Origin of the sequence: Halalkalibacter alkalisediminis (assembly GCF_028610705.1) — a bacterium.
GTDB classification, from domain to species: Bacteria; Bacillota; Bacilli; order Bacillales; family Bacillaceae_D; genus Halalkalibacter; species Halalkalibacter alkalisediminis.
The window spans coordinates 261,071-318,741 of record NZ_JAQQWT010000004.1 but is presented as its reverse complement, the minus strand read 5'-3'; the positions used below and the strand labels follow the sequence as shown (position 1 = coordinate 318,741).

Genomic DNA, 57,671 nt, shown 5'->3' with positions numbered 1-57,671 from the left:
AAACCCACGACTTAGCGGAAACGTATCATGAATTTCATCAGAAATTCTGTTATTTAGAAGACGGTAATGCGGCGAGACGTGTGGCGGAGAAAATTTTTTTGAATAGATAAACGAGATCGTTCTATTCACTAAAGAGATGATTCAAAGTGAAGGAGACTTTTCATGCAATCACAGTACGGAAAACTGCCAACGACCTTTTTTGATACGAAAAAAATCATAGAATATCGAGAAAAATCTCAAACATACAGCGCGAAAGAGGATTTGTGGTCGTGGTTTGTATTGAGAAGGATTTCTATCTACTTGACCATTGTTCTCATCAAACTCCGATTTACTCCGAATGCAGTCAGTTGGTTGAGTTTAGTCGGAATGCTTTCTTCGGGATTCTTGATGATGATCTCTACACCGCTGGCCTTTGTTTTAGCTTTTTTTGCTTATAATTTAGGGTATTTATTAGATTGTGTCGACGGGGAAATAGCTAGGATAACGAAGAATACGTCCAAAAAAGGCTACTTCATTGATTTGTTAATACAAGCTGCACAATTACCGATCTTCCTTTCGTTTTTATTATCTTTTTTAATTATGACAGAGAGATTGGCTGTTACAACGAGTGAATTGCTTATGGTTTATCTTCTAATTGTGGCCATTATTTTATCGCTTTTAGTTCCCTTATCCTTTCAATTAACGAAAATAAAAGAGAATGAACAGGATCCCGTTAATCGAATTCGTTCTAAATCGATTTTATTTACCTTTGTGGGATTCTTTCTTGGGTTACCAGGTTTTTTTGCAACACTACTCGTTCTGGTCATAGTAGAGTCATTGTTTAGTTGGACAATTGTACCAGCTTATATGATCTTGTTTTTACTTATATTAACTGCTAAAATGGTGGCTAGGCTCTTTTTGACATTAAAAACGTATTAATTTGTCTGTTTCTATCGAACTATGGAAAAAAGTGAAATATAGCAAATCCTGTTGTATTCTAGATATTAATCATGCTATATTAATCTTTGTTAACTTAAACTTTACATTCGGTTAATATTATATATAATTTTTATGAAATATAGGGGGCAACAAAAGTGAAGAAGGTTATAACATATGGAACGTTTGATCTATTACACTGGGGCCACATTAATTTATTGAAACGCGCCAAGGATTTAGGAGATTATTTGATTGTGGCAATCTCTTCTGATGAATTTAACGCTATTAAAAATAAAAAGTCATATCATAGCTTTGAAAATAGGAAAATGATTTTGGAAGCTATTCGTTATGTAGATGAAGTAATCTCAGAGGAAAACTGGGAACAAAAGGTTTCTGATGTTGTCGATCATAATGTGGATGTTTTTGTAATGGGTGATGATTGGGAAGGCAAGTTTGACTTCCTTAAAGATTATTGTGAAGTGGTTTATCTGCCAAGAACTGCGGGTATATCAACATCAAAGATTAAAGATGAACTAAAGATTGTTAATGGTTAGTCTAATAAATTATGTAAATTCATTGAAAGTTTAAGTGAATTTAAAGATTTCATAAATTTTGTGTTAAAATACCCTTAGTTTATAAGAATTAGACTAAGGGTATTTGTATAGAGTCTGATTAATAGGAGTAATGACTATGACAAATATGTTTCCTAAACGCACGTCGCGCTTTATGATCATATTAGTGGATATTTTATTGATTTTGGCTGCGTATTGGGGTGCCTTCACCTTGGCAAGCCAATATATCATCATTCAGCCACGTAATATTGATGCATTAATTGCGATTATTCCATGGGTATTATTTACTGCCGTGTGCTTTATTTATATGTTTGAACTCGACCGGTTAGTGAAGCGAGATCAAACCGAGTTAGTTAGAAAATTAATGGTTGCTTCGGCCTGTATCATGGTCGTGACGATTGCTGTCTCTTTCTTATTTCGTGAATTCGCTCTACCACGTTCCGTTATATTCTTAGCTCACTTCTTTATGTTTGTTTCGTGGTTAACGTGGAAAAGTTTGTTTACTAGATTTAATTGTAAAATGTTAAATGAGAGAGCGGTTTTTATTGGGAATGAAGAGGAATTAGAGTTAATTAAAGTGAATCTAAGAGACTCTAAATTAATTAATCGTAAAAGTGATGTAGCCTGGATTAACCAGGACATCACGTTAAGTGAAATAAAAGAGAACATTTTACCATATGGTTTAGTTTTTATTGGTTCTAGCATGAGGGAGAAAAAGAAGAGTGACATTCTTTATTATGCGATGAAGCAAAAAAAATCAGCTTATATGATTCCAAATACGAACGACTTGTTTATTATGAAGACATCCTTTACAACAGTTGGCGATACGATGGTATTAGAAGTCAAGCCTTTTGAACTGACTACAGGTCAGATATTAGCAAAAAGAATTCTTGATGTTGCGATTTCTTCGATGCTCATTTTGGCAACATTGCCTATTATGGTTGCGACAGCTATGGCCATTAAATTAGAGGACGGTGGACCGTTTTTCTTTAAGCAAGAACGTGTTGGTCAAGATCACAAACCATTTAGCATTTTAAAGTTTCGTTCAATGATTATAAATGCTGAAGCGAAAACAGGGCCAGTTCTTGCGAAGTCTGCTGATAGTCGGATCACCAAGGTAGGGAAATTCATTCGTCGTACAAGAATTGACGAACTACCTCAGCTTTTCAATGTTCTAAAAGGGGATATGTCCTTAGTGGGTCCAAGACCTGAGCGTGAGTATTTTGCGAAGAAGTTCGAGAAAGAAAATAAATGGTTCTATTACCGAAATTCAGTTAAGCCAGGTATCACAGGTTATGCGCAAGTACTAGGATTTTATACAACGAGTGCAGATGCGAAATTAAAGTTTGACCTTTATTACATTAGACACTATTCCATATGGTTAGATATTGTTTTATTATTTAGAACTGTGTTGGTTGTCTTAAACAAAACACAGGCAGAAGGCCAGCAAGAAAAAATGGCGAAGCAAGCTGTGCTTAAACGTGTGAAGGCTTAATAGCATTCGAAAGGAGTGGGGATTTCCTCATTCCTTTTTTTGTTATGGATGCAGGGAGGTTGTTTGATCTCAAAGAGAGTTGAGTAGGCGATTTTTTTCTGGAAATGGAGGTTGCCACCTTCGAAAAAAGGGGACAATGTTGGTAAGAGTACCTGCACGGAAAGAGGTTTTTTTATGCTGGCTAAACATGCTTTTTATTATTTTATCTCGCACGGGTTACCTGCTCTGATTAGCTTTGCAAGCATTGCGATTTTTACTAGGCTTCTTACACCAGAAGAGTATGGGATTTATGCTCTTATTTTTGCCATTGCAGGCTTAATCAATGCCGTCGTTTTTGAATGGTTAAAATTTAGTTTAATTCGGTATTATCCTAAATATAAAGACGATTCGAACTTCCTAGAAACAGTCAAAATCTCCTTTTTGGGACTTGTTTTAACCTCAACAGTAGTAGGACTTATCTTTTATTTAACGTTTGAGCAGTTATCATTTGCCTACTTAGTCCTTTGTTTAGTCCTGTCATGGAGTCAATCTTGGTACGGGATCCATCTTTCTTTGTTAAGAGCCCAATTAAATCCGAAGTCTTATGGGTATTTGTCTTTTAGTAGGGTTGCGCTTGGATTAGCCCTTAGTACTTCGTTGATTCTTGTTGGCTTAAATGAGGTTGGCTTGTTGATTGGGATGATCGCAGCATTTTGGTTAACCTTACTTGTGCCTACGTTAAAGGTATGGAAAGTAAGGCCGAACGTTACTCATCTTGATCATAATATGCTAAAGGGTTTTGTCAAATACGGCTTTCCTTTAACGATTACCTTCTTATTAACGGTGGTGATACATAACTCTGACCGTTTAATCATTGAGTATTTAATGACAACAAGTGATACAGGGGTGTATTCGGTTACCTATGATTTAACTCAGCAAACGATTTATACGTTTATGATGGTGATTAATTTAGCGGCTTTCCCGATTGCGATCAAGGCACTTGAGGAGAAGGGGGAAGAAGCTGCTTACGGACAAGTGAAGAAAAATACAAGTCTTATTTTTCTCATCTCCATTCCGGCGGCTTTGGGAGTGATGATCTTATCAAGTAATTTCGTTCATTTATTTCTTGGTGCGGAGTTTAGAGAACAGGCGATGATGCTCATCCCTTACATCGCGATTGCTGCGGTTCTGCGCGGCTTCAAAATCTATTGTGTGGATATTGTCTTCCATTTAAAACAGGAATCATCTTTGCAAGTGATTCCAGTAGTAGGGGCTGCCATTGTTAACATTGGTTTGAATTTCTTGTTCATTCCTGTCTATGGAATAGAAGGAGCGGCTATTGCAACCCTGGTTGCTTATGCGCTAGCGATCGTAATGAGCTGGATAATTGTTCATGTCAAAATTAATCCATTGCCCTTTCCAACAGGCGATTTTTTCAAGATTGTTTTGGCTACACTAATAATGGGATTGGTGATCTGGCCGTTAAGACATGAGGTAGGAGTGGCTACGTTTATTTATCAAGTAGGTATGGGCGCCGTTGTGTATGGCATTAGTATTATTGTGGTTAATGCTTTAGGGGTTAGAGGAGTTCTTAAACAGGTGTATGTAAGCAAAATAAAAGGTAGGTTTCATGCTTGAGCTTGAGAGGAGGAGATGGATGACGATCAGTGTCGTAATACCAACACTTGGAAAAAGAGAAGCTGAGCTTTTAAGACTATTTAACAGTTTGGCCAATCAGACGATTTCTCACTTCGAGGTCGTTATCGTATCTCAAGCTAATCATGAGATCGTGAGTAGGCTTTTGAATCAAGTTCCTTTTTCATATCAGCATATTCGTATTGATCGGTTAGGTCTATCTCATGCTAGAAACATTGGCATGTCCTATATAAAAAATAACATTGTCACGTTTTCTGATGATGACTGCTGGTATCATCCGGGAGCCTTTAAAGAAGTAATGAGTTACTATGAGACGCACGACTCAGATATTGTCTGCTATCAAATTTACGATCCTGAGTCAAAGGAGTATTATAAGACGTATTTAGATTACTATCAGCACCAGATTCGAAGAAGAGATTTATTTAGGAAATCCTCGATCGAATTTTTTATTGATGTCAGTAAAGTAGATCAAAGCTTAATGGTCTTTGATGAGGACTTTGGTTTAGGGGCTAAATATCCGAGTGGAGAAGAAAATCTCTTCCTATTCAAGATGTATCAAAAAGGCTATAAAATAAGCTATGTTCCAAAGATCATCGTATACCATGCTAAACCTCCCATTCAATCGAGATTAAATTACCAAACCTTTGTTAGCAAGGGGCCTTTATTTAAAAGGATGTACAACACCCCCATTGCTTTAACACTGTTAACCGGTTTGTTCTTTAAAAAACTCAAACATTTAGAAAGACCGATTTTATATTATAAAGATGCTGTGAAGGAATTGTTCTTTTATCAAAAATAGAATCGATCCGACTCAATTGAACGTATGTATGAGAAAACTAACACACATGATAACCTAAAGAGGAGGTGTGTTAGTTGAAGGAACATTCAAATTGGAGCGATGTAGTAGAGCTGCAAGCTAAATTAATGGAAGCGTGTATGGATCACTGGTTCAATGAAAATTTATTAACCTTTGGTTGGTGGTTTCTTCTTATCAGCATGGTTGCATTTGGTGTTGCCTGGTGGTTTTTATTAGATAAGTCTAGGATCACAGAGATTTTATTATATGGATTTATGATCGCGATCGTCGTGAAGACACTAGACACTTTAGGTGTTGCTTTTCTATTCTGGGGATACCCTAATAAATTATTTCCAGTCATTCCTTCAATTATTGAAATTGATATTGGACATCTGCCCTTTGTTTATATGCTTATTTATCAGTACTTTCGTTCATGGAAGTGTTTTTTTGCGGCAATGACCATCACAGCATCGATTTTTTCATTTGTGTTTGAACCGATTGCTGTATGGTTGGGGATCTATCAATTATACAAATGGGAAAGTATCTATTCCTTTCCTATCTATATTGTAATTGGTGTGTTTTTAAAGTGGTTAATGATGAAGGTAAAGCAACTTGAAGAAAAACATATTTAATCGTTTCTCTTGGATCGTTCAATGATTTTTCTTCAAGATTTTTGATGCTTTAGGGAATTAGGAAATGATAAGGCTATTTATGAGAATGTATTAATATTATCCTTTTTTAGACACACACTATTTATATCAAAATATGTGTGTTTGTTTATTAATGATGTTAAAAAGGATGAATTCCATATGCATATACTTACAGCAATCATTAGTATTCTCGCTGTTATTGGTTGGGGGGATTGGAGGAATTGGAAGAAGTATCATGATACGTTACTATTTTTTGCTCTTGGCAATCTAGTCTATAATTTCTTAACAGCCAATTATTTTTTATGGCGTATGCATTCAGACCTTATTTCCAATCATACTCTTACAGAAATGATCTATACCTTTATCGTATTCCCAGCTACCGGAATCCTCTTTTTAGGCAATTACCCTAAAGGAGCCATTAAACAGATTTTACATACGTTACAGTGGATTTTCATTTACGGCATTTGGGAGTATGTGTTTACTTTAACAGGACATATTGAGTATCAGTATGGATGGACGTTTGGTTGGTCGATTTTCGCCCTTTTTCTCATGTTTTCTCTACTGAGATTGCATGTCAAGCATCCATTGTTAACCTATGTGTTGTTTGCGCTCGTATCGGTAGGCTTTCTCTGGTGGTTTGATGTACCTGTTCATTTGCCAGTTGAAGAGAGGGGTTATTATCGACAATAAAAATGGTGAAAAGTAACGATCATGAACCGAGTGCCAAGCGCTCGGTTCATGATCGTTTATCTAGCAATCCGTTATACCACTGTACCAGCTTGTCCTTTTCTGTGTCCCAATTTAAACGCTCATGAATGATTGTTTGACCATTTCTCCCCATTTCCTTTGCTTGTTCTGGGTTAGCGATTAAGAAGTTAATGGCTTCTTTGACTTCCTCAGGATGATTGGGATTAACGGCAATCCCGCATTTGTACTTTAAGACGAATGCCTTCCATGATGGGAAATCAGAGCATAAAATCGGGATGCCAGCTTTCATATACTCGAAGAACTTTGTGAGGGGGTGTCATCACGGAAGAGGTTCGAAAAGAGTTTTGATAGAAGAATACGACAAAGAACGCTTGAGTAAATCCAAGCGTTCTTTCGTATGTCCATTCTAGTCGATTATTTAATGGTGTTGGCAATATCACTCCGAACAGCTTGATTGATGGCGCTTGTCCCACCGGACAACCGTTAAAGCTTTCATCATAGGCCATTAACATCAGATAATCGGAGTGCTCGGCTAATTTCTTGTAGTCATAACTGCCGTGCCAACCAGTTTGCCAGCCGTTCGGATTAGCTGCTACAGCTACAGAAACTTCTTTATCTGCAGGCAGCTTTTCTCTTAGTAATCGAACTAAATCGGTAAAGCTGTCACGGTCAAGGTGAGTGACATTTTCAATATCAACATTAACCCCATCTAAATTATGTTTGATAATCGTATCCGCGATCTGTTGTGCTAAAACCTCGCGATTATTCAAAGCTGCTCTTCCTAACTCACGGTCCCAATGGTTACTTAAAAAGGGAACGACTCTCACTCCGCGATTTTTCATCTCTGCAATGAAGGTAGGATCAAACTGCCAAGATAATTTTAACGTACCATCTGGGTTGAGATCGAAATAACTAGGAGCTACAACTTGAAGATTTCCCTTCGTGCGATCGACATAGCCAATTTGCGCTTGAGTCGATCCAAAAAAGAGGTACGACATTGTAAAATCAGCAGCTTCAACCTTTTTATCATTCATGGGCACAGAGACTAGCAACATCGACCCTGCCATAATCGAAACCGTTGTCATTTGTATATTAGGAAAAGCCTTTCTTGCGTAGTCGAGTGCAAGCCTGTCTATTCGTTTTCTTTTTTTCGTATCTTGAACTTCAAATTCAGCTGAGAACTCTGTTAATTCAGGGTTAAAGGATAAGAAGAGATGGAACTCATCTCCTCTTATTTCTAGCTTTGCTTTAGTGAAAAGATCCATACGACCACCTTCTTTTCTAGCTTCTTACACTTCTTAATATAAACAACCTTGAAATGGATATCCCGAGAAACAACTTTCCTTCTCATTTAGTTATGAAATGGTTAATTATGGGGAGACTAAGCCATGGTGTCTATTTTTGAACCCTTTCATAAAGAGATTAGAAACAAAGGAGAAACCCGATGATTAAAACATTGCCGAATATGACTTTTGCGTTCCTCTTTTTTTTATGCTTATTAATCTTTAAGCCAGCTCCTGGTGTTATATTAGGTCAATGGACTGTTAATGTGATTGCTTTAGCTGTACTTGCCCTGCTAGGGGTATATTTGTGTTTCATTTATTTCAAACACAGAGGACCTATCACAAGTTACGGGATAACGTTCTCTGATTGGAGTGATCATCCAATTCCTATCTATTTGTTAGTAAGTAGCTTTTCCCTTATCCTCTCAACTTTATATGGAATGAGGGTTTCACCAACACTCACGTCGTTACAAGATCTGATTGAATTACATAGATATTTCTTTTATTTCTTCTTTTTTATTCTTGCTTTGAATATTCGTATAACCGATCTAAAAAAATTATTGTTGCCAGTTGGGATGATCATTTTAATCGTTGAGTTATTTGGAGTCATTCAGTTCTTTAATCTTTTTAATGTGAATAACCATATTGGTCTATTTTATACGATTTCAGAGCGTCACTATCACATGATCATTCGTCAACAGAGAATTCCTAGTTTTTTTCTTAATCCTAATATGTATGGATCTTTTCTCGTGATCGTAGTTGGATTACTGCTTGCCTACATAACGTTTACGAAATCCTTTAAAAAGCGGATCCTCTTGCCTTTACTTATGCTGACTTTTATGAGTGTATTTTTCACAACATCAAGAACGGCTGTCATTACGGTTGCTGGGTTGATTGTCTACTGGACCTTATTTTCGCTTATGTTTAATCGAGGTCATTGGAAGCGAACGATTCAATTAGGGCTAGCCACTTTCTTTTTATATGGAGCATTAGCGGTGGTCCTGATTCCACAGATTACTTATTTGGACTATGCGGCAGACCAAATCTTTGAAAACATTGGTAACCCTTATGGAAAAGGCGATGATGAAATTGGCCCTCCTAAAATAAAGTTTAAAGAATCGATTGGGACTATTAGAACGTCTGTAGACTCTGTTAATAGCTTTAACAATCGGTATGAGTATTGGAGAATGAATTTGGAAAAATTTAAGGAACAACCTCTCTTTGGGCATGGTCCAATGAAGTCAGGTGAGTTTGTCGCCTTTGCTGATAATTCCTATCTCTTTATCCTCGCACGCTATGGAATAGTTGGTTTATTGATTTTCCTTGCTTTTTATTTGTATATCTACATGAGGACGACTGTCGTTATTAAGCGAAAGGAAGGTAGTGATTCCAAGCAGATTTTGGCTTTGGCGATCAACTTGATTCTTGTTGGATATGTTGTCATGGGGATGGTAGCGGAGGTTTGGTTTAATTTACAGTCGATGACGATTTTATTCATGATGATGGGTTTGTTATATAACGAACATCTTAAGTGACATTAAATAGGTATGTTTTTAATTTATGTTAAAAAATAGTGCAATGCCTACAAATAACTCGAAGAAAGACCGTCTGCGGTCTTTTTTTGTTTTTAGAGTTGGCTTCTTAACATAAAATCAATGATGGATCCCAAGTTCGTATAAAGGAATGGTCATGACCCGAGCAAACTAAGAATACGTTTTAATATGGAGTTGTTAAGTTAGGGGTGAAATGCTTGAAGGTAAAAAAAGCCATTATACCTGCAGCTGGCTTAGGAACAAGATTTTTGCCGGCGACGAAGGCGCAGCCTAAAGAAATGCTGCCGATTGTCGATCGACCGACGATTCAATATATTATTGAAGAAGCCGTTGAATCGGGGATTGAAGATATTCTCATTGTGACAGGACGCGGAAAAAGGGCGATAGAAGATCACTTTGATCGTTCTTTTGAACTTGAAGAAAGTCTTTTAAACAAGGGAAAGGTAGAAAGTTTAAGAGAAATGAGACATATTTCAGAGATGGCCGATATCCATTACATTCGGCAGAAGGAACCAAAGGGATTAGGGCATGCGATATGGTGTGCTAGGAAATTCATTGATAACGAACCGTTTGCGGTCATGCTTGGAGATGACGTAGTCGTGAATGAGGGAGATCCTTGTTTAAAGCAACTGTTAAACCAATTTGAAGCCACAAATTCTTCTATCATTGGTGTTCAAGAGGTAAAACCGAGTGAACTCTCAAAATATGGCGTCATTAAACATAGCGCAAATAAATGGAACAACCATTTATATAAGATTGAATCATTAATTGAAAAACCAACGATGGAAGAAGCTCCGTCCAATTTAGCCATTATGGGGAGATATGTGTTAACACCAGAAATATTAACGATTTTAGGAAGGTTAGAGCCAGGAAGAGGGAATGAAATTCAATTAACCGATGCTCTAGAGGAGTTAACGAAGAAGCAAGATCTATTTGGCTATCACTTCTCAGGGAAGAGATATGATATTGGCGATAAGCTAGGTTTCATTCAAGCAACGTTGGAGTTTGCTCTTATGAGAGAGGATTTAGCAGATTCTGTAACGACGATGTTAAAAGATATTGTACGTAAGCTTGATTAAAGGTGGTGATGGAAAGTGAAGATTTGCGTCATTGGTACGGGTTACGTTGGGCTCGTTTCCGGTGTTTGTTATAGTGATAAAGGGAATCAAGTTACTTGCGTTGATATTGATGAAGTAAAAGTGAATCATCTTAAAAAAGGGATTGTACCTATTTATGAACCTGGCTTAAAAGAACTTATGTTGAAAAATGTAAAAGAAGGCCGTCTTCACTTCACTTCTCAAATACGTGAGGGAATGGAGGGAGCCGAGCTTATTATAATAGCAGTTGGTACACCAGCAAAAGAGAATGGAGAGGCAGATCTACGTTATATTAAAGCTGCGGCACGCTCGATAGGTGAAAACTTAACAGACTATAAAGTGATTGTGACTAAAAGTACCGTCCCGGTTGGCACAGGCCAGATTATTAAAAAAATGGTCAGCGATACAGCGGGACACTCTAATTTTGACATTGCTTCTAATCCGGAATTTCTTCGTGAAGGGTCAGCGATACAAGATACATTTCAGATGGAACGAGCTATTTTAGGGATCGAATCAGATAGAGCAGAGAAAGTCTTGCAAAAGCTACATGAGCCGTTTCAAACAAAGATTGTCGTTACGGATGTTGAGACGGCTGAAATGACGAAATACGCAGCCAATGCTTTTTTAGCGACAAAGATAAGCTTTATTAACGAAGTGGCTAACCTATGTGAAGCAACAGGGGCTAATGTCGAGAAAGTGGCAGAGGGAATGGGCTATGATCAACGCATTGGAAAAGCATTTTTACAAGCCGGAATTGGCTATGGAGGTTCTTGTTTTCCAAAGGATACTCAAGCATTAGTGAAAATGGGAGAAAAGGCAGGCTATCGCTTGAAAATTGTTCCTGCCGTAGAAGAAGTGAACAAGGAACAACGTTTACGATTCATTGAAAAATTACGCTATGCCTTTGGCAATGAAGGACTTAAAGGAAAAAAAGTGGCAGTGCTTGGACTTGCATTTAAACCGAATACAGATGACATGAGAGCAGCCCCTGCTGTAGACCTTGTTCCTCGACTGGAGCAGGAAGGAGTCGACGTTGTTTGTTATGACCCGGTTGCAACAGAGAAAGCTAAAGAAGTAATCAAGAATCTACAAGCGGCAGCGACTCTTGACCAGGCAGTAAAAGACGCAGACGCCATTTTAATCTTAACGGATTGGCAAGAGTTCAAAGAAATGAATGTAAAGCTTCTAAAATTAGAAATGAAGAGGCCGATCATCATTGATGGGCGTAATCTGTTTGATCCGATCAAACTAGGGAAGCTTGGTTATTATTATGCTTCTGTTGGAAGACCAATTGTCCAATAGGAGAAAGAGTATTTAAATTAAATTGTCCTTCTCACATTTATGAGGGTGGCCAAATGAACTAATGAGATTCTGATTAGTCATTAGGCTCACCCTTTTTTTGTTTTAGAAAACTCACAAATAAACGGTTAATAAATCCTGTAACTGTAAATACTTTCAATACAAAGTAAATCGGATAGGACATCACCATTTAGTCCAAATAGGAAAAAAAGATAGATGAAACAGTGTAAAGGCTTGTTCATAAAAGGAATACTGAATTCGTTTGGGACAAGCTTTATTCATAATGATTTTTTTTAAAAGGAGTTAAGCACCATGTCATCAGCAACCGAGAAACCTTTAGTTTCGATTGTAACACCCGTGTATAATGCTGAACGATTTGTTACGGAGACGATCCATTCTGTAACGGCACAGACCTATTCAAATTGGGAGCTAATAGTAGTCGATGATTGCTCCAATGACCAAAGTAAAGAGATCATTCGTAGCTTTCAGGAAAAGGATGATCGAATCAAGTATGAATGCTTAGAAACCAACATGGGTGCTGCTGTAGCCCGGAATACAGGAATAAAAAAAGCTGTTGGAAAATATGTAGCTTTCTTAGACAGTGATGATTTGTGGCGCCCTGAAAAGCTTGAGAAGCAAGTAGCTTTTATGGAAGATGGACAGAAGCTCTTTAGTTTTACAGGGTACCAACTTTTAAATGAAGATGGCTCAGAACGTGGAAAGGTGATTTCTGTACCAAAGGTGGTAACGTATGAGTCCTTGTTAAAAAATACAATTATTGGTTGTTTGACGGTTATGTTAAACATCGAGGTATTAGGGAAGGTCCAAATGCCAACAATACGAACGAGACAGGATTTTGTGCTTTGGTTATCGATTTTGAAAAATGGACATGTCGCATATGGACTCCAAGAAGACCTCGCCTGGTATAGAAAAGTAAAGAATTCAATTTCGAGTAACAAGCTAAACGCAGCCAAACGAAATTGGAAGATCTATCGTGAATTTGAAAATCTTCCTTTCTTCAAAGCTTGTTACGTTTTTATTAATTACGCATGGAATGGCCTAAGGAAAGCATAGGGGCTTCGGATGGGGACATCTTTCTTTCGGGTGTGCTGCGATATGGAGAAGGAGGAAGTACAAAATGCTATATTATGTATTAGGGCTTCTAGTGGCATTTGTCGTCTCTGTCATAACGTTGCCATTCATCATTCGGTTTTCAAAAAAATACGGTTTTGTTGATCAGCCAAACAGCCGAAAAGTACATAAAGAAGTTAAACCACGCCTTGGTGGAATCGCGATCATCCTAGGAACGATAGCTGGTTGTTTGATATTAATGCCACAAAGCGAATACATGGTTGAAATTATGATTGGAGCTGTGATCCTGGTTATAACGGGAATTGTCGATGACCGTTATGCGTTAAGTGCTAAAGTTAAAATCATTGCCCAAATCGCTTCAGCTGTGGTTGTTGTTTCCTCAGGACTCAGAATTGAGTACGTGTCGCTTCCGTTTATTGAACATCTTGAATTTGGGATTTTAAGTTATGTGGTAACGGTTTTTTGGATTGTTGCGATTGTGAATTCCATTAATTTAATTGACGGCTTGGATGGTTTAGCTGGTGGTGTTGCGACCATCGCGATCATAACCATATTAGTGATGGCGTTGTTCAATCCAATTGCCCAAACGACTGTCATTGCTTTTTCCGTTGTGTTAATTGGAAGTACGGTTGGGTTTTTATTTTATAATTTTCATCCAGCTAAATTATTTATGGGTGACACAGGCTCGTTATTTCTTGGTTATAGCATCGCGATTATCTCGATATTGGGCTTTTATAAGAGTGTAACGGCCCTTAGTTTACTTGTACCATTAATCATCTTAGGGGTACCGATTATTGATACTTTTTTTGCCATTATTAGAAGAGCCTTAAACAAACAAAAGATCTCTGCACCGGACAAAGGCCACCTTCACCATCGATTATTAGAAATGGGATATGGTCACCGTGAAACAGTGATGATTATTTATGGGATCAGCATATTATTTAGTGTGGCGGCACTTGCTCTATCTAATTCTGCTTTTTGGGGCTCCTTAATTATCATTACGGTCTTAATGGTCAATATCCAACTATTCGCCGAATTTATCGGATTGATCGGAAAAGAAAGGGCACCGATCTTAAAAGCAGTTAAGAAACTTTCTCTACTTACGCAATCTTTAAAGAGGGATTAGGTTTGAAACGATCATAAAGGTGGAATAAGAAAACAGATCCTGTTTTCTTATTTTTGTTATGGGAATAACTTGAAAATTCAAAGCACTGACTATAGAATAGATTAGATATTGCTTTTACTCTTAAAAGAAGAGTTAGGTGGAACAGGTAAAAGGTGGTGTCTAGATCGATTATGCTAACAAACTTTTTTCCTCAAGCTAGAAAAAAACATCGTAGCGCCAAAACGAAAAAACGTTTTATCATGATACAAGATCAAGCGATTATTCATATTCACGGTTTATTCTCAAATATAAGTTATCAAACCAATGAGCTTATTATGCGTGCACGAGGGAGTAAAAATGATATTAAATTAGGCGAGTGCGAACGATCTCATCGGTTTAGTTTCAGGATCGATTTACGAAAGCTTATTTCTAGATTGCAAGTGAACGAGAAGCGAATGTATGATTTCTATATTAGAGTTTCCGTTGATAAAGAAATTCTAAGCGAGGAAGAGATTGACGAATTACCAAAAGGAGCCCAGTTTATAAGGGATAAAAATAAAAGCGAAAAAGTGGAGTATTGCATGCGCTTGGGTGAATTCGAACAGATGGTTCTGAAAAATGTAGAATTATACACTTATAAGGACCAAAGAGGATTGATGTATGTTACTCAAAAAGGAAATATATCATTTGCTTTTAATAAAGAGCCTAATACGATTAAAAGAACATTAATTTATCAAATTGATTCGAAAAGAAACGTCTTACATATAAAAGGGAAGTTATTTACACGAAATTCAAAGCTATTGAAAGGTACTGTTTTATTAAAGGCAAGAGGAACGGGTAAAGAAATCGAAGTCCCTTTTACGTCCCATTTTCTGAAAAAGGAAACAGAGCAAAATTACGGATTAAATCGGTATCAGTACCATGTTGCCCTTAAGTTAGATCAGATTAATCATTTCGGCATCCTTGACGAGGACACATATGATGTTTATTTAAAACTTACTTTACACGATCACAAAAAGGCAAAAATGGTCCGATTAAGAAAGCCTACCTACCAAGCTAAATATCTAGCTAATGAAGGGTACGGATATCATAAAGACAGAGTTTCAGTGGTAAATCCTTATTTCACATTTAAAAAATCTAATTTATCTCTAGAAGTTGTTCATTTTTCCAAGAGTACATTTCGTTTTTTAAATCTTGTTACACAATGGGCTTGGCTACTGAGGAAATTGTTCGCAAGACGCGATGTTTGGTTAATTGGTGAACGTACCTATAAAGCTCAAGATACGGGCTATCATTTTTTTCGTTACATGAGGGAAAATCATCCAAGAAAAAAGGCTTATTATGTCATAGACAAAGATTCACCTGAACGAGCAAATGTTGATAAATATGGCAATGTCATATACTTTAAAACAAAGAGCCATATTTGGAAGACGATTATGGCCACCAAAGTTTTGGCTTCGCACCATCCCAACTATTTGTACCCGATTCGCACAAGAAAGTTTAGTAGCAAAGTTCACGCGTTAAAAGTGTTTTTGCAGCACGGAGTTATGGGTACAAAAAATATGGTATCGAATTATGGGAAACGTGCCAATGGTTTTGAAGCAGATTTGTTCTTAGTTAGTTCTGATTTGGAGAAAAAAATGATTATCAATGATTTCGGTTATGAAGAGAACGAAGTAGCTGTAACTGGACTTTCGCGCTTTGATAGCTTGTTTGAAGGGGATCTTCCATTAAAAAGACAGATTCTAATTATTCCGACTTGGCGTGATTGGATTGGCGATCATCTAAATCGCTTTTTAGAAAGTGAATATTATAAGCGTTACAATGAATTGATCCATCATAGCCGTTTAGAACAATTAGCCTCCAACTACTCCTTTGACATCATTTTTTGTTTACATCCAAATATGCAAAAGTATACACCATACTTTAAAGATGCTCGTGTTAAAGTGATTAATCAAGGCGAAATGGACGTACAAACATTGCTGAAAGAGAGTATGTTCATGGTTACGGATTATTCCAGTGTCGGATTTGACTTTAGTTTCTTACAAAAACCAGTTGTGTATTATCAATTCGATCAGGAAAAGTTTATTGGGAGTAGACCGTCTCATTTGAATCTAGAACGAGACTTACCAGGAGAAATGACGAATCAAGTAGATGATTTGCTTGATTTGATTGAAGACTATGCAAAGACCGATTTTAAAATGAAGGAAACCTATGTAAAACGATCGGAGAAATTTCTGAAATATAAAGATCAACAGTCTAATAAGCGAATTTATGAAATTATACAGTCAAAAAAAACAGCACGCCAATCCTAATGGATGACGTGCTGTTTTTTTATGATTAGTCAACTAAACTTCTAATTTGACCATACACATTATGGGTAATAACTAAATGTCCACCTAGTACATTGACATCGCCATACTTGCTAGTAGTCAGGTTCGTACTTGTTGTAGAGTGGATAGATCTTGTACCATCCACAAGAATAACTCCAACATTTTCTTTTGCAGCTAAAGCCGCTCCGGAAAGGGCATCCTCATGACGCTCGGATGTAGCTACATAAACTTTGTTCGTATTAGGTTTGAAATAGTTAAATACGGCAATGTTTGTATCAAAACGAGTAGCACCTTCAATTCGTTTTGGACTTGGAAGGTTCTTAGCCACACTTTCTGAAATAGCCAGTGGTCCGCCAATAATAAGTGTTTCTTTCGCATTTAATTTCTTTAAAGCATCTTGAGTAGCTTTAGGTACTTGGCTTGTATTTGCTAGTAAAATCGGAATTCCATTGACCCCGGCATATGAAGCAACAGAAAGGGCATCCTGGAAACGGTTATCACTCACAATAATAGCTTGATTTGAACCATTCGGAGCCACTTCATTAGCGATTAAAGCAGCCGTATCATGCATATTGTTCCCTGCAATTCTACGAACATTGGTTACACCACTAATTTTTTTGATCTCGTTTACAACGTTATCGGAAATAGCCAATGGTCCACCAAGTACGATAACTTGTTTAGCGCCTAATCGACTAATTTCATTTTTTGTTACGTCATCTAGACGAGTTTGTCGAGATAATAGTAAAGGTGCATGATGCTTTGCTGCTAATGGAACACCAGCTAAAGCATCTGAGAAGCGATCTCCACGTGTAATAATGACGACATCTGACTTATTCCAGCCCTCTTGACTGATAAGAGCAGAAGTCGCATACGCATTAGCACCTTGAATCCGCGATACCTTTGTTTCTTTCACGAAATCTCCTGATAACCAACCTGTGCGGTTGTTTACTCTGACCTGGTACCAGTTACTACTGTTCTTTTGCAGGATCTCAAGATCTTGGTTTGCCGCAATAGTTGTAATTAACGTATTTGTTGCCACTCTTGGTTCCGAACGTAAGTTGACGTTTGCAGTCGTATAACCTTTTTTCAGAGCCGGTTGAGTTTCAGTTGGTTTACTGTTCAGAACAGAATAGTTTGGTGGAGTACCTGGTTGATTCGTATATCTTGGAATATCATAAGATAGTGTATAATTGCTAACCATACCATAGAGATTAGCCATACGAGTCGTCTGCTTTACAGCCCAACCAATATCAGTTGCATATTGATGAGTAGCAGGATTTGCTGGATTCCACTTCATTTTGTAAAGTGTGTCCTGCCCACGATTCAAATAGTTACGGGCAACAAATTCAGCCCCACCAACAATGGCTGCTTCTGGCGTGAACCAACCTTGATCATAAGCATATTGGGCCCCACATGTATGTGGACAGCTATCAAAAGCTCCAATTCCATACATATTATAAACGGTTTTTCCTTGAACTTCGACACCTCTAGCAAGACTAGATAAACCATTACCAGTCTCTAATAATGCATGTGAAATTAAATAGATTTCATTTACCTTATGGGTGTTTCCTGCATTAATAAACGCTTGTCCGGTTCCTTTTAAAGCACCTTTATCAAACAAGATCTTATCATTCAGTTCCTTAGCATTTAATCCAGCACTTTCTGATAGTTTCAAGAATTGAAAGAAAGGATTTGAACTTGGTTCGAAATTATTTGGATTAAGATAATATTCGATATCAGCTGGACTTGCATTTACCCAAGTCTTGTTGTAACCAATTTGGTACCAAATGTAGCCATCTTGTCCTCTAGTAGAACCTAAGACGGTTAAAGTGTCGCCACTTTTCACTTGACCTACTTCCCAAAAATGGGTCCCTGCGCCACCTCTAACTCTAACATTCGTTACATTTCCAGTACTCGAACGATTAACAGTTCCTGACTTTGGATTACTAGGATTATCAACAGTTAAAAAATCTGATCGAATAAATGTGTCATATTTTTTGTCGGTTTGTCCTTTTGCATCAACTTGCCTTTTTAATGCATCGGCGAAAGTAATATCATAGTTCGTAATCTGATATGTACTAGCTTCTACTGATTGAAAAGGAATACTAGCAATCAAAAGTAAAGCAATTAAAAATGGCGTGCTAAATTTAATTAGTTTACTTAGACGAATTTTCATTACCTCCTAACTATTAATATATGTTGTGAACCTTAGTTTAATAGTAAAAATAAGACTCGTTATCTATTATCGTGGATTTTCGTCAAAATGTTAAGTGATTTTTTGAGGAAATAACTCTTTTTATGGATTATTATGTAATTAAAAGTAGAAAAATGGGCTGAACATCGTGGTTTTAGGAAATGTGTAAACTTTATTTGGCAAAAGAAAAACTGTCCCTCTACTATAGAAAGACAGTTTCGTTATCATTCATGATTATCTTCTAATAGATGATGAGAAGAATTCGTTTGTACATTGTAGAATCCATCAATTTCAAGATGTTGCTTTAAGCGCACTTGAATATCAAATAAAGATTGTTCATCTACTTCGAGATAAAAAATACCATTTAATCTCATATTATGCCCTTGTAATTGCATCGTTTCAATATCATTTAATGAAGTTGCATAAGAGTGCAAAGCAAGAATATTAGGGAACGTTAAACTGGTTAGGAAACTGTCGCCGACTGCATCCATAACGGAATCAAAATTAGAAATAGAAGAAAAGCTAGCAGCCTTTTTAATAATACCTTCTATTACTTGCTGTTGACGCTGACCTCTACCAATATCTCCATTAGCTTGAGGGTGTTTTCTCATTCGGGCAAAGGCTAGTGCTTCTGCTCCACTAAGATGTTGCACCCCTTCCTTGAATTGGAAATCACTGTTTGTACTCTTTTCAACAAAATCAAAGTCAAAAGGTACATCAACTTCAATCCCACCTAAAGCATCGACAACTCCAACTAAACCTTCAAATTTGACTAGGGCATAGTAATCTATTGGGATATCAAGTAGATTCTCAACGGTATCAATAGCCATATCTAGTCCACCAAATGCATGAGCGTGATTAATCTTATCCATGGTTCCTCTACCGACTAATTCCACACGACTATCACGAGGAATACTCGTTAAAATAATAGACCCCGCTTCTTTATTAAATGTAGCAACGATCATGGCGTCCGTTCTAGCTCTAGATTCACCTGGTCTTGAATCATCTCCGAGAAGTAAAACAGAAATGTTGTCTTTACTAGGGTTTACCGCTGCGGTTCGCCGTTCTGACTTTTCACCTCGGTCCAACTCTTGCTGTGATCCAGCCGTCACGTTTGCTACTTTATAAATGAAATAACTAGCAGCACTTCCGACTGCTATGAGAAGAACAATACTAAAAAGACCGATCAATCGAATCACTCGTTTTTTTCTGCTTTTACGTTTCTTAAGTCTAGAATTCTTCATAGAACTCCTCACTTCTATATTAGTTTTTTCTTATATGAAAGAATTAGGTTTTTGTATGACTAAAGTAGGATCTAAAACATACTTATTTTATCGTATCTAATTTTTACAATTACGTAAAGAAGAAAATAAGTGAATGATCGACACAATTTTTAGCAATTAGCCTTAATGTTGGGATAAGCCATCATGGTAGTGTAAATAAATGTCTTCTCTATTAAATAGATATAACGACATGTATTATTCTACAATAATTTATACCTGTATTCACTGATTATACATTTGTCCATCTGACACGTAAAATTCGTAATTAATTAAGAATAACACTACTAATTTCGAAAAATAAGTGCTTATTTTTTTAGGATCCACATATAAAATCGTAACACACCTTTTGTTATGTGAGAAATTCTCACAATAAAATTATTATTTTAAAAAGATTGAATATTGCATTAGGCGTTTTTTTAAATTATAATGACGGTAGTCCAATTTACGAAATTTACAGAAAAATATGTGAAAGTGTATAAATTTCGTAAGGGAATGCGGGATTTTAACCGAAAGCTTTAGTAAAGTGAGTGGTCGTATGGGAAAATTAGATGAGATCGATTTAGCGGTTCTTGGTTATTTACAGGAGAATGGAAAACGCTCCTATACAGAAATTGCTAAGCTGCTTCAAGTTAGTGAAGGAACCATTCGAACAAGAATTAACCGAATGCTTAAAGATGGGGTTTTCGAATTTATCATTCATATGGACCCAAACAAAATTGGATTAAATGTCCAAGTGATCATTGGAATTACAACAAAGCTTGGACAACAGGAACACATTGCTACAACACTAAATCAGTTCCAAGAAGTCCGGTTTGTCGGTGCTTTTTCTGGGCAACATGATTTAATTTTACAAGCTTATTTTAAAAACAATGATGATCTCGTCCATTTTGTGAACAAGGAACTTGCGAAAATGGATGGCATTGTATCGGTTGATGTTAGTATCGAGTTAAAGCAATATAAAGACTCGTTTTCTTATATTGTAAAATAAGTAGAATGATCGAAATCTTCCTTGAATGAACCAACCAAAATGATAAGAGTCAGTTCCAGTAGGCTAAAGGGCTGAAATTAGGTCTGATACGCTGTGAGGCTAGTAATCTAGTGAACTTACGGCGCATTGGAAATAATGATAGAATGTTAGCGCTTTCAACTGCAGGTACGATAAAAAAGCAAAGTCTCCTATGAAGATGAGGTGAACATGGTGACGAAACAGCCATTGTTAGATGTACGTAATTTAAAGACATATTTTTATAAAAAAGGACAAGAGCTTCCTGTTGTAGATGACGTGTCGTTCCAGGTGAATGAAGGAGAGACGGTGGCGATTGTTGGTGAATCAGGTTCAGGTAAGAGTATGACGACATTATCGATCATGCAGCTTGTGCCATCTCCTGGTGGAAAAACAGTCGGAGGAGAAATTCTTTTTAATGGAGATGATCTTCTTAAACATGGTCAGGACCGGATGTTTAAAGTACGAGGCAATGATATCGGGATGATTTTCCAAGAGCCGATGACATCATTGAACCCTGTGTTAACGATCGGTGATCAGTTAATGGAAACACTCATCTACCACAAGAAGCTCACGAAAAAGCAAGCTTATGCACGAGCAACGGAGATGCTTGAGCTTGTTGGATTCTCGCGCATTGATGAGATTCTAGGAGACTATCCTCACCGTTTATCCGGTGGGATGCGTCAGCGTGTCATGATTGCGATGGCGATGAGCTGTGATCCGAAGCTTTTGATTGCCGATGAGCCAACAACGGCACTGGATGTAACGGTCCAAGCCCAAATTCTTGATTTAATGCGTGGATTGAGTGATAAGTTCCATTCGGCGATTATCTTGATTACGCATGACCTTGGGGTTGTAGCCGAACTCGCTGACCGCGTTGTTGTCATGTACGCAGGCCAAGTTGTAGAAGAAGCTGATATCGTTCCTTTATTCGATAAGCCGCTTCATCCTTATACGGTGGGCTTAATGGAGTCGGTTCCGAAATTGGATGTTGAGCAAGAGCGTTTAACATCGATTGCGGGAAATGTACCGACACCTGACAATTTCCCGAAAGGCTGTCGCTTCGTGACGCGTTGTCCTCACGCGTTTGACCGCTGTGCGAAAGAACAACCAGAATTAATTGAAGTAGAAGCAGGACGTAAGGTGAGATGTTTCTTGCATGAAGGAGGGTATTTTGCGTAATGAGCCAAGCGACGGAAAACAAGAATGACGTGCTACTTGAGATCAATGGATTAAAAAAATACTTCCCGATTAAAAAGGGATTCTTTCAACGGACAGTCGGTAATGTGAAAGCAGTTGATGGCATTACGTTCTCAATCAAAAAAGGCGAAACATTTGGGTTAGTGGGGGAGTCTGGTTGCGGAAAATCTTCTGCAGGTCGTACGATTATGCGTTTGTATGAGCCGACAGAAGGGGAAATCATTTTTGACGGAAAAGACATTTCTAAGCTAAAGGAAAGAGAACTACTGCCTTACCGTCGCGATATCCAAATGGTGTTCCAAGATCCGTTTTCTTCCTTAAACCCACGTAAGACAGTTGGAGCGATTTTAAAAGAGCCATTAAGTGTTCATGGCTTACACAAAGGAAAAGAACGTCAAGAATTTATTGAGCAGTTAATGGAGAAGGTTGGCTTGAATCCTTCTTACGCGAATCGTTATCCGCATGAGTTCTCAGGTGGACAGCGTCAGCGAATTGGGATTGCTCGAGCACTTGCCCTTAATCCCAAATTAATCATTGGCGACGAGCCAGTTTCCGCTCTTGACGTATCGGTGCAGTCACAGGTTTTAAACTTAATGAAAGATTTGCAAGAAGAGTTTGGGTTAACGTATTTGTTTATTGCCCATGACCTTGGCGTAGTGAAGCACATCTCCGATCGTATTGGCGTTATGTATCTAGGAAACATGATGGAAGTCGCTAGTAAGAAAGATTTATATCATGAGCCACTTCATCCGTATTCACAAGCGCTAATGTCTGCGGTGCCGAAGTCGCATCCATCTGAGAAAAAGCCAGACCGTATTATTTTAAAAGGGGACATTCCAAACCCGTCGAATCCGCCTTCTGGCTGTGTGTTCCATACACGCTGTCCAAAAGCAATGGACCACTGTAAAGTCAATATTCCGGCATTTAGAGAAGTTCGCAAAGATCGTTATGTGGCTTGTCATCTATACAATGACGAACCAGTAGTAAGGTAGGAGTGACGCTGAATGCGTCCTCATTCACAATTGATTTTCAGAAGATTTCTTATACTCTGTGAAGGAGGTGGTGCTAAGGAGTAGGGCCATACAGGTATGGATCACCATGGTTTTATCAACTTTTAACACGAAGAAGAATAAGGGGGAAATACGATGTTAAACAAGAAATGGTTAACGTTACTAGGCTTAGCAATGGCTTTCATGCTAGTGCTTGCAGCTTGTGGCGGCAACGACGCTCCAGCAGAAGGTCCAGCTGAAGAGCCAACAGAAGAAGGAACGGAAGAAGAGGCTACTGGCCCACAAGCAGGAGGTACTGTAGTTTTAGGTACATCTGGAGAGCCTGTAACATTTAATCCGTTATACTCTCAAGATTCTGCATCTGCAGATGTGATTGATTTAATTCATGCAAGTCTTCTTGAGTCTAACGAGGAGTTAGATATGATTCCCATGTTAGCTACTGACCTTCCTGACATCTCAGAAGATGGTCTTACTTACACACTTACACTTAACGAAGGCGTTCTTTTCCATGATGGGGAAGAGTTAACGGCTGAAGATGTTAAGTTCACGTATGATATTTTCAAAAACGCTGACTACACAGGTCCTCGTGCTGGTGACTTCACTGAGCTTGAGAGTGTAGAAGTCGTGGATACTTACACAGTTCAATTCAACTTATCAGAAGTTGATGCTAGTTTCACCACTCGTTTAGGTTATGGAATTCTTCCACAACACATTCTTGAGGACGTTCCTGTTGCTGATCTTGAAGAGCACATGGATTACAACCGTAACAACCCAATCGGTGCGGGTCCATTCGTATTCGAAAACTATGTTGATGGTCAATACATCGAACTTTCTGCTTTTGATGACTACTTCGATGGTCGTCCAAACTTAGACAAAGTAACATTCCGTGTATTTGCTGATACAAATGCTGAGCTTTTAGCGTTTGAAACGGGCGAAATTGATTGGATGATTTTACCTGCAACTGAGCTTGCAACGGCTGAAACATATGATCATGCTCGTATTTCTTCAACTCTTGCATTACGTTATGACTATATCGGATGGAACAATGATCGTGCACCATTTGATGATGTACGTGTACGTCAAGCTTTAACAATGGCCATTGATCGTCAATTAATCGTTGATTCAATCATGGATGGTCGTGGGGAAGTTGCTCATGCTCCTGCATCACCACTTAGCTGGGCTTACCCAGATTCAGTAACTGAGTTTGAATATGATCCAGAAGGCGCTAAAGCTTTACTTGAAGAAGCTGGCTGGACTCCTGGTGCTGATGGCATCTTAGAAAAAGACGGAGAAAAATTCTCTTTCGAAATTCTTTCAAACGATGGGAACGTCATTCGTCGTGATATCGGTGTGATCGTTCAACAAATGTTAGGTGAAATTGGTATCGAAGCAAATCCTCGTCAAATGGAGTGGGGTGCGTTCTTAGAGCAAATCAACCCTCCAAACTATGACTTTGACGCTGTCGTACTTGCTTGGGGTCTTGCGCTAGATCCAGATCCAACGGCAATCTGGCATTCTCGTGAAATCGAAGCTGGTTTAAACAACATCTCTTACCGTAACGATACAGTAGATGAACTTGCTGCTGGTAACAAGAAAATCGTTGATCAAGATGAGCGGGCGGCTGTCATCGGTGAGATCTATGAGATCCTTGCTGAAGAGCAACCTTATACGTACCTTTACTACCCAGAGCAACACATCTTGCTTAGCAACCGTGTAGAAGGCTTCACGCATCACCCACGTGTTAACATGTACAAAGTTAACGAGTGGTATGTAACAGACTAAGCCTTCAAGTAGTGGGGGGAAGGGGTGAATCCCTCCCCTTCCTACTCTACTAAATTATCTTGAGGGATTGTGAGGAATGTAATCATGATTAGTTACATCATTAAACGGGTCATTATGATGATCCCGATACTATTTGGAATATCGATATTATCTTTTGCGATTATGTATGCAGCGCCTGGTAAACCAGCTATCTTAAACTTAGATCCGGAAATTCCTCCAGAAGTGCGTGAAGCACAGGCTGAACGTTTAGGGTTAAACGATCCGATTCCGGTTCAATATATGCGTTGGTTAGGCAATGTGTCTAAAGGTGACTTTGGTACATCGTACGCAAGAAAAATGCCGGTTACTGAAATGATCTTAGACCGTTTACCGAACACCTTATTATTAATGGCCTCATCGCTCTTTTTAGCCGCCATTGTGGCGATCCCGTTCGGGGTTATATCAGCAACACGGCAGTATTCCATGACCGATTATGGGGTGACGGTCGGATCCTTCTTAGGACTCGCCACACCTAACTTTTGGCTCGGTATTATGTTAATAATGGTATTTTCCGTTCAACTAGGTTGGACACCAGTCGGTGGTATTTCGACGATTGGAGCAGACTTTAGTATTCTAGATCGTCTTCGTCACTTAATTTTACCTGCGCTTGTTTTAGCAACAGCTGATATGGCAGGTCTAACGCGTTATACTCGTTCTAGTATGCTTGAAGTGATTAATCAGGATTACATTCGTACGGCTCGTGCTAAAGGTTTCCGTGAACGTCGTGTCGTTTATAAACATGGCTTGCGTAACGGGTTGATCCCAGTTATTACGATGTTTGGTTTAATGCTTCCAACGATGATCGGTGGTTCTGCGATCGTAGAATCTGTTTTCAACTGGCCTGGAATCGGAAAAATGTTCATCGATGCGACGTTCCAACGTGACTATCCAGTCATCATGGCGATCACGATGTTTGGTGCAATTTTAACCGTAATTGGAAATCTAATAGCGGATATCTTGTATGCTGTACTTGATCCGCGTATTGAGTATTAAAGGAGGGACGATTTATGGATGCACAACTAGAGAATCATGGACTTGAGGTTAAAGATAATCAAATTCTCGGCAAACGTCGATCCCTCTTATCCATTATTGTTGCTAAGTTTTTTCAAAATAAGTTAGCTGTTATTGGTCTTGTGACGTTATTTATTATTACACTTGCCTGTTTACTTGCGCCCTACCTCGCGCCGCACGACCCTGCCTACCAGGACTTGCGTAATCGTCTTGCAGAGCCAAGCTCGACTCACTGGCTCGGTACGGACCACCTTGGCCGTGATTTATTCAGCCGTATGCTGTACGGTGGACAGGTTTCCTTATATGTAGGTTTCGCTTCGATGTTAGGTGCGGTTACAATCGGTGCAGTCATCGGTGCAGTGGCCGGTTACTTCGGCGGATTAGTCGACGCGTTCTTAATGCGTATGGTTGACGTCATTCTTGCATTCCCAAACATCTTCTTATTAATTACATTGGTTGCGATTTTACAACCTTCTATTAATATCTTAATTTTAGTCTTTGCGTTATTAAGTTGGACAGGAACCGCCCGTGTCGTCCGCGGGGAGTTCCTCTCTTTGAAGAAGCGTGAGTTTGTTCTCGCTTCTCGCACAATCGGAATGTCTAACACGCGGATCATCTTCTCGCAAATTTTACCGAATGCATTAGGTCCTGTTATCGTTGCAGCGACGCTTGCAGTCGGTTCATTCATCCTAGCCGAGTCGGCTCTATCGTTCTTCGGACTAGGCGTTCAACCGCCGAATGCATCTTGGGGGAATATGTTAACAGACTCGCAAAGCATTACGATTTTCCGTAACGCTTGGTGGTACCCGACCTTCCCAGGTTTGCTGATCTTGATCACGGTATTGTGCTTTAATTTTATTGGTGACGGACTGCGCGATGCGTTAGACCCGCGTGTTGTGGAGAAGTAGGTTTGGTTTTTGGAGGTTATGTGGAGGGGCAGCGGCTGTGGTCGCTGTCTTTTTTTATTCGGAGAGTGTTTGGCGCGCTTGCGGGAGTGAGATGGCAACTGAAAGCGGAGAAATAGGAAGAAATTCGAGAGTGCCCTAACGAATTGCGTGAAATAAGTTTAATTGCGTGGGATGCTAGCATAATTGCACCAATAAAAGATTAATTGAGTGAAAGATAAGCATAATTGCGCGAAAATCAAGGCTCATTGCCTATTTCAAAATTTTAGGCAATGGCCTGATATAAAGGAGGAAACAACATGCGCGTATTACTAACAGGATTTGAACCATTTCTTGGCCATAAGGTCAACCCGACCGAAGCGATTGTCAAAGAACTGGCGGGAAAGAAAATAGAAGAGATAGAAGAGATAGAAGTGATCGGTGAGGTATTGCCGGTTGCATTCTCGCAATCAGCCAGTCAATTGCTGAGACTGTATGAGAAGCACAAGCCAGATGCAGTCGTCATGCTCGGTCTTGCAGCAGGTAGGAACTGCATAACGCCAGAACGGGTGGCCATTAACTGTAGTGATGGTGATGCAGATAATGAAGGCAAGGCACTGCAAGATGCAGTGATCAGAGAAGACGGTCCTGCGGCTTACTTTTCGACGCTGCCGATTAGAGACATCGTGAACCATTTAGTGAAAGAGGGACTGCCTGCACAGGTGTCGAACACAGCAGGAACGTATTTATGTAACAACATAATGTATCAAATGCTCGATCACTTGGCGCAGCAACAAATCGAGTGTCAAGCTGGATTCATTCATATACCAGCAAGTCATGAGTTGGCGCTCACGAACGCAGCGCTGCCGAGTATGTCGCATGGCGATTTGGTAAGAGCAGTGAAGGTTGTCATTGCACGTTTAGCCAGTCGATAAGGGGAAGGGATTTAGCTAAGGGAGAGAAAAACATCCCTATAGTATTGTCGATCAAATCAATTATGGTTTGGTCTCTTTGTTTTCTTGTTTGATTTGTGTAGGTAGTGAAAGATGGCCTAAGGAAAAGGAGATAAGAAAATTTTCTGTTTGCATAAAGGAAATGATTGGTAGACGGAAGGATTAGAGGGGTTAAAGTTAAAACCAAAAAGGAGCTTGAGCCATTTACAGGCACTCACGGCAAATGGGAATTTAATATTGCCTAAATCCAAGACCCGGATGGATTGACATTCTTTTAGGAGAGCAATGCGTGAAAGCTAAAGAAAAACCCTTTTTTTTAGCTTCATTCATTTAAGACATGCTCAGAGATTGCCATCTGAGCATGCTTCGTAATGATTTTAGAGATGAAAAAAACCGGAGTGATCATAGTAGGATCTTCCCTAATACCTTCTACTATCTAACCCCAGCCGCTCTTTCAACTTGTAGTTGATGACTAGCATCAGGGCGACCATCTGCATGTCTCGTGCTATTTGAAAAGTATACATCAAAGTGGCCGATGATTCCGTTATCGCGAATGTACTGAAGATCGTGAGGCATGAAACTCATGCTTGCCGCCAATTTTCGCCGATCTACTTCGATAATAACAGCTCGTGGAGTCCAAGAAAAATCACCCCAAATCGAGCGCGCCACATTCGTATCTGCAGTCGTCATCGTTTCACAATCTGCGTGATTTGCTCCGGTTGTTCGCTTGATGTGAAAGCTTTGCCCCGTAGCCAAATCAGTGACTTTAGCGGTCTTGCCGATCGGAAAGACATACTGAGCTTCTGTCCACCAATCTAAAAACTCACCGTGCTGCGGACTAACCGTCGTTTTCCTCGCTATGCTGTGAACAGGAACGGTTAGCTGTTGCCCAATGGATAACCGATTACTTAGTGTCAGGTTATTAACTGTAAGCAGCTTACTCTGTGGAATGCCATAGAGTACACTTAAGTCCCAAATGGTATCGCCAGTCTGAACTGTGTGTGATGTATGACAAGGAGCTAACGCTTGTTTGAGCAGGTACATTCAGTGCATCAGGCATGATTAAGCGCTGACCGACTTGTAGAAGATCCGATCTAAGATTATTCGTCGTTCCGTTCGAATCGACTGATACTTGAAACCTATTAGCGATCACAGACAAACTGTCTCCTGCAGCGACGGTATAGTGAACGTGCTGCGTTGCTCTGTTTGTGTTGGTTCACTCTCGGTTTGCTTTTCCGGAATGACCAACACCTGCCCCATCTGAAGCAAATCGGACCTCAATTGATTAGCCGAGCGCAAAGCGTCCAAAGAAACCCCAAACCGAGCGGCGATCACAGATAAGCTGTCGCCGGAGACACGGAGTAGGAGGAGGTAGGAGTACTAGTCGGAGGAGTTGGAGTCGCTTCATCAGCACTTGAATTCGTTGGAATTACTAGCTTTTGTCCGACCTGCAATATATCTGATTTTAAGCTATTTGCCTTTCTTAATCCGTCAACCGTTACGCGGTAGTGAGAGGCGATGGCCCATAGACTGTCTCCAGACACGACGGTATATGTGGTGTACTTTGGAACGGGAATGGGAGTTTTTGTTATCGTCTTTGGATTAGGAATGACAAGTCGCAGTCCGATCTGAAGGTTGTCTGATTTCAGTTGATTGGCTGATCGTAAAGCGTCGGCAGATACTCCGAATCTAGATGCGATCACTGATAAACTATCTCCAGAAACAACGGTGTACACTTGATCGATCGGTTGAATCTTAAATGTAGGTTCTGGTGTTGCTGAATTTGGAATGACCAGTGTTTGGCCAATACGGATGAGTTCAGTTGATAAGTGGTTCGTACTTCTTAATTCTTCAACCGTCATACCATATGTTTTAGCAATGGCGGAAAGGCTATCTCCGGACTTTACTGTGTGAGTTGTTTGTTGCGTTGAATGGGTTGGTGTGGCTGACGGTTTTAGCAACGTAGGGATCGCAAGAAGTTGTCCTGTGCGAATGGAATCACTTGTTAAATGATTTGTTTCTCGGATCGCTGTGATCGTCGTGCCGTAATCTCTTGCTAAAACGGATAAAGAATCTCCGGACGAGACAGTATGAAAGGCTTTGAGAATAATGAGCCTTTGGTTTTGTTGAATCACATCCGTTGTGAATGGATTGGCCCGTTTTATCGAATCGACGGTTACGTTATGAGCTCTAGCTATCGTCCTAAGGGAATCACCAGGTCCCACTTGATAATAAATAGACTGTGCTTGTGCGGTTCGCTCGGATGAAGCGGAAGCGCTTGTGGCCATTACAGGCAAGGTGGTAATGAGAATGCCGCCCATTACAACTTGAATGGCTGTGATCTTTAGGGAAGGGTAGTGCTTTTTAACGATATTTTTACAAAGAAATATAAATGTATTCTGTGAGCTTGTTTCAGTGCCTAATTCCTCAGCAAATTCAGTATCGAAGGCATCAAGATAAACGACTAATGCATAGGTAGATGTGTTGGGATCTAGCTTTTTGATGTTGTGTTTGATCATTTCCATGGTCATACGCCCCTTAGAAGCAGAGTCTTTTGGGTAGTGTTACCGATTAAAAAGGATCTAATGAGTATAGAGAAAAAAACGCCACTTAAACGAAGTGAGTTCGGTGCAAATTTAGAAAGAAAAGACGCTAACGGCTCCTCCTATGGGGCTAGCTCTCCTTTTAGTAAAACCTGCTTTTTTATACGGATGTTTTGCCGTGAGATTTGCAGACTGACAGCTAATGATAAAGAGGAATATTAGTGAATGTATACGTCTAATTTCATCTATGACAAGGAGTGTGGGTTGAACGCCAAGACTTTCCCCTGCACGACGATTTTTACATAATTTAATGGTTGACAAGGTAATATCCATATTTTAACACTCGTGCCTTTAGGAGTATAGAGATTACAAACTTCCTAGGATAAATTCCCCTCTCCTTTTCTTCGTAGCTCCTTCCTTATCCCTGCAAAAAAATAAATTTTACATTACTTTTATACTCTTTTACATAATCTCTCTTCCAAAGTACGGAAATTTGTCGAATAATGATTAAGGTTATCAAATGGTGTATAAAAACAGAAAATAGTTGTTATGGGGGGATATTCAATGTCAAAGGAATACATAGCGATTACAAGAACTCGTCGAGAAAGGATATTAGAGGAAAAGCTAAAAACAAGTAAAAATAAAAACGTGAAATTTATAGGATATGTTTTAGCTGGAACCATTGCGACAAGTGCTTTAATGAATGTCAATCATTTTGGAGTAGGAACGGCTCAAGCGTGTGTATCGGTATATACCGTTCAAAAAGGGGATACGCTTCAAACTTTATCAAAACAGTTTGGTGTAACGGTTGAACAAATCCAAAACGCAAATGGTCTTGATTCCGCTCAAATTAAAGTCGGACAAGAATTAGAGTTACCAGGGATGTTTTATAAGGTTTTACCAGGAGATACTCTTTCCTCGATTGCCAAAAAGCACCAGACTACGGTTAAAGAAATCAAAACTTTCAATAAATTAACGTCCGATCTCATTAAAATCAATCAAACACTACTAATGCCTTTAACAAGCCATTCTAGTAATGAAGACAAGAATACTTTTGAAGCTGTTCAAAAGGACCAACAGCAACCTTCAACTACCATTTATACGGTAGTTCCAGGAGATACGCTTTCTCGAATAGCTCTCATACATAATACGAGTGTGAATGAAATTAAAAGGTTAAATAATTTGACTTCCGATCTCATTAGAATCAATCAAAAAATGAAAATGCCTTTAACGAACCATTCTAGTAACGAATTCAAAGTTACTTCAGAACAAGTTAAAAAGGACCAACAGCAACCATCAACCAACGTTTATACAGTAGTTCGAGGAGATACGCTTTCTCGAATAGCTTTCGTACATAAAACAAGTGTGAATGAAATTAAGCGTTTAAACAATTTAACATCCGATCTGATAAAAATGGGGCAACTATTAAAAACTCCCACAATGGCTATGCAGGAGAATCCTGAAAGTCAATCAGTAGATAAACCTAAAAATAATGCCAACGTTCAGGAAGTAGTAAAAAGTGCCATCTATACAGCTGTCCCAGGAGATACTTTATGGGCTATTTCAAGGCACTTTAATACACCGATCGATGTGATTAAAAAAAATAACGGATTAAAAAATGACACGATCCTAATTGGTCAAAAATTAGTGATTAATCATAGCAACATCGTAACAACAAAGGCAACAGTTGTTGGCGCTGTTGATAGTACACATGTAGCATTTTACGCAAATAATTTGGAACTTGTCCTAAAAGTTCCTTACGGGCAATCACAAAAATACGAAAAATTAGCAGGTGAGACAGTGAACATCGTTTTCCAAAACAGCGATGCACCCGCGCTTATTAATCACACCAAATTAGACTGATAAGAGAACCTAGATTACTGATCAAATATGGAGTAGAAGAGGGGGGGTAAACCTCCCCTCACACCAAATCTACCAAATCTTCTAAAGAAGAGGGCTCTTTACAAGTTAGGAAGCAATCACTTTCACGACAAATTTGCGGTTCTGCCGAGGTCCGTCGAACTCGCAAAAATAAATGCCTTGCCACGTCCCGAGCACAAGTCGCCCGCCAGTAATGATAATCGTCTGCGCATGGCCAACCGTACTCGTTTTCATGTGCGCCGCTGTATTTCCTTCCATATGTAAATCTTTCGGATGCTCCCACGGATACGCTTCATCGAGCCGTCTGATGAAGTCTGTTTTCACATCAGGATCCGCGTTCTCATTCACGGTGATGCCGGCTGTTGTGTGAAGGGAGGAGACGATGAGAATGCCGTCGTTGACGTTTAATTCATGAAGCCATTGTTCAATGGTAGTGGTGATTTCGATCATTTGATCTCGTGACTCAGTTTGGAGGTGAAATATTTTTTGCATGATGTTGGTCCTTTCTTGTTCATCGTTAGGAGGATTTTATGTTTATTTTACCGTATATTGATAAAAAAGGAGTGAAGTGATGATCATTAAAAAACGTGAAACGACTTTAGCTATTGAGAAACTGCAAGCTCTACTCAGAAGATTGCCCTCTCATCACCCGCTGTTACCCGAAATTGCGGATGAGCTTTCTAATCGACTTGCAGGCGAGAGTGGGGAGAATTCAATTGATTATCCTTTGAGCTTTTTACCTTCAGAAGATTACTTTATTTTCCACGGTCTACGCCTCTTCCATGAGCCTCATTTTTTTCAAATGGATACCTTGATTGTAACAAGGAAATTCCTTTTAGTCATTGAAGTAAAGAACATATCAGGACTCCTTTATTTTGATCAACATTTGCAACAACTCATTCGCACAAAAAAAGATGGAGTGCGGCAAATATTTTCTGACCCGATCCTTCAAGTGAAGCGTCAAAAATCGCTGCTCGAAGGTTGGTTAGTCAGAAATCACTTTCCCCCTATTCCAGTTACCTCTCTTGTTATCATGAGCAACCCCCTTACCGCCATTTCCTCCAATTTAGAACACCGCGAACTCTCTCAATTGGTTACACACCGAGATTCTTTACCTGACAGAGTGACTCGCTTAAGTGAAGAATTTCTAGGAAAAGATCTTCCTCTTCATGATTTTAAAAGATTGTTGATGACGCTTCAGAAACAGCATACCCCATTAGATCCTGCCATCTTAACCCAATTCAAACTCACCACAGACGACCTAAAAGAAGGTGTACTATGTCCAAGTTGCTCGTACTCCCCGTTGCCAAGAGTATATGGCTCCTGGCACTGCCCAAGGTGCCAAGTTAAGCATAAGGATGCTCATGTTAAAGCTTTGAAAGATTATGCTCTATTATTTGGAACACAGATCACAAATAGAGAAGCCCGGAAATACTTAAAACTCGAATCAGATGCACTCGTTAAGAGGATCCTCAACAAAGTAGGACGGAAACATAAAGGAATAACGAAAGGTAGTGTTTATGACCTTTCGCATTTAAGAAAAGAGAGTGAGTAGGTTGGAGTTACCGTAAAGTTGTGAGAAGTTGCTGAAAAAGTAAGTAGAGTTGCTGAAAAGCAGATTAAAGTTGCCGGAATCAAGCTGAAAGTTGGCGGAAAAATAGGAGTTGCCGGAAAGGCGTTGCAAGTTGCTGAAAAAGTAAGTAGAGTTGCTGAAAAGCAGATTAAAGTTGCCGGAATCATACTAAAGGGGTCGCCGGAAAAAACAAGCTGCCGGAATGGCCGGCAAACTTGCCGAGGTGCAGTCGTAACGGTCCCCTATAACTCCTGCTCCAAATAAACCTCATCCCCGCGCTTTAATACGGCCTGGCCGTTTGTCACGTCCGTCATCCAGGTCTCGAACGCGTCGACTTCATCGACTGCGACATATGCCTGAACATCGACCGACTCTAAATACTCGATTTCTTTCAATGTATAAGTGGATTCGCGCAATGCATGCTCGACCTTACCGAGCCAGTGATAGTCAATTGCCGTATGGACGACAACCATCAGCGAGCGCTGCACGACGCCAACGGCATTTAGGCCTTCGCTCACAGCACCGCCGTATGCACGAATGAGGCCGCCTGCCCCGAGCTTGATGCCGCCGAAGTAACGAGTGACGACGACGACGGTGTCTTTTAGGCCACGTTTTTTCAACACTTCTAACATCGGGACACCGGCCGTGCCGCTTGGCTCGCCATCGTCGTTGGCTTTTTGAATTTCGTCTCGTTCGCCGATTAGATAGGCGGAGCAATTGTGATTGGCATTCCAATGCTCTTTTTTTATTTTTTCAATAAAGGCTTGAGCCTCGGCCTCTGTTTCTACTCTATCAAAAAAAGCGATAAACCTAGATTTCTGAATGATGATTTCGTGCTTTCCTCGTCCTTTTACGGTTTGATATGTAGCAAGGGTCATCCCCTCATTCCCCCTTCATTTTTCATAGTTTTACAAATGGCAGATATATATATGTAATAAAGCTATGATACGATAATCTCGTTAAAGTCGTCCTCTGCGAGCCTTCTTTCGATATAAGTTGCTGGAAATGAAAGATTTTCACGCTATTTGTTAAGTAATGTTGTAAAATAAGGATAGCGAAAATCATTTTACTTAGCAAATAAATCGCACATCTTCGAAAGAGGTTGGTGACTGGCTTGGCAGATACGAACTTTTTGGACAAAATCATAGATCAAACATTAGAAACGGTTGGCGAAAGTCGAGAACAAATTTTTCAAATTGGAGAGCAATCGAGGCAGGAACTTACGGCCTTGGAAAAAGAGTTGATCGAAGTTCGACTTAAAGTGGCAACACTCATTGAAAAGTCGGATCGAACGCACATGCATGCCAAATTTGCCAGGAGTCGGCTCGTTGAAGTGAGCAAAGCTTTCGATCGTTTTTCAAGTGAGGAAGTTCGTGTGGCTTATGAACAAGCGAATGATTATCAAATTCAGTTAGCTGTATTTAAACAAGAAGAGTTGCAGCTGCGTGAAAAGCGTGATCAGATTGAAAGAAGATTAGTAAATTTAAAAGATACCGTCGTCCGCGCCGAACAGCTCGCGGGACAAATGTCGGTTGTTTATAATTTCCTTTCTAGTGATTTAAAAATGGTAACGGATGTTATAGAGGATGCTAAGGAAAAGCAGGCGTTTGGCTTGAAGATTATTGAGGCGCAAGAGGATGAAAGAAAAAGACTCTCGCGTGAAATACACGATGGCCCTGCGCAGATGATGGCAAATGTGATGCTTCGCTCTGAGCTAATTGAACGAATTTATCATGAAAAAGGAATTGTTGATGCGTTAAATGAGATTCGATCCCTTCGAAATATGGTAAAATCTTCACTTGCAGAAGTGAGAAGGATCATTTATGATTTGCGACCGATGGCGCTCGATGACCTTGGATTAATCCCTACGCTAGCTAAATACCTTAGAACGTTTCAGGAACATAATGAAGTAGCAGTAGACTTTCAACATTTTGGGAAAGACCAGAGGCTTCCGCAGCAGTTTGAAGTAGCCTTATTCCGTCTTGTACAAGAAGCAGTACAAAATGCCTATAAGCATGCGGAACCAACTGAAATTCAAGTCAAAATTGAAATCAAGCCAACAAAGGTTATAATGATAATTAAGGATGATGGGAAAGGCTTTGAACCATCTACAAAAAAGGAAGGGTCGTTCGGTTTGATCGGGATGAAAGAAAGAGTGAATATGCTCAAGGGCGAGCTAAACATCCAGTCAAAGTTGAACAGAGGAACGATTGTCGCAATCGGCATACCGCTATCCTCGCCCAACTAAAAAACTTTTGATCTATTGAATAGATTACATTACCGTGTGAACGGAGAGGTGAAAATGATGAATGAACAATTAAACAACAAAATTAAAATCGTCATCATTGATGACCATCAGTTATTTCGTGAAGGTGTAAAACGCATTCTTGCGATGGAATCCGAATTTGAGATTGTGGCTGATGGACAAGATGGATCACAAGCATTGGAGCTAGTAAAGCTGTACCGTCCAGATGTGATCTTAATGGATATAAATATGCCTAACATGAACGGCGTCGAAGCAACAAAAGAATTGGTACAAGCTTTCCCAAACATTAAAGTGTTGATCTTGTCTATTCACGATGATGAGTCTTATGTGACGCATGTATTGAAAACGGGAGCTTCCGGATACCTACTTAAGGAAATGGATGCTGATGCGTTAATTGAAGCGGTGAAAGTAGTCGCTTCAGGCGGTGCGTATATTCATCCGAAAGTAACGCATAACTTGATCAATGAATACCGTCGTTTAGCGAAAGAAGATGATATTCATGAAGAGTCGATTGGTTTCCGTGAAGTGGAGTACAGAAAGCCGCTTCATATTTTAACTCGTCGTGAGTGTGAAGTATTACAGTTAATGACAGATGGCCAGAGCAACCGTGCGATTGGCGAATCCCTTTATATTAGTGAAAAAACGGTGAAGAACCACGTCAGTAACATTTTACAAAAAATGAATGTAAATGACCGTACGCAAGCCGTTGTAGAAGCGATTAAAAAAGGCTATGTCATTGTCAGATAGTAGGAAGGGGAGAAAGGGCCATAGGCCTGTTTCTTCCTTTTTGTTTATAAAATGTTGAAACAAAAAATCAAACATAGTGAACATATTTGCGCGGAGGCTTTTTTGGGATACTCAAGGGACACGTTGCGCGAGTTTAAGGAGGAGAGCAACAAAGCAATGTTCCGCCTAATTTTCTTCCTTGACTTGAAAGCATTCTTTTTTACATGTACATTAGATAGTAGAGATTTCCAGTTAGGAGCATGACTCCAACAATAGGGATGAGAAAAGCGAGGAGCTATTCATGAATAAAAAAGTTGCGATTGTGACGGATAGTACCGCCTACATACCAGTTGAAATTCGCAAAGACCTTCAGATTGAAATGGTTCCGTTAAACGTCATATTCGGTGAAGAATCATTTCAAGAAGAATTGGATCTCACAACAGATCAATTTTATAAAAAAATGGAAACAGCTGAGGAACTGCCGAAAACGTCACAACCGGCCATTGGTCAGTTCGTGGAATTATTTGAACAACTAGCTAAAAAAGGGTACGAGCAAGTTGTCACGATTCATTTATCAAGCCAGATTAGCGGAACGTATCAATCGGCCCTTAGTGCAGGAGACATGGTTGAAGGCATTGAGGTGTTTGGCTTTGATACCGAAGTGAGTTGTGCCCCTCAAGCGTATTACGTCTTAGAAGCAGCACGATCAGCCGAGGCGGGTGCAGACGCTAATGAGATTCTAGAAAAATTAGCGTTCATGAAGAAAACAGCCAAAGCGTATTTCATGGTCGATAACTTAAACCATTTACACCGCGGCGGTCGCCTTTCGGGTGCTCAGCTCGTCGTTGGAAGTTTATTAAAAATTAAACCGATTCTTCATTTTGAAGAAGGAAGCATCGTTCCGTTTGAAAAAGTTCGGACGGAAAAAAAAGCATTAGCGCGCTTACTGGAGCTACTTGAGCAGGATGTGTCACAAGGTGGGAACTACTATGCGACGGTCATTCACGCCAATCGCTTAGATGGAGCCGAACAATTAGCACAGACGATTAACGAGCGTTTTCCTCATGTCGAAGTCGACATTAGTTATTTTGGGCCAGTCATTGGCACGCATTTAGGAGCCGGAAGCTTAGGGCTCTCTTGGCAAAAACAATATACATAAACCAATTAACGAAGAGCATGACAGCAACCGCGTCTTGCTCTTTTTATAAAAATCCCCAATCGGAGGTGCCCCACTTGATCCAATCACTCCTCTTTGGCAAACGACTTCTCCTCTCTGAAATTCCGATCCTAGAACACCATCTCCCACACCCGCACATCCAATCTCAACCTGGCATCCAACTGATCAACGGACGTGAAACATGCATCCGATGCGGCAATGATGATCGCATGCTTTTTGCCAAACACATATGCGCGCGCTGCGGAAAAACCTGCAGCTATTGCCGACATTGTCTTCAGCTAGGAAAAGTAAGCTCTTGCCAGCCTCTTTATCACTGGACGGGTCCACCTATAGAGAGGCCAGTTCAATCCAACAGCCTTCACTGGAAAGGTGCACTCACTCTCAGCCAAAAAGCGGCTTCAGATTCAGTTATCGAAGCGATAAAAAACCAACAAAAACTACTCGTTTGGGCCGTCTGTGGCGCAGGAAAAACAGAAGTCCTCTTCCGTGGCTTAGAAGCAGCGTTTGCGCAAGGAAAGCGCGTGTTGTTATCCACACCCCGTACCGACGTCGTAAAAGAGTTATCCCCACGATTGCAGCAAAGTTTTCCACATACACACATCGAAACGCTCTATGGAGGCCGTAAAGAAAAGAAAACAGGCGCTCAATTGGTGTTATCCACAACACATCAGGCAATGCGCTTTTACAGAGCGTTTGATGTTGTCATCATCGATGAAGTCGATGCCTTTCCTTACTCCTATGACCAGAGGCTTCAACATGCCGTCCGGCAAGCGCAAAAACCTAACGCAACGACGATCTACCTCAGTGCCACACCATCTAAAGATCTTCTCAAAATGCCCGACCTCACCCTCATAAAAATTCCGAAACGATATCACGGATTCCGATTACCTGTTCCTCGTTTTCAGTGGTGTGGCAATTGGCAAAAGCAGCTGCAAAAAAAGAAACTTCCCCCCGTGCTCATTACATGGCTACAAACGAATAAACCGCTGCTTCTCTTTGTGCCCTCCCTTCAAACGCTACAACTCATTTCTAGTCTATTGCAGCTTTACCAAATCAAACACTTAGCGGTTCATGCTAAAGAACCCAATCGGCATCGATACGTAGAAGCCTTTCGCAACGGCAACGTTCGCCTTATGGTCACCACAACGATTTTAGAAAGAGGGGTAACCTTTGCAGATGTCCAAGTCGCAGTATTTGGCGCAGAGGATCCTATCTTCGAAGAATCGGCACTCGTGCAAATCGCCGGTCGAGCGGGTCGAAAAAAAGAAGCGCCAACAGGAGATGTTGTGTATTTTCATTACGGCGTCTCGCAGGAAATGAAAAGAGCTCGAACACATATTCAACACATGAATAAGGAAGGAGGATTCTTATGAAGCGTTGCTTGGCCTGTCACGAACGCTTTTTTGACGCCGTTGGCTGGAGAAAGCTACTGTTAATCGAACCGGAGGACCTCCTTTGCTCCTTATGTGAGTCCGAACTTTCTCGCATAGAGGGACGAACGTGTAAAACGTGTTCCCGCCCCCTTGAAAAAATAAACAATGCCCATAGGAAAGAGGATCAGTGTTTAGATTGTTGGCGTTGGGAAGAAAGGGAGGACACGGCAACGCTCTTAGAACGAAACGTCTCCTTATATGAATACAATCCCTTTTTAAAGGAGTGGTTGGCGACCTATAAATACAAAGGAGATGCCGTGATTGCTACGTATTTTTCTCCAATGCTTCATAAGGTTTATCAGAAACAGTTTCAACGTTACACCCCTATTGCGATGCCGCTTAGCCGTGAGCGACTTCAAACAAGAGGCTTTAACCAATCCGCGTTACTGCTGCTGCCGTGGGCAGAGGATCAGCCGGTTCTCGACCGAACGAGTGGAGAAAAACAAAGTAAAAAATCACGAAAACAGCGTATCGATCAGTTTCACCATAACCCCTTTACCCTACAACCAAATGCAAAGAGCAAAGTGGAAAACCGAAACATTCTCCTCATCGATGATGTCTACACAACCGGTACAACGATTCGCCAAGCTGCGAAATTGTTAAAAGAACATGGTGCCAAAAATGTTGCATCTCTGACGATCGCGAGGTAGCCTTTCCCATAAAAACTTCACTGACAAGCTTGACAAGATTCGCTATAATCAAAAAAAAGGGGGAGGGGGAGAAAAATGAAAGATGTAGCCAATTGTTCAAAGTGCGGGAAAATCTTCGTGAAAGCCTTACGTCCGATCTGCCAGCTTTGTCATAAGGAACAAGAAGATCAATATGATAAGGTATCGTCTTTTATGAGAAGAAAACAAAACCGTATGGCCTCGATTCGTGAGGTTCATGAAAAAACCGGCGTGGAGCTAACAGTGATCCATCAGTTTGTCCGTGAAGGGAGACTGCAAACAAAGAGTTTTCCGAACTTAGGGTATCCCTGTGAATCGTGTGGGGCGATTATTCAAGAAGGACGAATATGTGGGGAGTGCAAGGACAACATCACAGGCGGCCTTGATCAATTGCAAAAAGAAAAAGAGTTTGAAGAGCGTAAAGAGGCTGAGCGCCGCGCGGAACGAAACATGGGAACGACGACCTATCACTCCTTAAAAGATCGTCTTTAATAAAAAATAGTTAACAATATAAGAAAACGTGCCGATAATAATACTAACTAACTCGGTGCGTTTTGTGTTTTATACATAAAAGCAACTACAATAGAGAAGAGGTGACTGATATGAAAATTAATCCGTATAACTCTGTTCAACAAAACCCGTATCGAAAGCAAATCGAGAAAACAGAAAAAGCAAACGATGTACAAGCGAAAAGAGATAAACTTGAAATTTCATCTGAGGCCCTTTCCATGCAAAAAAGAACGAAACTGGAGAAAGAGCGCTTAGAAAAAATAGAAGCTATCAAACAAAAGATTGATGCTGGTGAGTACAAAGTTGATTCACAGGCAATCGCCAATAAATTTTATGATTTTTGGAACCAGTCATAAACAGTTTGTCTGGAGTGAGGAGGAGAACCGATGTCAATCAAAGCGATCACACAGTTATTAGAGAGGCTCATTGAAGTTCATGAGCACCTACTTGAACTAGCGACAAAGAAGGTAGAACCGATCAAAAAGGGTGATATGAAAGTTCTTGAAGCGATCGTCCGCGAAGAATCCAAGCTCGCTCATAAACTCCAGACGACTGAAATGTTACGTTCAAAAATCGTGCGAACATTCTTGCTCGAACAGGGTGAGGCAAAGGAAGCCGTAACGATGTCTGATGTGAAGAGGTTTGCAACCGCCGAAGAAAAGCTTCAGCTTGAGCAGCTTCAAAGAAAACTGGTTGATGATGTGCAGAAGTTAAAAACACAAAATGAATTAAATCAGGAATTAATCGAGGAATCGTTACGATTTGTGAACCTTTCCCTGGACTTAATGCTGCCGCATAAGGAAGACGTCAGCTATAATCCTCGGAGTCAAGATGACGAACCGTATGAAAATAATCACTCCCTTTTTGACTCGAAAGCTTAAAAGAGATTGAACATGCACTTATATTTGAAACGGAGGAAGCATTAGTGTTATCCACATTCCATGCATTAGAAACAGCAAGACGTGCAATGATGACTCAACAATATGCGCTTCATACAACAGGACATAACATGGCCAATGCCAATACAGAAGGGTACACGCGTCAACGCGTGAACTTCACACAAACGGAGTCGTATCCAGCTGTTGGGAAAAATAGCCCGAGCGTGCCTGGGAATTTAGGAACAGGAGTGCAAGCAGGCTCGATTCAACGAGTGAGAGAACAGTTTTTGGATGTTCAATATCGCAATGAAACGAATAAAGTAGGATATTGGGACACACGTAATGCCGCTCTGACAAAGATGGAGGATGTTTTAAATGAGCCATCCGAACAAGGATTGAATCGACAAATTGATATGTTTTGGACGTCGCTTCAAGATTTAACCGTCGATCCGGAAGATTCAGGAGCTCGTTCCGTTGTTCGTCAACGTGCGTTGGCCGTTGCGGAGACGTTTAACTTTTTACATGACTCGCTTTCTGCGATCAAATCCGATTATAAAAAGGAAATCGAAGTGACGCAAAGAGAAGTGAATTCGATCTTAAGTCAGCTGGATGCCGTTAACGATCAAATTCGTAAAATAGAGCCACATGGCTATGTCACCAATGACTTATATGACCAACAAGATCGTTTATTAGATCAGCTTTCAAGTATGATTAACATTCAGGTTCAACGAGAAAAAAGTGGTGGACAAGCGAACTCAGCTGCTGAAGGCGCTGTAACGGTTACGCTCATTAATGACCAAGGGAATCCGTATCTAGTAAACGGTCAACCTCTTAAACTAGTAGATGGAACGGGAGTAGAAGCTAGAAAGCAATTGGATATCACGTTTGAGAACGCAAACTTTGTTAGCGGATTTTCTTTTGTTACTAATGATGGAACCGTACATCAGTTGAATGTAAATGACCTGCCTCGTGGTGAAATAAAAGCTCTTATTGAGTCGTACGGATATGGAACGAATATCAACGATGTAATGGGTGTTTATCCAAATATGATCCATGAACTAAATAACATGGCAGAAGTGTTTGCAACGGAAATGAATCACATCCATTCCCTTGGTTTTACCCTTGCAGATCGCAATGGCCATGTTCAACAAGGTGGAAACTTATTTGATCTTAGTGGCATCGCTCCTGAAGTCGGTGCAGCTAAAGCGATTCAATTAGACGCAGCGATTGTCTCAAGTTTAAACAATATTGCGGCTTCTGGTGTGAATACAAATGGGATTGTGACAGGACAACAGCAAACGTATCAAAACCTTTTACATGCTCCACGTGATGGTGCTTATTATGACAATCTTCGTACGTTCCTAGGTGATGCGAATAACTTTATCGGCGGTACGCCTACGGCTTTCGCTGGTGATGGCACGAATGCCAAACGGTTAGCGGATGTGAAAGATATCGTTCTTACGTTTAACAATGATTCAGGAACGATTAGCACGTACTATCAAGGAGTCATCGGAGATATGGCGGTTACGACCCAAGAAGCGACAAGAATGCTAAACAGTTCGGCTTCTCTGCAAGATAGTGTCGACTATCGCAAGAAATCAGTAAGTAACGTTTCTCTAGATGAAGAGATGACGATGATGATTCAATACCAGCATGCATACAACGCAGCAGCAAGAAACATTACAATGGTTGACGAAATGCTTGACCGAATCATTAACGGGATGGGTGTAGTCGGCAGATAAGGATAGGTGACATCGATGCGAGTGACACAAATGATGCTTTCACAAAGCTCATTACGTAATATTAATCAAGGTTACAATCGTTTAGCCAGCATTCAAGATCAACTTTCAACAGGAAAAAAGATTACACGTGCATCCCAAGATCCGGTTGTTGCCATGAAAGGCATGCGTTACCGTTCGCAAGTAACAGAAGTCGAGCAATTTAAACGCAATCTTAGTGAAGCCTATAACTGGATGGACACTGCTGATGCGACGCTTGATAAAGGAACGGAAGTGTTGCAGCGTATTCGTGAGCTAGCAACACAAGCAGCGAATGATACGTATAATCCAGCTGAGCGTGCGAATATGGCTAAGGAAGTCCAGCAGTTACGCGAACATCTTGAATCATTGGGCAATATGAAAAATAGCAATAAATATATATTTAATGGTACGAACACAACCAATCCGCCTATTAGTAACACGACAAACATGGATCTAGGGATTCAGGCTTTCTTTGATGGATCCATCAAAGATTTAGGATCAGTAGAGGTCGTGTATAATGGCAAAACATTCCAACACATTGGAACGGAAAATGGCCAACCTATTTTCCAAGATACTAGTCAAACAACTCCTGTTTATGGGGAAGCTGATTTTAACGCACAGGCGATTCGCTTAATGATTGGGGCTGATAATTCGGTTACTTACATAGAACCGAACCAAGCACATGATCCGAATCATGCCGTTAGCCAAGCGCTTACCACGAAAACGGTTCGGTCCAATGATGTCGTTGTGGCAAGTGCAACAGGTGTCTCAGTCAACTCGCAATCGGTCGAAATCGAATTGTTAAAAGGAGTATCGATTCCTGTAAACATCAATCCGAGTAGCGTGTTTAGCAATGCTTTATTCGGAGACATTACTCGACTGGAGCGAGCTCTTGATGATGCAACTGTAGATGGAACCGAATTAACTGGTTACATTGACAACATTTTTGGTCATATCGACCGTTTTGTCACGGAACGTGCCGAGCTTGGTGCGAGAGTGAATCGCGTTCAAATGATTGAAAACCGGTTAATGGAACAAGAAGTGAGTGCCAACCGTATTATGTCTGAAAATGAAGATGCGGAGATAGAAAAAGTCATCATCGATTTAATGACGCAGGAAAGTGTTCATCGTGCCGCTTTGTCAGCAGGAGCGAGAATCATTCAACCGAGCTTATTGGACTTTTTAAGATAATTTTCAGAAAATGGGCTTTGCCGTTTCCACGTGCAAAGCCTATCCCTATATAAAGGAAGGGATGGTTATGCAACTAACATCCTTACATATTCAGCAGAACGATGCTAAGATTGGCATACGTTCAAGTCGGCCAGGCCCGCAAATTAGACAGCAGGGACCGGATATGCAAATCAGGCAGAACCACCATAACTTGATTGAGATCAGCACAACCGCTTCGAAAATGCATATTGACCAAACCGAAGCCTTTGCCGATGCGAATTTAAAATCACCGATCAGAGTGGCAAGCGAAACCGCAGCCAAAGCAATGCAACAAGTTTCAAAGTTTTTCGCAAAAACGGCCCAGCAAGGGGATCAGCTCATGAAAATTGAAAATGGTCCTGGAGCGATTGCGCGAATGGCCAAAATAAATAGTGAACCTGCTCGCGTCCAAGTGAACATTGGCTATATGCCAAAGTCCCCTGATCGAGTAAAATTTCACTTTGAACCAGCTCAGGTGAACATCCGAGCTAGAGTGAAGGATACGGAGATTACCGTCAATCGCCGTGCTCCGCAAATTGAAATGCCGAAGTGGCAATCAGATGTCTACATCCGTCAAAAAAATCAAATCTCCTTCCAACCCGTTGGGGACCATGTGAACCTGGGGTTGTAAAGAAAGAAGTCGCAGCAGCGGCTTCTTTTTCTCTAGATAAGTCGTTATGATACAATGGTTGGAAATGAATGAGAAAAAAGGTGTGTGACCGTATGAACATTGAAACGAAGTACCAAGGAACGGTTGAAATAAATGACGAAAACATCATCACGTTCTCCAAAGGAATCCCTGCCTTTGAAGAGGAGAAACAATTTGTCCTGCTTCCACTAGAAGAAGGAACTCCCTTCTTTGTCTTACAATCAACAGCCACAACAGATGTCGCCTTTATCGTCTTAAACCCTTTTGAAGTGGTTTCAAATTATCAAATAAAGCTACCAGATGCAACACTAGAGATGCTCGAAATCGAAAAAGAAGAAGACGTCGCAACCTTTGTCGTCTTAACCGTAAAAGAACCGTTCGCTGAAACGACAGCCAACCTTCAAGGCCCAATCATCATCAATGTCAACAAACAAAAAGGAAAGCAATTGCTGCTCAGTGACACAGACTATCAAACGAAACACCCGATCTTCAAAGAAGCGGCCCTGCAAACAACGAAGGAGGGGAAATAAATGCTTGTTCTCTCACGCAAACTACAACAAGCGATTCAAATTGCCGACGATATCGAAATTAAAATCCTAGGCATTGAAGGAGATCAAGTCAAAATCGGCATTGATGCTCCCAAACATATCGAAATCCACCGCAAAGAAGTGTTTCTAGCGATACAAGAAGAAAACAGTGCCGCAGCCAAGACGATTTCTGTTAATGCATTGAAAGGCTTTTTGCAAGGAACGGAGAAAAAAGAGTAGTGAGAGGAGGCACTGAAAAAGTCTTCTTTAGCAGATTCAAGGAAGGAGCAATGGCTCCACACGTAGCGCGGCTGCGGATTGAAAACCCCACTCCTAGCAGCCTTTTTTGTTAGATTCCTTCTCGATCTTCTTTACAAATGTAAAAGTTCGACATAAACTGATGTTGAAGGAGGTGAGGAAAGTGGAAAATGAGATTTTACCGTTGCTGAAACAGATGGACAAGAAGTTTGGACAGATAGATGAGAAGATGGACAAGAAGTTTGAACAGATGGACAAGAAGCTTGAACAGATGGACAAGCAGTTTGAACAGATGAATGAGAAGATGGACAAGCAGTTTGAACAGATGAAATCCCGTCTCGACCAGCACGAAAGAATGTTACAAACGCTAATAACAATGACCGCCAAAAACACAGAAGATATCCACACATTGCGAACGGAAAACAACCAACGCTTTGACAAAGTAGAACTCGCCTTTTACAAAGTAAACTCTGACATTGACCTCCTTTTCAAAGAAACCCAATCCAACAAACGTGACATTGCCTATTTAAAAAGGTAATTATAGAAACATCCTCACTATGACGTTTGAGTGGGGATATTTTTATGCATATCTCAATTTATCTATTTCGAATGATTCAGGACATTTTTCCTAACGTATATTGTTAAAAACTAGCAAACCCTCTATATTGAACATAGAGAAATCATTGTTTGAATATTGGGGGTGAGAGAGTGGTAAAGCAACAGAATGAATTTTACGAAGGTTATAAGCTGATCAAAGATATAAAATCAGATCAAATTGGTTTGCTCTTAAAAAAGGGATCCATTCTCGATATAAAAACGATTGAGCGGTTAAATCGATTTCAAGTATCAATAGAAGATTACGCGACCTGTATAGAAGAGCCCAAAAAGTCGATCGAGCGAAAAGTAGATCAAGTCATCCAAAGCTATCAAAAAGACTTTGACCGAATGGGGGAAGGAAGAGAAATCACCGATAAGTTAGAAAAAGAACTACTTCCCGTCATTATAGAAATGGTAGAAGAAGCGGGCATAGACGAGATTATGATCTCCGTTCAAAGCAAAGATGACTATCTATACCGACATAATGTCGCTGTATCGATCTTAAGTGCCAAGCTAGCCGCTTGGTTAGGCTTCTCAAAAGAAAAGGTGAGTAGAGTCGCTTTCAGCGGCTTACTTCATGATGTAGGAAAAACGAAAATTCCACTAGCCATTTTACAAAAGACGAGCAGACTGACTCACCAAGAATTTGAAATCATGAAATACCATTCACGGTTCGGTTACGACATTCTAAAAAGCCAAAACCTTGATGACGACATCTGTAGAGCGACGTTAGAACATCACTTAAGAGAAGATGGAACGGGCTACCCCGATGAAAAACAAGGCCATCCGATCCATGAATTTGCTAAAATCATTGCGATCGCCGACACCTTCCATGCGATGACCTCCAACCGAGTCTACCGGAAAGGACTGTCCTTCTATGTCGCTCTAAAGGAACTAAGGAGAGAATCATTTGGAAGACTCAATCCGAAAATGACCAACACCTTCATCAAAAAAATCATGGAAATGTCGATCGGCAACACCGTAAGACTTTCAGATGGAAGAAAAGGAAAAATCACCTTTATCCCAGTAGAAGACCCCATTAATCCCTATGTACAAGTGGATGGGGAGATGATCATTACGAGCACATCAGACATTTTCGTCGAACACTTTCTTCAAGAAATAGAAGTCGTTAGCGTCTAAAAAAAAAGATGAAAAAATCATAAAAAACTCTAAACATATCAAACTACGATCCGATAATAATAGTGTAAGCACGAAGTCATATATGCTCGGCCGACTATATGACTGAATGCTTAACAACATTTAACATCCAACCACAAGGACGTGGGCGGAGTCATTTCAAGGAGGAAATTATAATGATTATTAATCACAATCTTAGTGCAATGAATGCACACCGTCAGATGGGTATTAATGTTAACCAAAACTCTAACGCTATGGAGAAGTTATCTTCAGGTCTTCGTATTAACCGTGCTGGTGACGATGCAGCAGGTCTTTCAATTTCTGAAAAAATGCGCGGGCAAATTCGTGGGTTAGACATGGCATCAAAGAATGCTCAAGATGGTATCTCTTTAATCCAAACTGCAGAAGGAGCATTAAATGAAGTACATGCTATCCTTCAACGCCAACGTGAATTAGCTGTTCAATCTTCAAATGATACAAACGTAACTGCCGACCGTACAGCTTTGAATGATGAATTTGATCAACTTTCAGAAGAAATTAAACGTATTATGGATAATACAACATTCAATACAAAGCAACTGTTAGATGGTTCTGACACTGATGGTAAAATCCATGTAGGTGCGGATGCTGGTCAAACTATCGATATTGATTTTACTACTGCAGGTTTAGATTTAACAGGTGTTGAATCTGCTGTTTCAGCGCTTGACATTTCAACTCAAACAGGTGCTGATGGTGCGATTACAACTGTTCAAACTCAAATTGAGACAGTATCTGCAGGACGTTCATACCTTGGTTCGCTTCAAAACCGTTTAGAGCATACTATTAAAAACTTAGATAACGCATCTGAGAATTTACAAGCTGCTGAATCTCGTGTCCGTGACGTTGACATGGCTAAAGAAATGATGGAGTTCACTAGAACTAACATCCTTAACCAAGCATCTCAAGCAATGCTTGCTCAAGCTAACCAACAGCCACAAGCTGTACTACAATTACTTCGTTAATCTTAAGTAATCGGAGAGACCTTAGTTTTCTAAGGTCTCTTTTCTATGCACTCAAAGACTTAGTTTCACCAGTGGTGGCGAAATTTATGGAGTTTTATTCTTCGCATACACTATACACTATTAATCAACTTTTTTTACCTTCATTAAGGGATTCGTACATAACTGGGTTATTTCATGGAGCATCTACTAGTATGAAAAAAGAAGATCTTAGAAAAATCTCTCCTTTTTTCAGATTTCACTAAAAAAAGCAAGCTAACCTACCGATAATAAGTTAAAGAAGCATAGAGGAGCGAATGGGATGGAAGTAAGTCGAGGTTTACCAAGTTCTATCATTCAAGGAGTTCAAACAGACAGAAATGTTGGAAATTCCACTGAAATAAAAAATGTTTCGAAACAACCGTCAATAACAACCAGTCAAATGAATAAGGAAAACATTCAAGATAAAATAGATAGTATTAACCAATTCATGAAAACCTCAAACACAAATTTGAAATTTAGCTTACACGAAGAACTAAATGAGTATTATGTAGCAATCGTTGACGAACTAACAAATGATGTTATTAAAGAAATTCCACCTAAGAAACTTCTAGATATGTTTGCGTCAATGAAAAAAACAATAGGTATATTTATAGATAAAAAGATTTGAAAGTCGGTGTAATAATGAGAATTGGTGGATTAGCGTCTGGTATTGATACAGAATCAATCATCAAACAATTCATGCAAGTTGAGCGACAGCCTCTTGATCGTTTCTTTCAACGGAAGCAAACAGTTGAATGGCAACGAGATGCCTATCGCGATATGAATCTTAAATTACGTACGCTTGAGGAATCGGCAGCAAGTATTCGGCTACGTAGTTCACTAAACACTCGTGTGGCAAAATCTTCAAATGAACAAGCATTTACAGTAAGTGCTAATGCAGATGTACAGAACGGCACATATCATTTTAAAGTCGATCAAGTAGCAACAAAATCGAGAAATATAAGTGCTGCCAATATTACAACGGGTGATACTAAATTCAGTGCTTCAACAAGGCTAGATGCACAGGCGAATGCTGCAGGAGATCTTAGCGCTTATAATGGTACACAATTTTCAGTGAAGACGTATGACTCAGCTGGTGCAGCAAAAGAGGTTACGGTCACAATTGATACGACTAAATCGCTAAATGAAAATTTGAAACAAATAAATGACTCTGATATAGGTGTTCGTGCTTATTATGATTCCGCTTTTGATCGCGTCGTTATCGAAAGAAAGGAAACGGGGGAATTTAATGGTGAGCTTGATGCTAATGGAGTAAATAGACAAATTGTTTTCGGTGGCAATACCAGTTTTCTTAATGATGTGTTACATATCCATCAAGAGAATGAAGTTGCTGGAGTGAATGCAAAAGTTGAATTTCAAAATCCTCTATTTGCAGGTGAAACAATAACCCAGGAATCTCGTGCAAACCGTATCACTATTGGTGGTTTGACGTTTAATGTAACTCAGCCTACGAATGGTGTGTTTGAAACGGTCAATGTGTCTTCAAATACGGATGATGCCTTTGACAAGATCAAGGCTTTTGTGGACACTTATAACGATATGATCGCTGAGATTCAAACCAAATTAACTGAGCCGAAACATCGTGATTTCCCACCTCTTACTGATGAGCAGCGTCAAGAACTCTCAGAGCGTGAGGCTGAGCTTTGGGATGAAAAAGCAAAAAGTGGGTTGCTTCGCCGTGATCCAATGCTTTCCTCCGTGTTAACACAAATGAGAAATGACATCTATACTCCAGTATCAACATCTGGTCAATTTAATCAGATTGCACAGGTGGGGATTACGACTACTAGGAATTTTCGTGATGGAGGCCGTTTAGAGATTGATGAAGCAAAATTAAGGGCGGCGCTAGAAGATGATCCGGATTCCGTTCATCAATTATTCAATAACGTTGCTGATAAGACATTAACGGACATGAAGCCGGAAGATCGGACGGCAGAGCAACGAGCCGAAATCCAGAGTCAAACAGGGATCATTGGTCGACTACGTACTACTATTAATGACACCATTAGCAAAGTTGTAAGACGTGCTGGTAATGAAAACCGAACGAATCAACAATTTACATTAGGGAGAGAATTAATTAACGTCGATTCTCAAATTGATAGATTCCAACGCCGGTTAGCTCAAATTGAACAGAGATACTGGTCTCAATTCACACGTATGGAAACAGCAGTAAACCAAGCAAATGCACAAGGCAATGCAATGATGAGTCAACTATTTGGCGGAATGTAAGAATGAAAGGATGTTATAAATGGCTATCTCGAATCCTCAACAAGCATACCAACAAAATAAAGCTGTAACGTCTTCTCCAGGAGAGCTAACACTAATGCTTTATAATGGATGTCTAAAATTTATCACGATTGCTAGGAAATCAATTGAAGAAGGCAATATCCAACTTCGTCACGAAAACCTAGTAAAAGCTCAAAACATCATCCGCGAGCTTATGGTCACTCTAAAAACCGACACGAAACTAGGCAAAGACATGCTAATGTTATACGATTTTATTTTATCAAGATTAACCGATGCCAACACTGAAAACAGTGTTGAAAAACTAAATGAAGCAGAAGAACTCATTAAAAATTTTCGTGACACATGGAAAGAAGTCATACTAATTGATCGTAAAAAACGTCACGAGGTTAAAGCCTAATGAATCAAACGATTCATCGTTTAGTTCAAGTGTCTGACGAATTATTACAGCTGCTAAAAACACTGACATTAGCGGACAACGAACAGCGCGACGAAGAAATATCTAAAGTCGAAAAACTTCTAGAGGAGCGCGGGGCTGCTATCGCAGCAATAGATTCACCTGCCAAAACAGCAGAGGAGCTAGCTGCTGCTAAAACCCTTGTTCAAATGAATAAAGAAATAGTAGTTAACTTGCAGCGTTTAAAGGCTAAACTTAAAATAGATATGGATAAAATGGCATTGAAAAAGAAAATGAATCGCAAATACGATCACCCTTATGATATGACTACAAATGAGGGAGCTTTCATTGATAAGCGAGATGTGTAAATAGAGTCAATCTAGGTAACTGGATTGACTTTTTTCTTGTGCGCATGTCAGAGAGGTTACCCAAATTAAATCGGTACCTAAACAGGTTGGCTTGGTTATTATCAATTAAAGGAAGGTAAGGTTAATGATGAATCTAGACTTTAGAAAAAGTAGGGGTGTTTGTAATGGGAGCAAAGCGACAACAAGACATAAGGAGATATTCTTATAAGAGATTATATGGAATGGACTGACGGAGAACAGGCTGAGTTAATTGACGGGAATCCCCTATCCATGACTCCAGCGCCATGACAAAACAGGCTCCATTCATGTGGTGACTCTTATTAATTTTATTATTCAAAAATAGCAAAAAAAGCTCCACCCTCACAAAGGCCACGGAAAAAGGTAGGTCTTCACCTTTTTCCGTGGCCTTTAAGCAACGTGAAGCCATTGCGGCTTCCTTGAATCTGCTAAAACAAATTTTTAGAGTGATCTTTAGGTGGCCATCTTCTCCCATATCTTATTCGCTGGACTCTTCTTCTTCCGTAAACTCATCAAACTCATCAAAATCGCCAAACTCACTAAAACTCGTATCAAACTCTTCCGCATTCTCAATCACGTTAGCCGGAACTTCAACTTCAGTAAACGCATTAAAGTCACTGAACGTAGCTTGTGTGCTTGTATTGATTAAGAGCGATTCGCCGTCGGTTTGTAGTTCGAATACCATCATCATGTCCATTTTGGTTTGGAGGAAGGTATCTTTTTCGATATAAAGGATGTAGTCTAGTTCTTTCATGTCGGACATGAGCATCAGTTGGTCGATGTCTCCTGCCATGTTGTCGTGGACAAGACCGTTTAGTTTTTGGGCGAAGGATTGTAAGATATCTGCTGAGCCTTCGACTGTGATGATGTAGTGATCATCGTCTTCGGTGTAGCTTAGGTGTTCTAGGTTTTCAAGGAGTAAGGTTAGTTGCTCCTCTGACCCCATTTGAGCCGTTTCGAGGTCTCGTAATTGTTGGGCTAGGTCATCTGGATAGGTGAACCATTTATTTTCCATTGGATCTTTGTAGTAGACGGCATCCTCAACCATGTACATTTCAATTTCGGTATTGCCGACTTCAGGTAGTTCCATGAGCATTTTTTGATACATGTTAAATGGATCTTGTGTGATTTCCATATAGACGGATATGTTAGTGGAGAAGCTCTCGTCATTTGGAAGGGCCATTTCTTGGACCACGTTCATTTCTGAAGAGAGGCTTTGGATGCCTTCCATGGCTTCGATTGATTTTTGTAAAATTTCCTCTAAGGCTAATTCTCCCTGTGTTTCTTCTTTTGTTTCTTTTGCAGGGTCTTTTGACTCGACTGATGTTGCTTCGCTGCAGGCTGTTAAAAGGATAAAACTGCAGAGAATAACGAACCAGTTTTTTAGATTACCCATGTATGATCCCCCTTGTTTGTTTTACACAATGCCTCCTGATTTTATCAAAATTTTACTTTTTTATATAGAGACAAAAGGTATAAATAGGAAAGAGGATGAATCCGGTATCTTGATTCGATGTCATTGGCACAAGATACGGTGTGCCCTAAAGGTGAGGACACTAGATTTTGTGGTTTGTGAGATCGAATCAATTTGGAATCATCCTTGGATATAAAAGGGCGAAGGCAAAATGCCTCAAGAATTGAGGTGCTTCGACACCTTTTTCAACCCTAGTGATCACGAAGTTGAGGAGTTATGTAGGAGTGCTCGTGATCAACTAGGTAATTGGGGTAGTAGGTCTTATGGATAGAAGAGAATATTTGTCGTTTTTTGTTTAAATTTAGAAGGTTCTAACTAGATGATACTAGGAAAAAAGAAGGAGGGCAATGGTTGTTGTTAGAAAATGACCCATGGTATTTGGCTTTGACATAAAAGTGTTTAATGAGCAGTGTTGAAAGCGCATACAAACAAAGTCTAGTTCTGTTGAAATTTGACGAGTTGTCAGACGTTTAAAGGTTTGACATGGACATGAGAGCGCTGTTATATTTAATGTGTGGAAAAGATCCACAAGTATTTTAGTTACGAAGGGAATGTGAAAACATGCAAGGTAAAGTAAAATGGTTTAACGCAGAAAAAGGTTTTGGTTTCATTGAGCGCGAAGATGGGGACGATGTATTCGTACATTTCTCAGCTATCAACTCAGAAGGATTCAAGTCTTTAGACGAAGGTCAAGACGTTGAATTTGAAATCGTTGAAGGTGCTCGTGGTCCACAAGCTGCGAACGTAGTTAAGCTTTAATTCACATTCCTGTAGGAAATGAATAATAGCTAAAAACCATACAGCTCATTCTAGTTATCTAGGATGAGCTTTTTTCATAGCTATTTTCAAAGCTTATCTTAACAAATTTGACATATTTTTTGATGTTTAAGAAGGAGTTAGAGTGGGGTAAATAGAAATAAGTACATAGAAAAGGAGGAGTTGTTTATGAAATACAATATCCGTGGGGAGAACATGGAAGTAACTCCAGCTTTACGAGACTATGTGGAAAAAAAGGTCGGTAAGCTTGAGCGTTATTTCGATACAACACCGATCGCAGATGTGAACGTGCGCATGCAGGTTCTAAATACTCAGCATATTATTGAGATTACGATTCCGATGCCTCAGCTTCTGCTTAGAGGAGAAGAGGTTCATTCAGATATGTATGCGGCGATTGATAAAGTTGTAGAAAAGTTAGAGCGACAAATCCGTAAGCATAAAACAAAAGTAAATCGCAAGTTTCGCCAAGAGGGAAGCTTGAAATATATGTTTAAAAACGAGTTGGAGCCACTTGAAGGCGAACCGATTCCAACAGATGACTTAGAAGTCGTTCGAAAAAAACGCTTTAACTTAAAGCCAATGGATGCCGAGGAAGCGATTTTACAAATGGATATGCTCGGGCATGATTTCTTCGTCTATTCCGATGCTGTTAATGGATCAACGAGCGTGGTCTACAAGCGAAAAGATGGGAAATATGGATTGATTGAGCCTGAGGCTTAAGCTTAAGTGAGTATGTGAGTATGTGAGGGAGTGCAGTGAGACTGTGCTCTCTTTTTTGTGGAGGAATACTATTTTGATGATCGTCTTATTGTCCATTCATAAGCGGAGAAACACCGATAGCGGACGGAAAATCAAGTTCTTTCTCATCCTCTTCAAGGATCGATTTAACACTAAACCATATTTCTCATCTGTCATAAGTCGTGGAGGCTTTCATAAATTCTCAGCTCGATAAACATACAGAGCATGAAACCAACCTTTTTATCCACGAGACTCTTGAGGACATTCGCATAGGAAAGGCAACAGCTGCTTCATTCTTAGAAGGACTTTCTAACCTGCATTCTGATTTTGACTTTATTGGGTTGGCCGTTGAAAAAGAGGACGGGAATTACTGTATAGAATCGATACATGGACCCAATACAAAAGAATTTAAAGGACTTTCCTTTTTAATGGGGGAAGGTTTTCTCGGACATACCATTGCGACACATCGATTCCAATTTTGGAAGGACACGGGCAATGACCCGCGTATTAATTTTTTTAATCGATATGGTTTGTATTCAAAAAGCCTGTTTTGCATACCAATCTTTAAAGAGGAACATGTAGCTGGAATCTTATTTGGGGGATGTACGAATCGACAAATGAAAAGTGCAGAACCAAAATCATTTACTGGAGTTAGCAACATTTATTGAAGGGGTCATGTCTGTTAATTTATCTCCAAGACAATTTACAAAAGTCAGTTTAGTTCAAACGATTGAGAGAATTCTTGAAGAAACAGGTCTAGAGCCCCATCTATTGGAACTAGAAATAACCGAAAGCCTGACCGTTAATATTGATCAAACGATTACGACCCTTCATGAATTAAAAAGTCTTGGAGTGAAGATGAGTATTGATGATTATGGGACAGGTTTTAGTTCCATAAATTATTTAAAGCAGTTTCCTGTAGATACATTGAAAATGGATCAATCGTTTGTGCAAGAATTATCTGATGATACGAGTGATGCGACGATCGTGAAGACGATTATTTTGATGGCTCATAACTTAAAACTGAATGTGGTGGCTGAAGGGATTGAAACAAACGAACAGCTCGTATTCTTGCAAAAGCATCTTTGTAATGAAGGATAAGGTTTCCTTTTTAATAAACCAGTTCCTGCTAATGAACTAGAATCAAGAATAACGAAAATCACACAAACGTTAAAAGACAATGAGATTACGTTAGTAAACAATGAGCGCATCTGGTCAGAAGAATTCAAAGTGATGGCAAGAACTCTTGCAGAAAAACCTCGCCAACATATACTATTGACAGAACGAGGGTGGGTGGGTGATTGAAACTGATGAAGTCTAGGATGTATGCATTCAGCATCGGGCATTTTAGTACAGAAAAAAGTGGCTTGGATAATGATTAAAGGGTATCCCTTCGTAAGGACATTTTAGTCTTACCCAAGCTTTTTGTCATGGATGAAATTAAAACAAAGTCTGATACAAGCGCTGCTCCATTAAAACGGTATCGATCGGACACTCTTCTGCGTCTCGACCGTATTGCCATGCCCACACATTGGCTTCACAATCGGGACGACTAGGGTTGAAGCGTTTTGGTGCTCTTCGTTTTGGAGTCGTTCCTGGCTCGGGCTCTGCACTCCAAATGACCGCTTGTTCTCGGACGAGGTTGCTCGCTTCTGATGCTTGGCAATAGGCGGCATTAAAAGGTCCTTCATCCGGATCAGCGTAAATACCTGGTCGATACGGACTGTTATACATGGCCTCAACCCAAGCGATGATCCAATCGGCATCTACAACAAAAAAACGTTCAACATTTGCAAACAAAAAAACACCTTCTGGAATTCCGAGCTGTCTAGCTTTGAAAATCGCATTACGAGCAGCAACCGCTCCAGCACGAGCCCCAACCGCTTCTCTGAAATTATTATAAATCGGCATGATCTTCATCCCACGATCATGAATCCGGCGAACTTCCTCTAGTGTCAATCCTTCACTCACATTTGGAATAGTCGATAAGTAACGCCCCCAAAAATCAGGCTGACCCAAATTCTCAACCACGCATTGATATAAATCATCGGTTACCGCTGCGGCGGAATCTACTCCCCAATTTAAAATTTGCATAAAATCCCTCCTCATGCTTAAGGTATGCGGCAAATGCGGAGGGAGCGACTGCAGATTTGGAAATAGGTAGGAGCACAGGTGCGGAATTTTTTGGGGGGATGGACGTTGGATTTGGGCTGAGCGGACATGGGATCCCTTATTTTGATGAAATGGACTTGTTTGGGGAGGTTGGAGGACATCAGTTCCGTTATTTATTGAAAAAGAGGGGCAATCGGGAGCATATTAGAGGGAATAACGGACCTGATGTCCGGAAAGGTCTTAAAGTAGCTGGTTTTGGATGAAATAACGAACCTGATGTCCGGATGGGAGTGATTGAACGATCTGAAGCAGGCCAGTGCTCGACACGCCGCGCGCGGATCCGAGAACCCCACTAGAGAGCAGGCTTAACCCCCTGCAGCGGCTCCGCACATGGCAACAAAAAGAACAAAAAGGGGAAACTCGCCCCTTTTTGTTCTTTCTTGTCAACAGGCTGTCTCTTGTAAGAGCAGGTCTTAACTGATAAAATTAGACTTAATGAAAATGCGTCATGCTCGTGTGGGTTTAGGACGAGCTGAAAAAGAGAGGGCGAATCTGATGTTAGGTTTATTAAAGAAAGTGATCGGGGATCCAAGTCAACGACAGGTCAAGAAAAATGAGAAGCTCGTTGATCAAATTGAGGCTTTGGCTTCAGATATGAAGAAGCTTTCCGATGATGGGCTTCGTGCGAAAACAGAAGATTTTAAACAACGCTATCAAAAAGGTGAATCTTTAGATGACTTATTAGTGGAAGCTTTTGCGGTCATTCGTGAAGCGTCTACTCGTGTTTTACATATGACTCCTTATCCCGTTCAGCTTCTA

The 57,671-nt window shown here is 40.1% G+C and carries 59 protein-coding genes (2 of these 59 running past the window's edge); 49 read left to right on the top strand and 10 right to left on the bottom strand.

The annotated features are described in order from the left end of the window. The 8 genes from PQ474_RS08735 to PQ474_RS08700 all read left to right on the top strand — a co-directional run. On the top strand, window positions 1-110 hold the 3' end of the coding sequence (locus tag PQ474_RS08735) for a CDP-glycerol glycerophosphotransferase family protein (RefSeq protein ID WP_273842019.1). The gene continues 1,078 nt to the left of window position 1, outside the view; 110 of the gene's 1,188 nt are visible here — the last part of the coding sequence; the start codon falls outside the window, past its left edge; its stop codon occupies window positions 108-110. Between the two features lie 52 nt (window positions 111-162). Beyond that, complete coding sequence (locus PQ474_RS08730; protein WP_273842018.1) at window positions 163-918, top strand: CDP-alcohol phosphatidyltransferase family protein; 756 nt, start codon at window positions 163-165, stop codon at window positions 916-918. 155 nt (window positions 919-1,073) lie between these two features. Next, entirely contained in the window at window positions 1,074-1,469 is a 396-nt protein-coding gene (gene tagD, locus PQ474_RS08725) for a glycerol-3-phosphate cytidylyltransferase (protein ID WP_273842016.1), read from the top strand. A gap of 136 nt (window positions 1,470-1,605) precedes the next feature. Continuing rightward, on the top strand, window positions 1,606-2,982 hold the full coding sequence (locus PQ474_RS08720) for a sugar transferase (protein ID WP_273842014.1): 1,377 nt from the start codon (window positions 1,606-1,608) through the stop codon (window positions 2,980-2,982). Between the two features lie 174 nt (window positions 2,983-3,156). After that, a complete protein-coding gene (locus PQ474_RS08715) occupies window positions 3,157-4,599 on the top strand; it encodes an oligosaccharide flippase family protein (RefSeq protein ID WP_273842011.1) in 1,443 nt (480 codons plus the stop codon). A 19-nt stretch (window positions 4,600-4,618) separates the two neighbouring features. Further along, window positions 4,619-5,416, top strand: coding sequence for a glycosyltransferase family 2 protein (locus PQ474_RS08710; RefSeq protein WP_273842009.1), 798 nt, complete (start codon window positions 4,619-4,621; stop codon window positions 5,414-5,416). A gap of 74 nt (window positions 5,417-5,490) precedes the next feature. After that, complete coding sequence (locus tag PQ474_RS08705; protein WP_273842007.1) at window positions 5,491-6,045, top strand: CBO0543 family protein; 555 nt, start codon at window positions 5,491-5,493, stop codon at window positions 6,043-6,045. A gap of 177 nt (window positions 6,046-6,222) precedes the next feature. Next, entirely contained in the window at window positions 6,223-6,753 is a 531-nt protein-coding gene (locus PQ474_RS08700; protein ID WP_273842003.1) for a CBO0543 family protein, read from the top strand. A 46-nt stretch (window positions 6,754-6,799) separates the two neighbouring features. On the opposite strand, the gene PQ474_RS08695 is transcribed toward PQ474_RS08700, so the two are convergent. Continuing rightward, window positions 6,800-7,060 carry a glycosyltransferase gene (locus PQ474_RS08695; RefSeq protein WP_273842000.1) on the bottom strand — a complete coding sequence of 87 codons (261 nt, stop codon included), beginning with the start codon at window positions 7,058-7,060 and terminating at the stop codon, window positions 6,800-6,802. Next, window positions 7,029-8,036 carry a glycosyl hydrolase family 18 protein gene (locus tag PQ474_RS08690; RefSeq protein ID WP_273841997.1) on the bottom strand — a complete coding sequence of 336 codons (1,008 nt, stop codon included), beginning with the start codon at window positions 8,034-8,036 and terminating at the stop codon, window positions 7,029-7,031. Before PQ474_RS08690 ends, PQ474_RS08695 begins: the two co-directional genes overlap by 32 nt. A 179-nt stretch (window positions 8,037-8,215) precedes the next feature. Between PQ474_RS08690 and PQ474_RS08685 the strand changes: the two genes are divergently transcribed. From PQ474_RS08685 to PQ474_RS08660, 6 genes are all read left to right on the top strand, one after another. After that, the gene (locus tag PQ474_RS08685; RefSeq protein ID WP_273841994.1) at window positions 8,216-9,589 is read left to right on the top strand and encodes an O-antigen ligase family protein; all 1,374 of its coding nucleotides are present in this window, start codon (window positions 8,216-8,218) and stop codon (window positions 9,587-9,589) included. 215 nt (window positions 9,590-9,804) lie between these two features. Beyond that, on the top strand, window positions 9,805-10,686 hold the full coding sequence (gene galU, locus PQ474_RS08680) for a UTP--glucose-1-phosphate uridylyltransferase GalU (protein ID WP_273841992.1): 882 nt from the start codon (window positions 9,805-9,807) through the stop codon (window positions 10,684-10,686). A gap of 15 nt (window positions 10,687-10,701) precedes the next feature. Then, window positions 10,702-12,006: a UDP-glucose dehydrogenase family protein gene (locus PQ474_RS08675; RefSeq protein ID WP_273841990.1), complete on the top strand. Its 1,305-nt coding sequence runs from the start codon at window positions 10,702-10,704 to the stop codon at window positions 12,004-12,006. 309 nt (window positions 12,007-12,315) lie between these two features. Continuing rightward, the gene (locus PQ474_RS08670) at window positions 12,316-13,077 is read left to right on the top strand and encodes a glycosyltransferase family 2 protein (RefSeq protein WP_273841988.1); all 762 of its coding nucleotides are present in this window, start codon (window positions 12,316-12,318) and stop codon (window positions 13,075-13,077) included. Window positions 13,078-13,141: 64 nt separating this feature from the next. Further along, window positions 13,142-14,221 (top strand): glycosyltransferase family 4 protein, encoded by a 1,080-nt coding sequence (locus PQ474_RS08665; RefSeq protein ID WP_273841984.1) that lies wholly within the window; start codon window positions 13,142-13,144, stop codon window positions 14,219-14,221. 170 nt (window positions 14,222-14,391) lie between these two features. Then, on the top strand, window positions 14,392-16,515 hold the full coding sequence (locus PQ474_RS08660; RefSeq protein ID WP_273841981.1) for a CDP-glycerol glycerophosphotransferase family protein: 2,124 nt from the start codon (window positions 14,392-14,394) through the stop codon (window positions 16,513-16,515). Window positions 16,516-16,540: 25 nt separating this feature from the next. Here the strand turns inward: PQ474_RS08660 and PQ474_RS08655 are convergent, their stop codons facing one another. Together PQ474_RS08655 and PQ474_RS08650 are read right to left on the bottom strand one after the other, a co-directional pair. Further along, window positions 16,541-18,709 (bottom strand): cell wall-binding repeat-containing protein, encoded by a 2,169-nt coding sequence (locus PQ474_RS08655; RefSeq protein ID WP_273841978.1) that lies wholly within the window; start codon window positions 18,707-18,709, stop codon window positions 16,541-16,543. Window positions 18,710-18,951: 242 nt separating this feature from the next. Beyond that, window positions 18,952-19,971 (bottom strand): LCP family glycopolymer transferase, encoded by a 1,020-nt coding sequence (locus PQ474_RS08650; protein ID WP_273841976.1) that lies wholly within the window; start codon window positions 19,969-19,971, stop codon window positions 18,952-18,954. Between the two features lie 574 nt (window positions 19,972-20,545). Between PQ474_RS08650 and PQ474_RS08645 the strand changes: the two genes are divergently transcribed. The 7 genes from PQ474_RS08645 to pcp all read left to right on the top strand — a co-directional run bounded on the left by PQ474_RS08645 (window position 20,546) and on the right by pcp (window position 27,874). Beyond that, entirely contained in the window at window positions 20,546-20,998 is a 453-nt protein-coding gene (locus PQ474_RS08645) for an Lrp/AsnC family transcriptional regulator (RefSeq protein ID WP_273841973.1), read from the top strand. Window positions 20,999-21,205: 207 nt separating this feature from the next. Then, on the top strand, window positions 21,206-22,195 hold the full coding sequence (locus PQ474_RS08640; RefSeq protein ID WP_273841970.1) for an ABC transporter ATP-binding protein: 990 nt from the start codon (window positions 21,206-21,208) through the stop codon (window positions 22,193-22,195). Then, window positions 22,195-23,205 carry an ABC transporter ATP-binding protein gene (locus tag PQ474_RS08635; RefSeq protein ID WP_273841968.1) on the top strand — a complete coding sequence of 337 codons (1,011 nt, stop codon included), beginning with the start codon at window positions 22,195-22,197 and terminating at the stop codon, window positions 23,203-23,205. The genes PQ474_RS08640 and PQ474_RS08635 overlap by 1 nt, the downstream gene beginning before the upstream one ends. 153 nt (window positions 23,206-23,358) lie before the next feature. Beyond that, window positions 23,359-25,005 carry a peptide-binding protein gene (locus tag PQ474_RS08630; RefSeq protein ID WP_273841965.1) on the top strand — a complete coding sequence of 549 codons (1,647 nt, stop codon included), beginning with the start codon at window positions 23,359-23,361 and terminating at the stop codon, window positions 25,003-25,005. A gap of 84 nt (window positions 25,006-25,089) precedes the next feature. Then, window positions 25,090-26,037, top strand: a complete 948-nt coding sequence (locus tag PQ474_RS08625; RefSeq protein WP_273841962.1) for an ABC transporter permease — start codon at window positions 25,090-25,092, stop codon at window positions 26,035-26,037. 14 nt (window positions 26,038-26,051) lie between these two features. Next, a complete protein-coding gene (gene opp4C / locus PQ474_RS08620) occupies window positions 26,052-26,963 on the top strand; it encodes an oligopeptide ABC transporter permease (RefSeq protein WP_273841960.1) in 912 nt (303 codons plus the stop codon). Window positions 26,964-27,259: 296 nt separating this feature from the next. Next, on the top strand, window positions 27,260-27,874 hold the full coding sequence (gene pcp / locus PQ474_RS08615) for a pyroglutamyl-peptidase I (protein WP_273841957.1): 615 nt from the start codon (window positions 27,260-27,262) through the stop codon (window positions 27,872-27,874). Window positions 27,875-28,324: 450 nt separating this feature from the next. Here pcp and PQ474_RS08610 read toward each other — a convergent pair whose 3' ends face one another. Together PQ474_RS08610 and PQ474_RS08605 are read right to left on the bottom strand one after the other, a co-directional pair. Continuing rightward, window positions 28,325-28,936: a LysM peptidoglycan-binding domain-containing protein gene (locus PQ474_RS08610; RefSeq protein WP_273841955.1), complete on the bottom strand. Its 612-nt coding sequence runs from the start codon at window positions 28,934-28,936 to the stop codon at window positions 28,325-28,327. A 287-nt stretch (window positions 28,937-29,223) separates the two neighbouring features. After that, window positions 29,224-30,417, bottom strand: coding sequence for a LysM peptidoglycan-binding domain-containing protein (locus tag PQ474_RS08605; RefSeq protein WP_273841953.1), 1,194 nt, complete (start codon window positions 30,415-30,417; stop codon window positions 29,224-29,226). Window positions 30,418-30,999: 582 nt separating this feature from the next. On the opposite strand from PQ474_RS08605, the gene PQ474_RS08600 reads away from it, so the two are divergent. Continuing rightward, window positions 31,000-32,298, top strand: a complete 1,299-nt coding sequence (locus PQ474_RS08600) for a LysM peptidoglycan-binding domain-containing protein (RefSeq protein ID WP_273841950.1) — start codon at window positions 31,000-31,002, stop codon at window positions 32,296-32,298. A 105-nt stretch (window positions 32,299-32,403) separates the two neighbouring features. Here PQ474_RS08600 and PQ474_RS08595 read toward each other — a convergent pair whose 3' ends face one another. After that, window positions 32,404-32,808: a secondary thiamine-phosphate synthase enzyme YjbQ gene (locus PQ474_RS08595; RefSeq protein ID WP_273841948.1), complete on the bottom strand. Its 405-nt coding sequence runs from the start codon at window positions 32,806-32,808 to the stop codon at window positions 32,404-32,406. Window positions 32,809-32,887: 79 nt separating this feature from the next. Between PQ474_RS08595 and PQ474_RS08590 the strand changes: the two genes are divergently transcribed. Continuing rightward, complete coding sequence (locus PQ474_RS08590; RefSeq protein ID WP_273841945.1) at window positions 32,888-33,871, top strand: nuclease-related domain-containing protein; 984 nt, start codon at window positions 32,888-32,890, stop codon at window positions 33,869-33,871. A 260-nt stretch (window positions 33,872-34,131) separates the two neighbouring features. Here PQ474_RS08590 and PQ474_RS08585 read toward each other — a convergent pair whose 3' ends face one another. Then, complete coding sequence (locus PQ474_RS08585) at window positions 34,132-34,767, bottom strand: YigZ family protein (protein WP_273841942.1); 636 nt, start codon at window positions 34,765-34,767, stop codon at window positions 34,132-34,134. Between the two features lie 236 nt (window positions 34,768-35,003). Between PQ474_RS08585 and PQ474_RS08580 the strand changes: the two genes are divergently transcribed. The 20 genes from PQ474_RS08580 (at window position 35,004) to fliT (ending at window position 51,733) form a co-directional block, all read left to right on the top strand. Continuing rightward, window positions 35,004-36,137 carry a sensor histidine kinase gene (locus tag PQ474_RS08580; RefSeq protein ID WP_273841939.1) on the top strand — a complete coding sequence of 378 codons (1,134 nt, stop codon included), beginning with the start codon at window positions 35,004-35,006 and terminating at the stop codon, window positions 36,135-36,137. A gap of 57 nt (window positions 36,138-36,194) precedes the next feature. Then, complete coding sequence (locus PQ474_RS08575) at window positions 36,195-36,902, top strand: response regulator (RefSeq protein ID WP_273842151.1); 708 nt, start codon at window positions 36,195-36,197, stop codon at window positions 36,900-36,902. 280 nt (window positions 36,903-37,182) lie between these two features. After that, entirely contained in the window at window positions 37,183-38,040 is an 858-nt protein-coding gene (locus PQ474_RS08570; RefSeq protein WP_273841936.1) for a DegV family protein, read from the top strand. Window positions 38,041-38,114: 74 nt separating this feature from the next. Beyond that, window positions 38,115-39,431, top strand: coding sequence for an ATP-dependent helicase ComFA (locus PQ474_RS08565; protein WP_273841933.1), 1,317 nt, complete (start codon window positions 38,115-38,117; stop codon window positions 39,429-39,431). Further along, entirely contained in the window at window positions 39,428-40,141 is a 714-nt protein-coding gene (locus PQ474_RS08560) for a ComF family protein (RefSeq protein ID WP_273841930.1), read from the top strand. Before PQ474_RS08565 ends, PQ474_RS08560 begins: the two co-directional genes overlap by 4 nt. 75 nt (window positions 40,142-40,216) lie before the next feature. Next, window positions 40,217-40,651 (top strand): TIGR03826 family flagellar region protein, encoded by a 435-nt coding sequence (locus PQ474_RS08555; protein WP_273841928.1) that lies wholly within the window; start codon window positions 40,217-40,219, stop codon window positions 40,649-40,651. Window positions 40,652-40,761: 110 nt separating this feature from the next. Beyond that, a complete protein-coding gene (flgM, locus tag PQ474_RS08550; protein WP_273841925.1) occupies window positions 40,762-41,025 on the top strand; it encodes a flagellar biosynthesis anti-sigma factor FlgM in 264 nt (87 codons plus the stop codon). Window positions 41,026-41,055: 30 nt separating this feature from the next. Further along, window positions 41,056-41,550: a flagellar protein FlgN gene (locus PQ474_RS08545; protein WP_273841922.1), complete on the top strand. Its 495-nt coding sequence runs from the start codon at window positions 41,056-41,058 to the stop codon at window positions 41,548-41,550. Window positions 41,551-41,594: 44 nt separating this feature from the next. Further along, entirely contained in the window at window positions 41,595-43,289 is a 1,695-nt protein-coding gene (flgK, locus tag PQ474_RS08540; RefSeq protein WP_273841919.1) for a flagellar hook-associated protein FlgK, read from the top strand. Window positions 43,290-43,304: 15 nt separating this feature from the next. Then, on the top strand, window positions 43,305-44,498 hold the full coding sequence (gene flgL, locus PQ474_RS08535; RefSeq protein WP_273841916.1) for a flagellar hook-associated protein FlgL: 1,194 nt from the start codon (window positions 43,305-43,307) through the stop codon (window positions 44,496-44,498). Between the two features lie 67 nt (window positions 44,499-44,565). After that, window positions 44,566-45,147 (top strand): DUF6470 family protein, encoded by a 582-nt coding sequence (locus tag PQ474_RS08530; protein ID WP_273841914.1) that lies wholly within the window; start codon window positions 44,566-44,568, stop codon window positions 45,145-45,147. Window positions 45,148-45,239: 92 nt separating this feature from the next. Next, a complete protein-coding gene (gene fliW / locus PQ474_RS08525) occupies window positions 45,240-45,695 on the top strand; it encodes a flagellar assembly protein FliW (RefSeq protein WP_273841912.1) in 456 nt (151 codons plus the stop codon). Further along, complete coding sequence (gene csrA / locus PQ474_RS08520) at window positions 45,696-45,932, top strand: carbon storage regulator CsrA (protein WP_273841910.1); 237 nt, start codon at window positions 45,696-45,698, stop codon at window positions 45,930-45,932. Between the two features lie 181 nt (window positions 45,933-46,113). After that, complete coding sequence (locus PQ474_RS08515) at window positions 46,114-46,488, top strand: hypothetical protein (protein WP_273841908.1); 375 nt, start codon at window positions 46,114-46,116, stop codon at window positions 46,486-46,488. Between the two features lie 170 nt (window positions 46,489-46,658). Next, window positions 46,659-47,687, top strand: coding sequence for an HD-GYP domain-containing protein (locus tag PQ474_RS08510; RefSeq protein ID WP_273841906.1), 1,029 nt, complete (start codon window positions 46,659-46,661; stop codon window positions 47,685-47,687). A gap of 173 nt (window positions 47,688-47,860) precedes the next feature. Further along, window positions 47,861-48,685 (top strand): flagellin N-terminal helical domain-containing protein, encoded by an 825-nt coding sequence (locus tag PQ474_RS08505; protein WP_273841903.1) that lies wholly within the window; start codon window positions 47,861-47,863, stop codon window positions 48,683-48,685. Window positions 48,686-48,983: 298 nt separating this feature from the next. Then, entirely contained in the window at window positions 48,984-49,331 is a 348-nt protein-coding gene (gene flaG / locus PQ474_RS08500; protein WP_273841901.1) for a flagellar protein FlaG, read from the top strand. Window positions 49,332-49,345: 14 nt separating this feature from the next. Then, window positions 49,346-50,953: a flagellar hook-associated protein 2 gene (locus PQ474_RS08495; RefSeq protein WP_273841898.1), complete on the top strand. Its 1,608-nt coding sequence runs from the start codon at window positions 49,346-49,348 to the stop codon at window positions 50,951-50,953. Between the two features lie 19 nt (window positions 50,954-50,972). After that, a complete protein-coding gene (fliS, locus tag PQ474_RS08490; protein ID WP_273841895.1) occupies window positions 50,973-51,368 on the top strand; it encodes a flagellar export chaperone FliS in 396 nt (131 codons plus the stop codon). Continuing rightward, window positions 51,368-51,733, top strand: a complete 366-nt coding sequence (gene fliT / locus PQ474_RS08485) for a flagellar protein FliT (RefSeq protein WP_273841893.1) — start codon at window positions 51,368-51,370, stop codon at window positions 51,731-51,733. Before fliS ends, fliT begins: the two co-directional genes overlap by 1 nt. 496 nt (window positions 51,734-52,229) lie before the next feature. On the opposite strand, the gene PQ474_RS08480 is transcribed toward fliT, so the two are convergent. Beyond that, on the bottom strand, window positions 52,230-53,147 hold the full coding sequence (locus PQ474_RS08480) for a DUF6612 family protein (RefSeq protein ID WP_273841891.1): 918 nt from the start codon (window positions 53,145-53,147) through the stop codon (window positions 52,230-52,232). 639 nt (window positions 53,148-53,786) lie between these two features. Between PQ474_RS08480 and PQ474_RS08475 the strand changes: the two genes are divergently transcribed. From PQ474_RS08475 to PQ474_RS08460, 4 genes are all read left to right on the top strand, one after another. Then, window positions 53,787-53,984: a cold shock domain-containing protein gene (locus PQ474_RS08475; protein WP_012960443.1), complete on the top strand. Its 198-nt coding sequence runs from the start codon at window positions 53,787-53,789 to the stop codon at window positions 53,982-53,984. Window positions 53,985-54,170: 186 nt separating this feature from the next. Further along, the gene (gene hpf / locus PQ474_RS08470; protein WP_273841872.1) at window positions 54,171-54,722 is read left to right on the top strand and encodes a ribosome hibernation-promoting factor, HPF/YfiA family; all 552 of its coding nucleotides are present in this window, start codon (window positions 54,171-54,173) and stop codon (window positions 54,720-54,722) included. Between the two features lie 200 nt (window positions 54,723-54,922). Then, window positions 54,923-55,408, top strand: a complete 486-nt coding sequence (locus tag PQ474_RS08465) for a GAF domain-containing protein (protein ID WP_273841870.1) — start codon at window positions 54,923-54,925, stop codon at window positions 55,406-55,408. Between the two features lie 7 nt (window positions 55,409-55,415). Continuing rightward, window positions 55,416-55,841, top strand: coding sequence for an EAL domain-containing protein (locus tag PQ474_RS08460; RefSeq protein WP_273841869.1), 426 nt, complete (start codon window positions 55,416-55,418; stop codon window positions 55,839-55,841). 339 nt (window positions 55,842-56,180) lie between these two features. On the opposite strand, the gene PQ474_RS08455 is transcribed toward PQ474_RS08460, so the two are convergent. Next, window positions 56,181-56,834, bottom strand: coding sequence for a glycoside hydrolase domain-containing protein (locus PQ474_RS08455; RefSeq protein WP_273841865.1), 654 nt, complete (start codon window positions 56,832-56,834; stop codon window positions 56,181-56,183). A 56-nt stretch (window positions 56,835-56,890) separates the two neighbouring features. Between PQ474_RS08455 and PQ474_RS08450 the strand changes: the two genes are divergently transcribed. Both PQ474_RS08450 and secA read left to right on the top strand, forming a co-directional pair. Next, on the top strand, window positions 56,891-57,115 hold the full coding sequence (locus PQ474_RS08450) for a hypothetical protein (protein ID WP_273841863.1): 225 nt from the start codon (window positions 56,891-56,893) through the stop codon (window positions 57,113-57,115). Window positions 57,116-57,407: 292 nt separating this feature from the next. Continuing rightward, window positions 57,408-57,671: the beginning of a preprotein translocase subunit SecA gene (gene secA / locus PQ474_RS08445; RefSeq protein ID WP_273841861.1), read on the top strand. Its footprint extends 2,253 nt past the window's final position; the window shows 264 of its 2,517 coding nt (coding positions 1-264); it begins with the start codon at window positions 57,408-57,410; its stop codon lies beyond the right edge, outside the window.

Coding starts and splice junctions, on each gene's coding strand:
- PQ474_RS08730 (WP_273842018.1), top strand. CDS start 163: ATGCAATCACAGTACGGAAAACTGCCAACGACCTTTTTTGATACGAAA.
- PQ474_RS08720 (WP_273842014.1), top strand. CDS start 1,606: ATGACAAATATGTTTCCTAAACGCACGTCGCGCTTTATGATCATATTA.
- PQ474_RS08715 (WP_273842011.1), top strand. CDS start 3,157: ATGCTGGCTAAACATGCTTTTTATTATTTTATCTCGCACGGGTTACCT.
- PQ474_RS08710 (WP_273842009.1), top strand. CDS start 4,619: ATGACGATCAGTGTCGTAATACCAACACTTGGAAAAAGAGAAGCTGAG.
- PQ474_RS08700 (WP_273842003.1), top strand. CDS start 6,223: ATGCATATACTTACAGCAATCATTAGTATTCTCGCTGTTATTGGTTGG.
- PQ474_RS08695 (WP_273842000.1), bottom strand. CDS start 7,060: ATGAAAGCTGGCATCCCGATTTTATGCTCTGATTTCCCATCATGGAAG.
- PQ474_RS08690 (WP_273841997.1), bottom strand. CDS start 8,036: ATGGATCTTTTCACTAAAGCAAAGCTAGAAATAAGAGGAGATGAGTTC.
- PQ474_RS08685 (WP_273841994.1), top strand. CDS start 8,216: ATGATTAAAACATTGCCGAATATGACTTTTGCGTTCCTCTTTTTTTTA.
- PQ474_RS08670 (WP_273841988.1), top strand. CDS start 12,316: ATGTCATCAGCAACCGAGAAACCTTTAGTTTCGATTGTAACACCCGTG.
- PQ474_RS08665 (WP_273841984.1), top strand. CDS start 13,142: ATGCTATATTATGTATTAGGGCTTCTAGTGGCATTTGTCGTCTCTGTC.
- PQ474_RS08660 (WP_273841981.1), top strand. CDS start 14,392: ATGCTAACAAACTTTTTTCCTCAAGCTAGAAAAAAACATCGTAGCGCC.
- PQ474_RS08655 (WP_273841978.1), bottom strand. CDS start 18,709: ATGAAAATTCGTCTAAGTAAACTAATTAAATTTAGCACGCCATTTTTA.
- PQ474_RS08650 (WP_273841976.1), bottom strand. CDS start 19,971: ATGAAGAATTCTAGACTTAAGAAACGTAAAAGCAGAAAAAAACGAGTG.
- PQ474_RS08645 (WP_273841973.1), top strand. CDS start 20,546: ATGGGAAAATTAGATGAGATCGATTTAGCGGTTCTTGGTTATTTACAG.
- PQ474_RS08640 (WP_273841970.1), top strand. CDS start 21,206: ATGGTGACGAAACAGCCATTGTTAGATGTACGTAATTTAAAGACATAT.
- PQ474_RS08635 (WP_273841968.1), top strand. CDS start 22,195: ATGAGCCAAGCGACGGAAAACAAGAATGACGTGCTACTTGAGATCAAT.
- PQ474_RS08630 (WP_273841965.1), top strand. CDS start 23,359: ATGTTAAACAAGAAATGGTTAACGTTACTAGGCTTAGCAATGGCTTTC.
- PQ474_RS08625 (WP_273841962.1), top strand. CDS start 25,090: ATGATTAGTTACATCATTAAACGGGTCATTATGATGATCCCGATACTA.
- opp4C (WP_273841960.1), top strand. CDS start 26,052: ATGGATGCACAACTAGAGAATCATGGACTTGAGGTTAAAGATAATCAA.
- pcp (WP_273841957.1), top strand. CDS start 27,260: ATGCGCGTATTACTAACAGGATTTGAACCATTTCTTGGCCATAAGGTC.
- PQ474_RS08610 (WP_273841955.1), bottom strand. CDS start 28,936: ATGTACCTGCTCAAACAAGCGTTAGCTCCTTGTCATACATCACACACA.
- PQ474_RS08605 (WP_273841953.1), bottom strand. CDS start 30,417: ATGGAAATGATCAAACACAACATCAAAAAGCTAGATCCCAACACATCT.
- PQ474_RS08600 (WP_273841950.1), top strand. CDS start 31,000: ATGTCAAAGGAATACATAGCGATTACAAGAACTCGTCGAGAAAGGATA.
- PQ474_RS08595 (WP_273841948.1), bottom strand. CDS start 32,808: ATGCAAAAAATATTTCACCTCCAAACTGAGTCACGAGATCAAATGATC.
- PQ474_RS08590 (WP_273841945.1), top strand. CDS start 32,888: ATGATCATTAAAAAACGTGAAACGACTTTAGCTATTGAGAAACTGCAA.
- PQ474_RS08585 (WP_273841942.1), bottom strand. CDS start 34,767: ATGACCCTTGCTACATATCAAACCGTAAAAGGACGAGGAAAGCACGAA.
- PQ474_RS08575 (WP_273842151.1), top strand. CDS start 36,195: ATGAATGAACAATTAAACAACAAAATTAAAATCGTCATCATTGATGAC.
- PQ474_RS08570 (WP_273841936.1), top strand. CDS start 37,183: ATGAATAAAAAAGTTGCGATTGTGACGGATAGTACCGCCTACATACCA.
- PQ474_RS08560 (WP_273841930.1), top strand. CDS start 39,428: ATGAAGCGTTGCTTGGCCTGTCACGAACGCTTTTTTGACGCCGTTGGC.
- PQ474_RS08555 (WP_273841928.1), top strand. CDS start 40,217: ATGAAAGATGTAGCCAATTGTTCAAAGTGCGGGAAAATCTTCGTGAAA.
- flgM (WP_273841925.1), top strand. CDS start 40,762: ATGAAAATTAATCCGTATAACTCTGTTCAACAAAACCCGTATCGAAAG.
- PQ474_RS08545 (WP_273841922.1), top strand. CDS start 41,056: ATGTCAATCAAAGCGATCACACAGTTATTAGAGAGGCTCATTGAAGTT.
- flgL (WP_273841916.1), top strand. CDS start 43,305: ATGCGAGTGACACAAATGATGCTTTCACAAAGCTCATTACGTAATATT.
- PQ474_RS08530 (WP_273841914.1), top strand. CDS start 44,566: ATGCAACTAACATCCTTACATATTCAGCAGAACGATGCTAAGATTGGC.
- fliW (WP_273841912.1), top strand. CDS start 45,240: ATGAACATTGAAACGAAGTACCAAGGAACGGTTGAAATAAATGACGAA.
- csrA (WP_273841910.1), top strand. CDS start 45,696: ATGCTTGTTCTCTCACGCAAACTACAACAAGCGATTCAAATTGCCGAC.
- PQ474_RS08505 (WP_273841903.1), top strand. CDS start 47,861: ATGATTATTAATCACAATCTTAGTGCAATGAATGCACACCGTCAGATG.
- flaG (WP_273841901.1), top strand. CDS start 48,984: ATGGAAGTAAGTCGAGGTTTACCAAGTTCTATCATTCAAGGAGTTCAA.
- PQ474_RS08495 (WP_273841898.1), top strand. CDS start 49,346: ATGAGAATTGGTGGATTAGCGTCTGGTATTGATACAGAATCAATCATC.
- fliS (WP_273841895.1), top strand. CDS start 50,973: ATGGCTATCTCGAATCCTCAACAAGCATACCAACAAAATAAAGCTGTA.
- fliT (WP_273841893.1), top strand. CDS start 51,368: ATGAATCAAACGATTCATCGTTTAGTTCAAGTGTCTGACGAATTATTA.
- PQ474_RS08480 (WP_273841891.1), bottom strand. CDS start 53,147: ATGGGTAATCTAAAAAACTGGTTCGTTATTCTCTGCAGTTTTATCCTT.
- PQ474_RS08475 (WP_012960443.1), top strand. CDS start 53,787: ATGCAAGGTAAAGTAAAATGGTTTAACGCAGAAAAAGGTTTTGGTTTC.
- hpf (WP_273841872.1), top strand. CDS start 54,171: ATGAAATACAATATCCGTGGGGAGAACATGGAAGTAACTCCAGCTTTA.
- PQ474_RS08460 (WP_273841869.1), top strand. CDS start 55,416: ATGTCTGTTAATTTATCTCCAAGACAATTTACAAAAGTCAGTTTAGTT.
- PQ474_RS08455 (WP_273841865.1), bottom strand. CDS start 56,834: ATGCAAATTTTAAATTGGGGAGTAGATTCCGCCGCAGCGGTAACCGAT.